Origin of the sequence: Paraliobacillus sp. PM-2 (assembly GCF_001368815.1) — a bacterium.
Taxonomy (GTDB): Bacteria; Bacillota; Bacilli; order Bacillales; family Amphibacillaceae; genus Paraliobacillus.
Genome location: NZ_CTEI01000001.1, coordinates 403,699 through 461,369 on the forward strand (window position 1 = coordinate 403,699; position 57,671 = coordinate 461,369).

At 36.7% G+C, this 57,671-nt stretch carries 56 protein-coding genes (2 of these 56 only partly in view); 54 read left to right on the plus strand and 2 right to left on the minus strand.

The genetic code is table 11. The annotated features are described in order from the left end of the window. From BN1058_RS01835 to murA, 33 genes are all read left to right on the plus strand, one after another. Positions 1–56: the final stretch of a CTP synthase gene (locus BN1058_RS01835; protein WP_090852030.1), read on the plus strand. Its footprint begins 1,546 nt before the window's first position; only the last 56 of its 1,602 coding nucleotides appear in the window; the start codon falls outside the window, past its left edge; its stop codon occupies positions 54–56. A gap of 232 nt (positions 57–288) precedes the next feature. Next, positions 289–669 (plus strand): response regulator, encoded by a 381-nt coding sequence (locus BN1058_RS01840; protein WP_090852033.1) that lies wholly within the window; start codon positions 289–291, stop codon positions 667–669. 197 nt (positions 670–866) lie between these two features. Beyond that, on the plus strand, positions 867–1,721 hold the full coding sequence (locus tag BN1058_RS01845) for a class II fructose-bisphosphate aldolase (RefSeq protein ID WP_090852036.1): 855 nt from the start codon (positions 867–869) through the stop codon (positions 1,719–1,721). 261 nt (positions 1,722–1,982) lie between these two features. Beyond that, complete coding sequence (locus tag BN1058_RS01850) at positions 1,983–3,269, plus strand: UDP-N-acetylglucosamine 1-carboxyvinyltransferase (protein ID WP_090852039.1); 1,287 nt, start codon at positions 1,983–1,985, stop codon at positions 3,267–3,269. A gap of 501 nt (positions 3,270–3,770) precedes the next feature. Then, positions 3,771–5,054, plus strand: coding sequence for a transcription termination factor Rho (gene rho / locus BN1058_RS01855; RefSeq protein WP_090852042.1), 1,284 nt, complete (start codon positions 3,771–3,773; stop codon positions 5,052–5,054). A gap of 201 nt (positions 5,055–5,255) precedes the next feature. After that, the gene (locus BN1058_RS01860) at positions 5,256–5,501 is read left to right on the plus strand and encodes a type B 50S ribosomal protein L31 (RefSeq protein WP_090852045.1); all 246 of its coding nucleotides are present in this window, start codon (positions 5,256–5,258) and stop codon (positions 5,499–5,501) included. 263 nt (positions 5,502–5,764) lie between these two features. Beyond that, positions 5,765–6,382: a thymidine kinase gene (locus BN1058_RS01865; protein WP_090852048.1), complete on the plus strand. Its 618-nt coding sequence runs from the start codon at positions 5,765–5,767 to the stop codon at positions 6,380–6,382. Between the two features lie 247 nt (positions 6,383–6,629). After that, complete coding sequence (prfA, locus tag BN1058_RS01870; RefSeq protein WP_090852051.1) at positions 6,630–7,700, plus strand: peptide chain release factor 1; 1,071 nt, start codon at positions 6,630–6,632, stop codon at positions 7,698–7,700. Between the two features lies 1 nt (position 7,701). Continuing rightward, on the plus strand, positions 7,702–8,556 hold the full coding sequence (gene prmC / locus BN1058_RS01875) for a peptide chain release factor N(5)-glutamine methyltransferase (protein WP_090852054.1): 855 nt from the start codon (positions 7,702–7,704) through the stop codon (positions 8,554–8,556). Between the two features lie 162 nt (positions 8,557–8,718). Further along, entirely contained in the window at positions 8,719–9,357 is a 639-nt protein-coding gene (gene spoIIR / locus BN1058_RS01880) for a stage II sporulation protein R (protein WP_090852057.1), read from the plus strand. Between the two features lie 67 nt (positions 9,358–9,424). Then, on the plus strand, positions 9,425–9,838 hold the full coding sequence (locus tag BN1058_RS01885; RefSeq protein ID WP_090852060.1) for a hypothetical protein: 414 nt from the start codon (positions 9,425–9,427) through the stop codon (positions 9,836–9,838). Between the two features lie 187 nt (positions 9,839–10,025). Further along, positions 10,026–11,063 carry an L-threonylcarbamoyladenylate synthase gene (locus BN1058_RS01890; protein WP_090852063.1) on the plus strand — a complete coding sequence of 346 codons (1,038 nt, stop codon included), beginning with the start codon at positions 10,026–10,028 and terminating at the stop codon, positions 11,061–11,063. Positions 11,064–11,239: 176 nt separating this feature from the next. After that, positions 11,240–11,788, plus strand: a complete 549-nt coding sequence (locus BN1058_RS01895; RefSeq protein WP_090852066.1) for a manganese efflux pump MntP — start codon at positions 11,240–11,242, stop codon at positions 11,786–11,788. A 429-nt stretch (positions 11,789–12,217) separates the two neighbouring features. Then, complete coding sequence (locus tag BN1058_RS01900) at positions 12,218–16,669, plus strand: discoidin domain-containing protein (protein ID WP_090852069.1); 4,452 nt, start codon at positions 12,218–12,220, stop codon at positions 16,667–16,669. Positions 16,670–17,387: 718 nt separating this feature from the next. Then, the gene (locus BN1058_RS01905; protein ID WP_090852073.1) at positions 17,388–17,978 is read left to right on the plus strand and encodes a low molecular weight protein arginine phosphatase; all 591 of its coding nucleotides are present in this window, start codon (positions 17,388–17,390) and stop codon (positions 17,976–17,978) included. Positions 17,979–18,074: 96 nt separating this feature from the next. Then, on the plus strand, positions 18,075–18,515 hold the full coding sequence (gene rpiB / locus BN1058_RS01910; protein WP_090852076.1) for a ribose 5-phosphate isomerase B: 441 nt from the start codon (positions 18,075–18,077) through the stop codon (positions 18,513–18,515). Positions 18,516–18,528: 13 nt separating this feature from the next. Continuing rightward, positions 18,529–19,062: a TIGR01440 family protein gene (locus tag BN1058_RS01915; protein WP_090852079.1), complete on the plus strand. Its 534-nt coding sequence runs from the start codon at positions 18,529–18,531 to the stop codon at positions 19,060–19,062. A gap of 407 nt (positions 19,063–19,469) precedes the next feature. Then, on the plus strand, positions 19,470–20,708 hold the full coding sequence (gene glyA / locus BN1058_RS01920) for a serine hydroxymethyltransferase (RefSeq protein ID WP_090852082.1): 1,239 nt from the start codon (positions 19,470–19,472) through the stop codon (positions 20,706–20,708). A 229-nt stretch (positions 20,709–20,937) separates the two neighbouring features. Further along, positions 20,938–21,567 carry a uracil phosphoribosyltransferase gene (gene upp / locus BN1058_RS01925; protein ID WP_090852086.1) on the plus strand — a complete coding sequence of 210 codons (630 nt, stop codon included), beginning with the start codon at positions 20,938–20,940 and terminating at the stop codon, positions 21,565–21,567. 83 nt (positions 21,568–21,650) lie between these two features. Continuing rightward, positions 21,651–22,766, plus strand: coding sequence for a non-hydrolyzing UDP-N-acetylglucosamine 2-epimerase (gene wecB, locus BN1058_RS01930; RefSeq protein WP_090852089.1), 1,116 nt, complete (start codon positions 21,651–21,653; stop codon positions 22,764–22,766). 228 nt (positions 22,767–22,994) lie between these two features. After that, positions 22,995–25,163: a S8 family serine peptidase gene (locus BN1058_RS01935; RefSeq protein WP_090852093.1), complete on the plus strand. Its 2,169-nt coding sequence runs from the start codon at positions 22,995–22,997 to the stop codon at positions 25,161–25,163. A 505-nt stretch (positions 25,164–25,668) separates the two neighbouring features. Then, positions 25,669–26,079: an ATP synthase subunit I gene (locus BN1058_RS01940; protein WP_090852095.1), complete on the plus strand. Its 411-nt coding sequence runs from the start codon at positions 25,669–25,671 to the stop codon at positions 26,077–26,079. After that, positions 26,069–26,791, plus strand: coding sequence for a F0F1 ATP synthase subunit A (atpB, locus tag BN1058_RS01945; protein WP_090852098.1), 723 nt, complete (start codon positions 26,069–26,071; stop codon positions 26,789–26,791). The genes BN1058_RS01940 and atpB overlap by 11 nt, the downstream gene beginning before the upstream one ends. A 52-nt stretch (positions 26,792–26,843) precedes the next feature. Continuing rightward, positions 26,844–27,050: a F0F1 ATP synthase subunit C gene (atpE, locus tag BN1058_RS01950; protein ID WP_090852101.1), complete on the plus strand. Its 207-nt coding sequence runs from the start codon at positions 26,844–26,846 to the stop codon at positions 27,048–27,050. A 208-nt stretch (positions 27,051–27,258) separates the two neighbouring features. Next, a complete protein-coding gene (gene atpF / locus BN1058_RS01955; RefSeq protein ID WP_090852104.1) occupies positions 27,259–27,777 on the plus strand; it encodes a F0F1 ATP synthase subunit B in 519 nt (172 codons plus the stop codon). Next, on the plus strand, positions 27,777–28,319 hold the full coding sequence (locus BN1058_RS01960) for a F0F1 ATP synthase subunit delta (protein ID WP_090852107.1): 543 nt from the start codon (positions 27,777–27,779) through the stop codon (positions 28,317–28,319). The genes atpF and BN1058_RS01960 overlap by 1 nt, the downstream gene beginning before the upstream one ends. A 23-nt stretch (positions 28,320–28,342) precedes the next feature. Further along, a complete protein-coding gene (atpA, locus tag BN1058_RS01965) occupies positions 28,343–29,851 on the plus strand; it encodes a F0F1 ATP synthase subunit alpha (RefSeq protein ID WP_090852111.1) in 1,509 nt (502 codons plus the stop codon). 69 nt (positions 29,852–29,920) lie between these two features. Beyond that, a complete protein-coding gene (atpG, locus tag BN1058_RS01970) occupies positions 29,921–30,787 on the plus strand; it encodes an ATP synthase F1 subunit gamma (protein WP_090852114.1) in 867 nt (288 codons plus the stop codon). Between the two features lie 28 nt (positions 30,788–30,815). Continuing rightward, positions 30,816–32,213, plus strand: coding sequence for a F0F1 ATP synthase subunit beta (gene atpD / locus BN1058_RS01975; protein WP_090852117.1), 1,398 nt, complete (start codon positions 30,816–30,818; stop codon positions 32,211–32,213). Between the two features lie 24 nt (positions 32,214–32,237). Next, positions 32,238–32,639, plus strand: coding sequence for a F0F1 ATP synthase subunit epsilon (locus tag BN1058_RS01980; RefSeq protein ID WP_090852120.1), 402 nt, complete (start codon positions 32,238–32,240; stop codon positions 32,637–32,639). 162 nt (positions 32,640–32,801) lie between these two features. After that, positions 32,802–33,032 (plus strand): DUF1146 family protein, encoded by a 231-nt coding sequence (locus BN1058_RS01985; RefSeq protein ID WP_090852124.1) that lies wholly within the window; start codon positions 32,802–32,804, stop codon positions 33,030–33,032. A gap of 92 nt (positions 33,033–33,124) precedes the next feature. Next, positions 33,125–33,841 (plus strand): YwmB family TATA-box binding protein, encoded by a 717-nt coding sequence (locus tag BN1058_RS01990; RefSeq protein WP_090852128.1) that lies wholly within the window; start codon positions 33,125–33,127, stop codon positions 33,839–33,841. A 35-nt stretch (positions 33,842–33,876) separates the two neighbouring features. Beyond that, entirely contained in the window at positions 33,877–35,187 is a 1,311-nt protein-coding gene (gene murA / locus BN1058_RS01995; protein WP_090852131.1) for a UDP-N-acetylglucosamine 1-carboxyvinyltransferase, read from the plus strand. Positions 35,188–35,506: 319 nt separating this feature from the next. On the opposite strand, the gene BN1058_RS02000 is transcribed toward murA, so the two are convergent. Then, on the minus strand, positions 35,507–35,698 hold the full coding sequence (locus BN1058_RS02000) for a hypothetical protein (protein WP_090852134.1): 192 nt from the start codon (positions 35,696–35,698) through the stop codon (positions 35,507–35,509). 243 nt (positions 35,699–35,941) lie between these two features. Here BN1058_RS02000 and BN1058_RS02005 point away from each other — a divergent pair, with 243 nt between their 5' ends. The 21 genes from BN1058_RS02005 to BN1058_RS02100 all read left to right on the plus strand — a co-directional run bounded on the left by BN1058_RS02005 (position 35,942) and on the right by BN1058_RS02100 (position 57,107). Then, positions 35,942–36,454, plus strand: a complete 513-nt coding sequence (locus tag BN1058_RS02005) for a hypothetical protein (protein WP_090852137.1) — start codon at positions 35,942–35,944, stop codon at positions 36,452–36,454. Positions 36,455–36,629: 175 nt separating this feature from the next. Next, entirely contained in the window at positions 36,630–37,676 is a 1,047-nt protein-coding gene (gene spoIID / locus BN1058_RS02010; protein ID WP_090852141.1) for a stage II sporulation protein D, read from the plus strand. 89 nt (positions 37,677–37,765) lie between these two features. Beyond that, a complete protein-coding gene (locus BN1058_RS02015) occupies positions 37,766–38,608 on the plus strand; it encodes a M23 family metallopeptidase (RefSeq protein ID WP_090852144.1) in 843 nt (280 codons plus the stop codon). A 537-nt stretch (positions 38,609–39,145) separates the two neighbouring features. Next, positions 39,146–40,165, plus strand: coding sequence for an AimR family lysis-lysogeny pheromone receptor (locus tag BN1058_RS02020; protein WP_090852147.1), 1,020 nt, complete (start codon positions 39,146–39,148; stop codon positions 40,163–40,165). A gap of 41 nt (positions 40,166–40,206) precedes the next feature. After that, complete coding sequence (locus BN1058_RS14260; RefSeq protein ID WP_176694418.1) at positions 40,207–40,362, plus strand: hypothetical protein; 156 nt, start codon at positions 40,207–40,209, stop codon at positions 40,360–40,362. A gap of 303 nt (positions 40,363–40,665) precedes the next feature. Further along, positions 40,666–40,950 carry a sporulation transcriptional regulator SpoIIID gene (gene spoIIID, locus BN1058_RS02025; protein WP_255306949.1) on the plus strand — a complete coding sequence of 95 codons (285 nt, stop codon included), beginning with the start codon at positions 40,666–40,668 and terminating at the stop codon, positions 40,948–40,950. 219 nt (positions 40,951–41,169) lie between these two features. Further along, entirely contained in the window at positions 41,170–42,171 is a 1,002-nt protein-coding gene (locus BN1058_RS02030; RefSeq protein WP_090852152.1) for a rod shape-determining protein, read from the plus strand. A gap of 149 nt (positions 42,172–42,320) precedes the next feature. After that, positions 42,321–43,148 (plus strand): flagellar hook-basal body protein, encoded by an 828-nt coding sequence (locus BN1058_RS02035; RefSeq protein ID WP_090852155.1) that lies wholly within the window; start codon positions 42,321–42,323, stop codon positions 43,146–43,148. Positions 43,149–43,174: 26 nt separating this feature from the next. Continuing rightward, the gene (locus BN1058_RS02040; RefSeq protein WP_090852158.1) at positions 43,175–44,005 is read left to right on the plus strand and encodes a flagellar hook-basal body protein; all 831 of its coding nucleotides are present in this window, start codon (positions 43,175–43,177) and stop codon (positions 44,003–44,005) included. A gap of 39 nt (positions 44,006–44,044) precedes the next feature. Then, the gene (locus BN1058_RS02045) at positions 44,045–44,344 is read left to right on the plus strand and encodes a DNA-directed RNA polymerase subunit beta (protein ID WP_090852160.1); all 300 of its coding nucleotides are present in this window, start codon (positions 44,045–44,047) and stop codon (positions 44,342–44,344) included. A gap of 122 nt (positions 44,345–44,466) precedes the next feature. After that, on the plus strand, positions 44,467–44,889 hold the full coding sequence (gene fabZ, locus BN1058_RS02050) for a 3-hydroxyacyl-ACP dehydratase FabZ (RefSeq protein WP_090852163.1): 423 nt from the start codon (positions 44,467–44,469) through the stop codon (positions 44,887–44,889). A 166-nt stretch (positions 44,890–45,055) separates the two neighbouring features. Beyond that, positions 45,056–45,391 carry a hypothetical protein gene (locus BN1058_RS02055; protein WP_141652097.1) on the plus strand — a complete coding sequence of 112 codons (336 nt, stop codon included), beginning with the start codon at positions 45,056–45,058 and terminating at the stop codon, positions 45,389–45,391. Between the two features lie 241 nt (positions 45,392–45,632). Next, complete coding sequence (locus BN1058_RS02060; RefSeq protein WP_090852170.1) at positions 45,633–46,505, plus strand: TetR/AcrR family transcriptional regulator; 873 nt, start codon at positions 45,633–45,635, stop codon at positions 46,503–46,505. Between the two features lie 12 nt (positions 46,506–46,517). Continuing rightward, positions 46,518–47,393: an efflux RND transporter periplasmic adaptor subunit gene (locus tag BN1058_RS02065; RefSeq protein WP_090852173.1), complete on the plus strand. Its 876-nt coding sequence runs from the start codon at positions 46,518–46,520 to the stop codon at positions 47,391–47,393. Further along, positions 47,390–50,467, plus strand: coding sequence for an efflux RND transporter permease subunit (locus BN1058_RS02070; RefSeq protein WP_090852176.1), 3,078 nt, complete (start codon positions 47,390–47,392; stop codon positions 50,465–50,467). Before BN1058_RS02065 ends, BN1058_RS02070 begins: the two co-directional genes overlap by 4 nt. 415 nt (positions 50,468–50,882) lie before the next feature. Beyond that, a complete protein-coding gene (gene murJ, locus BN1058_RS02075; RefSeq protein ID WP_090852178.1) occupies positions 50,883–52,421 on the plus strand; it encodes a murein biosynthesis integral membrane protein MurJ in 1,539 nt (512 codons plus the stop codon). Further along, a complete protein-coding gene (locus BN1058_RS02080) occupies positions 52,418–53,773 on the plus strand; it encodes an O-antigen ligase family protein (protein WP_090852181.1) in 1,356 nt (451 codons plus the stop codon). The genes murJ and BN1058_RS02080 overlap by 4 nt, the downstream gene beginning before the upstream one ends. Further along, positions 53,739–54,836 carry a glycosyltransferase gene (locus tag BN1058_RS02085; protein ID WP_255306951.1) on the plus strand — a complete coding sequence of 366 codons (1,098 nt, stop codon included), beginning with the start codon at positions 53,739–53,741 and terminating at the stop codon, positions 54,834–54,836. Before BN1058_RS02080 ends, BN1058_RS02085 begins: the two co-directional genes overlap by 35 nt. A gap of 12 nt (positions 54,837–54,848) precedes the next feature. Beyond that, positions 54,849–55,319, plus strand: coding sequence for a PssD/Cps14F family polysaccharide biosynthesis glycosyltransferase (gene pssD / locus BN1058_RS02090; RefSeq protein WP_090852184.1), 471 nt, complete (start codon positions 54,849–54,851; stop codon positions 55,317–55,319). Continuing rightward, positions 55,316–55,816 (plus strand): PssE/Cps14G family polysaccharide biosynthesis glycosyltransferase, encoded by a 501-nt coding sequence (gene pssE / locus BN1058_RS02095; RefSeq protein WP_090852187.1) that lies wholly within the window; start codon positions 55,316–55,318, stop codon positions 55,814–55,816. The genes pssD and pssE overlap by 4 nt, the downstream gene beginning before the upstream one ends. A 253-nt stretch (positions 55,817–56,069) precedes the next feature. After that, positions 56,070–57,107 carry a glycosyltransferase family 4 protein gene (locus BN1058_RS02100; protein ID WP_090852190.1) on the plus strand — a complete coding sequence of 346 codons (1,038 nt, stop codon included), beginning with the start codon at positions 56,070–56,072 and terminating at the stop codon, positions 57,105–57,107. Between the two features lie 58 nt (positions 57,108–57,165). Here BN1058_RS02100 and BN1058_RS02105 read toward each other — a convergent pair whose 3' ends face one another. Then, positions 57,166–57,671 carry the 3' end of a CDP-glycerol glycerophosphotransferase family protein gene (locus tag BN1058_RS02105; RefSeq protein WP_090852193.1) on the minus strand. The gene runs 676 nt beyond the window's last position, so 506 of the gene's 1,182 nt are visible here — the last part of the coding sequence; its start codon lies off the right edge, out of view; its stop codon occupies positions 57,166–57,168.

Below are 57,671 nucleotides of genomic sequence, written 5' to 3' on the forward strand. Positions count from 1 at the left end.
CAAGACCACAGCGTTTATTTGATGGTTTTATAGGAGCAGCTATTAAAAAGAAATAAATATATAATTTACAGAAAGGAAGGTGAGCATTCTCGCCTTTCTTTTGTTTTAATTAGGATAAAATACACAAATTAGCAGGAAAAACACAAAATGTATCGAAATTCATGTATATTAGTACTTTTGTATCCATCCATATACTGTATAAAGTCATTAATTATCAAAAAATGCAAGCGATAAAAACAATAATCAAAATTTATACCCAATAACAAACAATGGAGGTGCTTGTTCTTCATGGATGACTATGTGCTAATCGTAGATGATCAAATTGGTATACGAATTTTATTAGAAGAGATTGTTAAGAATGAAGGATATGCAGTAAGTAGTTGTGAAAGTGGACCAGAGGCCTTAGAATATATCGAAAACAACAAGCCGAGCTTATTATTAATCGACTTCTGGTTGCCAGTTATGGACGGAGCTAAAGTGATAGAGCGAATCGAACAACAAGAGATATTTATTCCAACTGTTGTATTGAGTGGCCTTCCCGAAGAAGCAAAGGAAAAAACGTCGCATTTACAATCGATTAAACAAATTATGGCGAAACCGTTTAATATTGTACAGGTAAAAGAAGTCATTCAAAGTCTTTTAGAAAATGAACAAGTACAGGATAATTAGGAGATGAAAACAGTAAAATAAAGCTGTTTTCATAAAAAAGTCAAAAAATAAAATAGTAACCGTTTACAAATTATAAGTTTTGTTGCACCTTTTTGTTGAAGTTGGTATTCTTATACTGTATCCAATCAACAAACATATTTGACTGGCTATAGGGAATAGTATTTTTATCTTTACAAAATATCTAAGGAGGAACATTCATGCCATTAGTATCAATGAAACAAATGTTAGAAGATGCCAAAAAAGGCGGCTATGCAGTTGGGCAGTTTAACTTAAACAACTTAGAATATGGTCAAGCAATTCTACAAGCTGCTGAAGAAGAAAAATCTCCAGTAATCATAGGGGTTTCAGAAGGTGCAGCTCGCTATATGGGTGGTTACAAAGTAGTAGTTGCGATGGTTGAATCATTAATGGAAGTATATGGTACTACTGTGCCGGTTGCTATTCATTTAGATCATGGTTCAAGCTTTGAGCAATGTGCAAAAGCAATTCATGCTGGATTTACTTCAGTAATGATCGACGCTTCTCATGACCCATTTGAAGAAAATGTAGCAACTACATCAAAAGTAGTAGAACTTGCTCATTTCCATGGCGTATCTGTTGAAGCTGAATTGGGAACTGTTGGTGGACAAGAAGATGATGTTTCAGGAAGCATTATTTATGCTGATCCAAAAGAATGTCAAGAACTTGTTGAGCGCACAGGAATTGACTGTCTAGCTCCAGCATTAGGTTCCGTACATGGCCCTTACAAAGGTGAACCAAACTTAGGATTTAAAGAAATGGAAGAAATCGGTAAAGCAACTGGACTTCCACTTGTTTTACACGGAGGAACTGGTATCCCGACCGCTGACATTAAACGTGCGATTTCTTATGCAACTTCAAAAATCAACGTTAATACAGAAAACCAAATTGCTCAGGCAGAAAAGGTTCGTCAAGTACTAGCTGAACAACCTGAACAATATGATCCACGTAAATACTTAGGACCTGGACGTGACGCGATTAAAGAAACAGTTATCGGTAAAATGCGTGAGTTCGGTTCATCTAACCAAGCATAATAAACAACATATTAAAAAACCATTCCTATTAGGGATGGTTTTTTTTATTTTGCCAAAAATGATGTTTTGAAAATGGGGACACTGCGAATCTACACTTGTCTTACCTTTTATGATTTAAGGTAGATACAAGTAAAAAAACTTTGTATAATAGAAGTAGTGATTTAATGTATGCATGTTTTTGGTAAATATGTGTAAACTAAAGATGAAAGTGAATACGCTCCTTAGGATAGATAACCAATAAATAAAGTGAGGAATTTTAATATGCAAAAGCTATTTGTGCAGGGTGGTGCACCACTGAATGGAAAAGTTCGAATTAGTGGCGCGAAAAATAGTGCGGTAGCCTTGTTACCTGCAGCTATTTTAGCTGATTCTAAGGTAATTATAGAGGGATTACCTAATATCTCAGATGTGGGTGTACTGGGTGATTTGTTGGAGGAGATTGGTGGTTCCGTTTCATGGAATGGACAAACAGTACATATTGATCCGACACATATGACTGCAATGCCATTACCAAATGGAAAAGTAAAAAAATTACGAGCATCTTATTACTTTATGGGTGCAATGCTTGGTCGCTTTAAGCAAGCTGTGATCGGTTTACCTGGCGGTTGTCATATTGGTCCGCGTCCAATCGATCAACACATAAAAGGGTTTGAAGCATTAGGTGCAAAAGTAACCAATGAACAAGGTGCGATTTATTTACGAGCGGATGAATTAAGAGGTGCGCGGATCTATTTAGATGTAGTAAGTGTAGGGGCAACGATCAATATTATGTTGGCTGCGGTTAAAGCAAAGGGAAAGACAATTATTGAAAATGCCGCTCGCGAACCTGAAATTATAGACGTAGCAACATTATTAACAAGTATGGGTGCAAAAATTAAAGGTGCTGGAACGGATGTTATTCGAATTGAAGGTGTAGATGCATTGACGGGCTGTATGCATACGATTATTCCAGATCGTATTGAAGCAGGAACTTATGCCATAATGGCTGCTGCACATGGAGAAAAAGTTCTAATCGACAATGTTATCCCACAACATTTGGAACCATTATTAGCAAAACTCCGTGAAATGGGTGTGCAAATTGAAGAAGGAGAAGAACAACTACTTATTACACGTAGTGAAAATCTCCAATCAGTGGATATTAAGACGTTAGTACACCCAGGTTTTCCCACTGACTTGCAACAACCCTTCACGTCATTATTAACAAAGGCAACAGGAACATCGGTAGTCACGGATACCATTTATCAGGCGCGTTTTAAGCATATCGATGAATTAAGAAGAATGAACGCCCAAATTAAAGTGGAAGGCAGTTCAGCTATTATTACTGGTCCTGTTCAACTTGAAGGTGCTAAAGTAAAGGCGAGTGATTTACGTGCAGGTGCAGCACTTATTGTTGCTGGATTAATTGCTGAAGGTGTAACAGAGATTACAGGACTTGAACATATTGATCGCGGCTATGAAGAATTAACCCAAAAACTATCAAGCCTTGGTGCTATCATTTGGCGAGAAGAAATGACAGCTACTGAAATGGAGCAATTCCAGAATTCTTAATGGTAAACAACATATTTTAATAAAATAGCGTGGAGTTGTCTGTACTGGCAACTCCTGTTTTTACATAATAAGAAAGTTTGATTTAACGTAATCAAATGTTTTTTAAAACTATAGCAAATGAAAGTTAAACTTATTCTATTATTAAATCAGACAAATTTAAAAAATATAGTTGAATAAAATAGAAGAACACGGTACGATAAAGAGGGTTTAATAATAAATCTTAAGGGAATGCTTGTTAAAAAGTATTCAAAACTTCTATTCTATTATAAATAATTTCCTTCACATCACTTCTTGGTAGAAACAAGTCATGTGCTTATTACATCTTCATAGAGAACAATACAACACTGACAAAATACAAAACTTCAAAATCAAGAGGTATCCAAATAGAAATCATTAATCAAAAAACATAAATAAAAATAGATAAAACATTGAAACGATGCATGTCATTTTAATTCAATGAAAAAATGCTCGTTGTAAAATAATAATAGGTGTGGTGATTGTGTGTCTGAAGTAACCATTTCTCAACTGGAGACAATGACGTTAAAAGAGCTTTATGCGAAAGCTAGAGAGTATAAAGTATCATATTATGCAAAATTAACTAAAAGAGAATTGATTTTTGCTATTTTAAAAGCACAAGCAGAAAAAAGTGGCTATTTATTCATGGATGGAATTTTAGAAATTATTCCATCAGAAGGGTTCGGATTTTTGCGTCCAATTAATTATTCTCCAAGTGCAGAGGATATTTATATCTCAGCTTCTCAAATTCGTCGCTTTGATCTTCGGAATGGAGATAAAGTTTCTGGTAAAGTACGTCCACCAAAGGAAAATGAACGTTACTATGGTTTATTACATGTGGATGCAGTAAACGGAGAGAATCCAGAGATGGCTAAAGAGCGTGTCCATTTCCCTGCCTTAACGCCATTATATCCTGATCGCTTAATGCATTTAGAAACAAAAACAAAAAATATTTCCACTCGAATTATGGATTTAATTACACCAGTCGGTTATGGGCAACGTGGCCTCATTGTAGCCCCACCAAAAGCTGGTAAAACGATGTTGTTAACGCAGATTGCGAATAGCATTACAGAGAATCATCCAGATGTTAAGCTAATTATTTTATTAGTAGATGAACGACCAGAAGAAGTAACAGATATTGAACGTTCCGTGCATCCTGATGTAGATGTGGTAAGTTCTACATTTGACGAAGTACCTGAGAATCATATTAAAGTTTCTGAGCTTGTATTGGAGCGTGCGATGCGTCTGGTTGAACATAAGAAGGATGTTGTTGTGTTAATGGACAGTATTACTCGATTGGCGCGTGCTTATAACTTAGTTATCCCACCAAGTGGACGAACCTTATCTGGTGGTATTGACCCAGCGGCATTCCATCGTCCAAAACGCTTTTTCGGAGCTGCTCGAAATATTGAAGAAGGTGGTAGTTTTACTATCTTAGCAACTGCATTAGTAGAAACTGGATCACGCATGGATGACGTCATTTATGAAGAATTTAAAGGAACAGGTAACATGGAACTTCATTTAGATCGTTCACTTGCACAAAGACGGATTTTCCCTGCGATTGATATCATACGATCAAGTACAAGAAAAGAAGAACTACTATTATCTAAACCACAATTAGATATGATGTGGGCTGTTCGTAAGTCCATGCAAGATTCACCTGATTTCTTAGATCGCTTCTTACGCAAATTGAAAAACACGAAAAATAATGAAGAATTTTTTCAACAATTGGAAGAAGAAATGAAACGTAAAGGAACAACCAGAAAGTAATAATTGCACTAGAATAGCTAACAATAGGAATAAAATAATAAAAGTATAATCGTAAAGGAAAGATAAACTCACTCTTGCAAACAGTAGTGTACACTGTTATAATCTTTCTGTATGACACATATCGACGCATATTACACAAAAGGTGTGATATAGTGAATAACTCTGTTTCCAAAGGATTCAGGGCAAAAGGAGTGGAAAGACATGAAACAAGGAATTCACCCAGAATACAGAAAAGTTGTATTTCTTGACACAAGTTCTGATTACAAATTTCTTACCGGATCTACGAAAAATTCAGATGAAACAATTGAATGGGAAGATGGTAACACATACCCTCTAATCCGTGTGGAAATTAGTTCAGATTCTCATCCGTTCTATACTGGTAAGCAAAAAGCAGATAAAGCTGGTGGCCGTGTAGATCGCTTTAAGAAAAAATATAACCTTAGCTAATTATTTAATTAGTTAACATGAAGAGCCATTTCTTTTGTAGAAATGGCTCATCTTAACCTTAGACAAGTGGAGAAAACAGGCATATGTTTGTAGCCTGTTTTTTCTTTTTCACGATAGAACAATGTATATAATCACTGTATAAATAAGAAAGTTTATATATACTAGAATTATCAATAAAAAATAAAGAAATCTTTACTTTTTACTATGGATAATCAGGTGTATAATGCTGCAATTTGTTTTACATAAGAAAGGAGAGGCCGTACGTGTATGTAATGAAGCAAAGTGGATGGGTAGAACTTATCTGTGGTAGCATGTTTTCGGGAAAATCAGAGGAATTAATTCGCCGTGTTAGAAGAGCAACTTATGGCAATTTAACCGTTCGAGTCTTTAAGCCTGCAATAGATAATCGATATGGTGAAGAATCTGTCGTTTCGCATAATGGAAACTCCATTCTCGCTAGACCAGTAACATGTGCGAATGACATTATTGAACAAATGGATGATACGATTGATGTAGTTGGAATAGATGAAATACAGTTTTTTGATGATGAAATTATAGAAATTGTTGATGAATTGGCCAATCATGGGCACCGTGTTATTGTAGCTGGCCTAGATACTGATTTTCGTGGAGAACCATTTGGACCAATGCCGCAATTAATGGCTTTAAGTGAGTCTATTTCTAAATTAAATGCTATCTGTCCAATCTGTTCTTCTCCTGCAAGTCGAACACAACGCTTAATTGATGGGAAACCGGCATCTTATAACGATCCGATTATTTTGGTAGGTGCATCAGAATCTTATGAACCGAGGTGCCGTCATCACCATGAGGTTCCTAATAAACCAAGACCGACCATACGTAAAAACACAACTTCAAATCCATGAAAGTGAACAAACAAGCTAAGATAAAAGAATAGGAAAGTTAAAAGCGAACTATAATTTATTAATCATTATAGTTCGCTTTATTAAAATCAATCATGCATAGCCATCATATTTTTGGGGAAAGTGAGTATAATTCCTATTTAAAAACATGATTTTGACGGACGATTTTTGCTATATTATAATAAAAAGTATTGTATAATAATAAAATGGACTGTACGCGTTACGTGTAAAAGAAAAAGAGGTGAAGAACGTGCTTGATAAACTACAATCACTAGAAGCCCGTTATGATAAATTAAATGAATTGTTAAGTGACCCTGAAGTAATCAGCGATACAAAAAAATTAAGAGAGTACTCGAAAGAACAAGCAGACTTAACGGAAATCATTCAAGTGTATCGAGAATACAAAGATATATCTAATCAGCTAAATGATGCAAAACAGATGTTGGAAGATAAATTGGATGATGAGATGTATGAAATGGTTAAAATGGAAATTAACGAGTTAGAAGATCAAATCCCGGAATTAGAGGAAAAACTAAAAGTTCTCTTATTACCAAAAGATCCAAACGATGATAAAAACGTTATTATGGAAATTCGTGGGGCAGCAGGTGGAGATGAAGCAGCGCTATTTGCTGGCGATCTTTTTCGAATGTATGCTCGATTTGCTGAAGCCCAAGGTTGGAAACTCGATGTAATGGAATCCAACTCCACTGGGGTCGGTGGTTATAAAGAAATTATTTTTATGATTAATGGTAAAGGTGCCTATTCAAAGTTAAAATATGAAAATGGTGCCCACCGTGTGCAACGTGTTCCTGAAACGGAATCTGGCGGGCGCATTCACACATCAACGGCTACCGTTGTTGCTTTGCCGGAAACAGAAGAGGTAGAAGTAGATATCCATGAAAAAGATATTCGCGTCGATACGTTTGCTTCAAGTGGACCTGGTGGACAGAGTGTAAACACAACAATGTCTGCTGTTCGTTTGACCCATGAACCAACTGGCGTTGTCGTATCGATGCAAGATGAAAAATCACAAATTAAAAATAAAGAAAAAGCGATGAAAATTTTGCGTGCTAGAATTTATGATAAATTCCAACAAGAAGCACAGGCGGAATATGACGAAACAAGAAAATCCGCTGTAGGATCAGGTGACCGTTCGGAACGAATTAGAACGTATAACTTTCCACAAAATCGTGTGACTGACCATCGTATAGGCCTAACCATTCAAAAATTAGATCAAATTTTAGAAGGGAAGCTAAACGAAGTCATTGATGCGCTTTTAATGGAAGAACAAACAAATAGAATGGAACAAATCGGTGAATAATATGACACAGCCTAACTTACAAGAAGTCCTTCGTCGGGCTTCTCTTTTTTTAGAACAAAATAATAGAGAACCGCGTATAGCAGAACTATTGCTAATGCATCATTTACAACTGGATAAAACACAATTACTTATGCAACTACGCCAATCAATAGCAGAACCAGTGTATCAAGCATATCAACGTGATATGGTTAAGCATGTTGAAACAGGTGTACCTATTCAACATCTTATTGGATATGAATCTTTTTATGGTCGAAAATTCAATGTAAATAAAGATGTACTTATCCCAAGACCGGAAACGGAAGAACTTGTATTAGGCACACTTGAGAAAGTGAAGCAACTGAAACGACCCCTTCGAGTAGTGGATGTTGGTACAGGTAGTGGGATTATTGCGATTACATTAAAGCTAGAAGACCCAACCTTAGATGTACATGCACTAGATATCTCTGAAGCAGCATTAACAGTAGCGCAAGCAAATGCAAAGCAGCATCATGCAAACGTATCATTTGCGCAAAGTGACTTTCTACAATCTTGGATTAATCAAGGGAATAAGGCAGATGTGATTATCTCCAACCCTCCTTATATTCCTTGGAAAGATAGTGACACATTATCTGATACAGTGAAAAATTTTGATCCCTCATTAGCATTGTTTGCAGACGATAATGGCTTGTACGCTTATCAACAACTTATTGAACAAGCAGAACAAGTGTTATCCACATGTGGATTACTTGCCTTTGAAATAGGTTATCAACAAGGGGAAGAAGTAAAAGCACGTATTCAAGCAAAATTTCCTAATAGTGATGTAGAAATAAGAAAAGACATAAACGGAAAAGACAGAATGGTATTTGCAACATTGTAGAACCGAATAATCAACTATTAATGTAAACGACCGAAATAGCGCACATATAATTAGAACGATTGATGTATTCAAGTAAATTGAAAAAATAGTAGTTTCCTAGTTTAAAAGTTAATAAGCACGCCCATACTGTTTGTATAGCAAACAATGGGGAGCGATATAAAGATGAAGAAACATATAGTTATTGTAATTATTTCATTTATAGGTTTATTTATTTTAGTCAATCAGTTGTGGATAAATCAAGAGGCCGCCGCAAGTGATTACCAAGTGATTCCGGATGAAGCCATACGTTTACGCATTTTAGCAAATAGTGATCAAGAAAAAGATCAATCGATAAAACGAGTAGTAAGGGATGAGGTTAATCAAGAAATAACAAAGTGGGTAGAAGAACTAGATTCTATTGAAGTTGCTAGAAAAGTAATTCAAGAACGTTTACCTGCCATCGAGAAAATTGTTGAACGAACATTAAAGCAAGAAAATATAGCAACGGATTATCAAGTCAATTATGGTAAAGAAGTAAACTTTCCTTCAAAAGTTTATGGGAAATATGTTTACCCTGCAGGAGAGTATGAAGCGATCCTCATTACACTAGGGGAAGGAAAAGGTGCAAATTGGTGGTGCGTGTTATTTCCGCCATTATGTTTTCTTGATTTTTCTAATGGGACAACGGTAGCTGCCGCAGAAGAACCTGAAGAATCCGAAGAACCTAAAGAACCTAAGGAATCCAGAGAAACAAAACCAATTCAAACAGAGGAAGAAAAAGATGTAGAAGTGAGATTTTTTTTCTTAGAATGGTTTCGTTAAGGTATAATGAAACAAATCTATCATAGAAATAGTAGAAAGCTAGATTTTCTATGAGGAGATGATTACAATGGAATGTATAAAGGCAAGTGAACTGACAAGAGATGTTTGGGAAGAATTTTTTTATCATCAATTACCTGCAAATCTTACAGAAGAAGATATTCATGCTTATGGCTATTTTATAAAAGAAGATGTGATGCATGCTTTCTTTATGCTAGTACCTGTGAAAGATAATGGTGTGCAATTAAAGCATTTATATATGAAAGAAAAATTAGCACCGATGTATATTCTTGCCATAATAGAAGTGTGTATTCAATTAGTAAAAACAAAGCAATTAAAGTACATGTTTATCTATAGTGAACAGGATGCATTAAATCAATTACTAAAACAATTACATTTTGAACCAGTCACATCACCACCAGATAATCAACAAAAGCCAGGTAAGTGGTGGGGAATAGTAGTAGATAACGCGGAAGTTTATTAACAGTTGTGGATAACCATTGTTGATAACTTGTTAATAATGCACTATAGTTAATAAAAATTATATGATTAAAGTGAAAACGTAAACAGTTTACGGTGATTGGCAAATGTAAGTTGTTCACATCTGGATAACGTGTGGATAAGTTGTGATGTATTTGTTGATAACTTGTTAATAACAGAAAGGGATTCTTATGGAAAGACAGACAAAATATTGGACAATCAGAGAATTGGATCAAAAAGGACAACAATCAATTAAAGAAGCTGCAGCTTTACTAAAAAAACAAGAATTAGTTGCTTTTCCAACAGAGACAGTATATGGATTAGGTGCTGATGCGACGAAGGAAACAGCTGTTTCAAAAATTTTTAAAGCAAAAGGACGTCCTTCAGACAATCCGTTGATTGTTCATCTAGCAGATATAGAACAAGTACCGCATTATGTGAAACGTGTGACCCCAATTGCGGAAAAACTAATCAATACGTTTATGCCGGGGCCAATCACTGTCATTCTACCTAGTAATGAAAAAATTGCTACTAACGTTACTGCGGGCTTAGATACCCTCGGGTTACGTATTCCGGATCACCCCATTGCTAGAGCCTTATTAAGAGAAGCTGGACTTCCAATTGCAGCACCAAGTGCCAATACGTCTGGTAAACCTAGCCCAACTACTGCGATCCATGTCTTTCATGATTTAAATGGAAAGATAGCTGGGATTGTTGACAGTGCTTCTACAAACGTTGGAGTGGAATCGACTGTTGTTGATTGTACAGGAGATGTGCCCATCATATTACGACCTGGTGGGATCACGAGGGAGCAAATAGAAGAAGCTACTGGTGTAGTAACTGTTGATCCAACAAATGATCAGCAAACAGATAAGCCAAAAGCCCCTGGTATGAAATACAATCACTATGAACCAGAAATGCCACTCTGGTTAGTTGATGGTACAAGTGCGTTTTTTCAAAAAGAAATTGACCGTCTAACAAAGCAAGGATTAAGGGTTGGAGTAATGGCAAGTGAGGAGTTAATTGGCAAATTACACGTTTCCAATAGTAGAATTTGTGGTTCGAAGTCAGATTTAACTACAATAGCTGTCCACTTATATGATACGCTTCGATCATTCCAAGCAAAGGATACCGATGTTATTTTAGGAGAAGTGTTTCCAAAACAAGGCATTGGTCAAGCAATTATGAATCGTTTAGAAAAAGCAGCATCAGAAATCATAAGACAATGATAAACAAACGGATCAAACGTTATACTTTTATGACGTTTGATTTTTGTATTTTCTTGAGCGTGTCCTCCATTCAGGTAGAAAACAACTTTCTTTTGGGATAATTTACTTTCTCGGCATATCTGGCAAGCCCTTCACATATAGTAGACTAGCATGTCCTATAAATGGAGGGAATAGCTATGATTGAACTAAATGGCACCATTTCATTACTTATTATGGCCATTGCACTTGGTATGGATGCATTCTCAGTAGGTTTAGGAATGGGGCTACAGTTACTACGGTTAAAACGTATATTCTTTATAGGTGTCACGGTAGGTATCTTTCATATTATCATGCCATTTATAGGGATGATTGTCGGACGATTAATTTCAACTCAATTAGAGGGTGCAGCAATACTTTGTGCTGGCTTGTTACTTTTTGGGCTAGGCATACATATGATGCTACAAACTTTTCAAGAAGAAAGAAAGCAGCCAATGAAACCAATTGGTATCGGCTTATTTCTGTTTTCGTTCAGTGTAAGTATGGATAGTTTTTCTGTAGGGCTAAGCCTAGGCATGTCTGGTGTAAAAATCCTATTAAGCCTTATATTATTTGGTATAATGAGTATGATTTTAACATGGAGTGGCTTGCTTTTAGGAAGGAAAGCACGTGGGTTATTAGGTGTGTATAGTGAACTACTTGGTGGCACGATTTTATGTGGATTTGGCCTTCACTTTATTTTTGGTTAAGTAGGTATAATAAGTGTACATAGATAACCTACTAATTACGTATAATAGATTAAGAGGAATAGTTTTCCTGTTTAACCTAAAAAATGAACAGGATATATTGTAAAAAGAATAGAAATGTATAATAATAGATATAGGCTAAATCATTTAGTCTATTTTTTATAGGTCAAATACGTAGAAAAGGAGGAATCTTGATAAGAAAAGTCTATTTTTAAACTAAATTGTCATGTAATTCAGAAAAAAACGCTTATAGTATTAAGCTGTTATGGACAAGGAAAGTTTGTATGTCGTAGTTCAACATGTTTTAAAAGTTGCTAATGAAGAGGATGCTTTATTTATGTGCACATATTAAATGCAGTTGCTTGTTCAGTAGAGAACATGCAGCAGATCATTCACCTGTTTAATTATGAATGATTAAAGGGAGGAAACGCGTTGAAGAATTATATTAAAAAAATAGCAATCTGTTTTATTGCAGTAATGGTGTTCATGCCGTCACTATTGACAAATTTTGCGGTGCCTATCCATGCAGTAGGGGATGAACCTATTTTCACGGCTTCTGGTTCAGAAATGGGGTCAACAGGTCCTGAGAAAGCATTTGATGGGCTTTATAACCGATATGACAATCCTGATTCTAGATGGAGTAGTGAAGCATCATTAGCTTCAGAAGAGAATCCAAAATGGTTACAGGTTGAATACCCTGAACAAAAGACCTTTGAAGGGTTCAAGATACATTGGGAAAGAATAAATGTAAACGCTTATCGCATTGAAGTATCAACAGATGGCGATAACTTTGAAACAGTCTATGATTCAACAACGAATAAAAAGCAATGGATTGAAACAGTGAAATTAGACGAAGCCGTTACTGCTAAAGTTGTTCGTTTAGTTATTACTGATTTTGATGAAACTGCTCCTAATATTGACAAAAGTGTTACTTGGCCAACTGTATCTGTGTATGAATTCGAAGTATTAGAGAATTTAGATACGGTAGTAGTTGGAACAGACAATGTAGCAGTTGGAAAAGAGGCTACTGCTTCAAATGAAGAAGCTGGTACAGATTTTGTGGCTAGTAATACAATTGATGGCGATCTAACAACACGCTGGTCTACCGATAAAAGTGAAGACATTACCCCAAGAACGCTCACCATTGATCTACAGCATTTGACCCAATTACAATCTGTTATTATTAATTGGGAAAGAGAAAACCCAAACATTATTGCTTTTGATTTAAGTTATTCGGAGGACAACGAACAATACTTCCCCATTTATGAACAAACAGAGAAATCTGGTATACAACGTCAAATAGTGAATTTGCAAAATAGTATAAATGCCAGATATATTAAACTACATGTGACAGAATATGATGGTGGTAGTAGTAACTGGCCAAATGTTGGCGTGAATGAAGTGGAAGCCTTTTCTACACCTGTAGAGGAGTCACCAGATGAAATTACTTCATTAAATCAAATTACAACGCTTTCAGTCAATGAAGAAACAGGTGCATTAGATATTCCACAAGCATCGAATGGTACTATTTCGGTTGTTGGAAGCAATGCACAACCAGTTATTGATCTGAATGGTAACGTTTTCGAACCTTTGACTGATAAAGATGTGAAAGTAACATTAGAATTAACAAAATCAGAAAGTACAGAAACAAAAGAATTTACCGTTTCTGTTAAAGGTAAATATGACAATGAAGGAACAAATGAAAAACCAAAAGTAATTCCAGCCCTGCAAGAATGGTATGGATTAGAGGGAATGACTACGGTCGATACCGATACTACATTAGTAGTAAAAGATGCTTCTTTCACTAAAGCTGCTGAAATTTTTAAGCAGGACCTAGTTGAAATGGAAGATCTGGATTTAACCATTGGTACAGCAGAGACCAATGCGATTATCTTCCAAAAAGATGAAGCTGGTGTTTATGGTGAAGAAGGCTATCACATGGAAGTGAAAGACGGGAATATCGTCATAACTGCTGAGGAGTACACAGGGGCATTTTATGCAACAAGAACATTACTACAACAGTTGAAACTTAGTGAAACAAATGAACTTCCTAACGGTTTGATTCGTGACTATCCAAAATATAAAGTTCGTGGATTCATGTTAGATGTTGGGCGAAAGTTTACGGATTTAGAGTATATGTACCAATATATGAAAAACATGAGTTATTATAAAATGAACGATTTTCAAGTTCATTTAAATGACAATGAATTAGAAATGGATTTGTATGGTTCGATCGAGAACGCTATCGAGAACGCTTATGCAGGTTTCCGACTAGAATCAGATATTGTGGGTGAAAATGGCGTAGCCCTTACTTCAGAAGATGGTTATTATACAAAAGAAGAATTCTCACAATTTATAACAGATGCTGGAAATTACGGTGTAGATATTGTTCCAGAATTCGATACACCAGGGCATGCGTTATCTATGGTGAAAGTAAGACCAGAACTTCACTATAAAGGGGAAATCATTAATAATAAGCCACCTGAAGAAGCGGCAGCAATGCTAGATTTATCACATCCAGACACGATGCCTTTTATTAAATCAATCTATAATGAATATTTAGATGGTTCAGATCCTGTGTTCCAAGATATGCCAATTCATATCGGAAGTGATGAATATTATGGGGAAGCAGAAGCATATCGTGCATATGCAGATGAGATGCTTAAATTCATTCGTGATGAGAAGAATCACACTGTACGATTATGGGGAAGCCTATCCAATAAAACGGGTAGTACACCGGTAACATCAAAGGATGTTCAAATGCAAGTATGGAACACGTGGTGGGCAAATCCGAATCAGATGCTTGAACAAGGCTATGACATTATCAACATTGATGATGGCCAGATCTATATTGTACCAAGAGCGGGATACTATAACGATCGTTTGAATCCGGAACGTTTATACAATAACTATCAACCAAATAAGTTTTCAAATGGGACAATTGTCAATGAATCAAGTCCTCAATTCTTAGGCGGTATGTTTGCTCTTTGGAATGATAAGATCGGCAAACTTGAGAATGGTATTACTACTTATGACATGTTTGACCGCATATTTGAAGCTATCCCTGTTATGGCACAAAAGAATTGGGGAAGTAGTACAGAAGATATGCCTTATGCTTCATTTGCAGAATTAGCACAAAATACAAACCTAGCTCCTGAAACAAATCCGTTTTATGAGGTACCAACGGTAGAAGATACGGTACTTGATTATGATTTCTCACAAAGTACAGTAGACCAAAGTAAAAATGGGTATGATATCAAAGACACAGTCAATGCCGACGTGGTAGAAGGACAAGGGTTACAGCTACATGCTAATGAAAGTTATGTAACTACAGGACTAACCAATCTAGGCCCTAGCGCTGTAATGAATGTAACACTGACTTTGGATGACACAGATGGTACACAAATTTTAGCGGAAACAGTTAACCATGGCTTATTAGATGGTTTAGCATCTGAAGACTATGCTACGCTATATGCGGTAAATGAGGATGGATATGTAGGATACGATTTTGGTAACCTATCTTATTCTTTCAATCACAAATTAGTTGCAGGTGAACAAACCACACTAACCTTCATTACCGATATGGAGAAAACGAGATTATTAGTAAATGGTGATGAGGTAGCGCTTACTGAAGATACAAGTATGCCATACAATACACTTGTATTGCCACTTGAGCGAATTGGAAGTGCAACCGATGCATTAGATGGTACCATTTCAACATTTAATGTCACAAAGGGTAAATATATTGATCCAACAAAGATAGACCCTAGTACAATGACAATCACCGCTTCAAGTGAAGAAAAAAATCAAAGTAATACTTCTGTAGAAGGACCAATTGAACTTGCATTTGATAATGATACAGACACGATTTGGCATAGTGAATGGGATAAAAATCCTCCACTACCATACGAGGTGAACTTGGAATTATCAGAAGAAACGAACTTGGATAAATTCCTTTATACACCACGTAAAGGTGGCGCTGATGGAGCTGCTAATGGTTTAATCACAGCATATCGAATGGAAGTAAGTACAGATGGTGAAAATTATCAAGAAGTTGCTTCAGGTAATTGGGAAGCAAATTCTATCGTTAAGAACATTGATTTAAACGGTGTAAATGCAAAATATGTTCGTTTTATTGTAGAAGACGGTGTCAATGGTTTTGCCAGTGCTGCAGAATTTTCATTGCACACACCAGACACACCAGAACCAGTTGAACCAGTTCTAACGGTAAAAGATGCAACAATCAAAGCAGGAGAATCGTTAGACTTACGCTCATTAATTACAGAAGCCACAGATGAGGCGGGAGAAGAAGCCACAGAAGCGGTAGTAATTGATGAAGGAGACTATGATGCATCCGTGCCAGGAACGTATACAATCACCTATACATTAGGAGATGTAGAACAAACAGCAACGGTGACGGTAGAAGAAGCAGACACACCAGAACCAGTTGAACCAGTTCTAACGGTAAAAGATGCAACAATCAAAGCAGGAGACTCGTTAGACTTACGCTCATTAATTACAGAAGCCGCAGATGAGGCAGGCGAAGAAGCCACAGAAGCGGTAGTAATTGATGAAGGAGACTATGATGCATCCGTACCAGGAACGTATACAATCACCTATACATTAGGAGATGTAGAACAAACAGCAACGGTGACGGTAGAAGAAGCAGATACACCAGATCCAGTAGATCCAGGTGATTCTGATGACTCCGATGACTCAACTACTGACAAAGAAGAATCAGATCAAGATTCAAATCAGTCAGATAGTGAGGAAGAATTACCTGAAACAAGCACATCTATCTTTAATAGTCTATTTATTGGTTTAATCCTATTAGTAATAGGTGGTGCAGCTTTTGTCTTATTAAGAAGAAGATCTCATTCTTAATAAACAATTAGCATAGTCATGTCATAAAATGAATAAACCGCAAGAAATCATTATTTTTAAACTGATTTCTTGCGGTTTTTTTGAATGAATTTTAGGTTATTGTTTGGTTCGATCCTAAATGTGGTGGTGCTCACTGTTTTATCAATGCTTAAAGACAAACAAAAAATACACGCACATATTGTGGAGACAAGAGGTGCGAACGTTTTTAGCATAAAAGAGCCTTAGCATAGGAAATATGCGAGACTCCTCGAAAATAAAGAGCAATTTTCTTCGTGCGATGCATCGCTGTCGAAGTGTTTCTTGTCCTGCAGGAACAGCACGAGTCCGAAGATCCACTTGGTAAAGAATAGATGTTAGACTAAGACCGTCACGTCCTGTGACAACGTCTAACTGACCCACGTCTTGTGGGCCTGAGTCCGTGACTGCGGAAAGCGAGTATATTTCCTCTGCGGTTCAGGCATAGTCTATTTTTAGCAAAAAGGCTTTAAATAAAAGAGATGATGGAGTGACAATCACACCACCATATTTGACAGAGAACCTTTAAACATTGTTTATAACATAGCAATCTACAGCTTGCACTTTAAACATACTAATTATATCATAGACAAAAGACTTCAAATGAATTCGAAGCCAAATGGAAATGGTGAAAAAGGTTATGCTCATTCTTGGGAATTATTTTTTGAAAAGTGTGATAGAAAAGTAGGAGGAATCAATACGCATGAATGTATTATTTATATGTACAGGAAATACATGTCGGAGTCCAATGGCAGAAGCACTCCTGCGAAAGAAATCAAGTGTAAACGTAAAATCAGCAGGGATGTTTGCAAATGAAGGATCACCGGTGTCAGAAGGTACACAAACAGCATTATCATCAGTTGGTGTGACACATCAACATCAATCACAACCAATAACAGCTGATTTACTCGATTGGGCAGACTTAATTTTAACCATGACAATGAGTCATAAAGAAACATTACTCACTACCTATTCACAAGTTTATGATAAGACGTATACCTTAAAAGAATATGTTTTATTAGATGGAGAATTTACTTGGGAAAAATTAAAAGACGCTTATCGTCGTTTAGAAGAAAAGCGTGCAACCATTGTATATGAAAAAGACCAACTACAGACTGAACAACAGATGCGGGCATTTTTACGTGAAGAACAAGATGAAATTGATCGATTGGAAAGAGAAATGCCTAATTACGATATAGCTGATCCTTTCGGAGGAAATGCAGCTACTTATGAAGAGACGCTTCAAGAAATGGAAAAATACATCAATTTATTAATAGAGAAATTAGAAAAATAAACAAAAAGCATAATTAATCCAATACGCTCTGTAAATTCGTCAGCAAAACAAGTAAAATAAGAGGTAAGAACAAGGTTAATAAAGGAGTGATAAAAAATGAAAATTGTATTAGCTTCCGATCATGGTGGCTTTGAATTATTGCGGGAAATCGCGTCACAGCTAGATGATCTAGGAATTGATTATGACAATATTGGTTGTGATTGTGAAACGTCTGTTGATTATCCAGACTATGGCATACCGGCTGCGGAAAAAGTAGCTAATGGCTCATATGATCGTGGCATCTTAATCTGTGGAACGGGAATTGGAATGTCCATTGCCGCCAATAAAGTGAAAGGCATTCGAGCCGCATTAGTGCATGATGTTTATACTGCACGCGTAACTAGGGAACACAATGATTCTAACATATTAGTCATGGGGGCTCGTGTCATTGGTGTTGACCTAGCAAAAGAAATTGTGAAAACATGGTTAGCTGGAGAGTTTCAAGGAGGCAGACATGCCAATCGGATTGGAAAAGTTGCAGCCTATGAAGAAAAATAAGGAAGTGTGATCGATGACGCTAGAACAACAACTGGATCAACTTGTCTCAGACTGGTTAGCAGTAAATTACTTACACCAAGATGAATTATTTGTTATTGGCTGCTCAACAAGTGAAGTAATGGGAGAAAAGATAGGAACTGCAGGAAGTGAAGAAGTAGCTACCCATGTTTTTTCAGCAATGCAAGACCTACAATCGAAAACGGGTATTCTTCTTGCTTTTCAATGTTGTGAACATTTGAATCGAGCACTAGTTCTGGAGCGGTCTACTTGTGAGAAGTATGGCTATGAAGCGGTTCGTGTAATCCCTGCAAAAACAGCAGGTGGATCGATGGCTACCTATGCGTTTCAGCAGATGGAAGACCCGGTAGTCGTTGAGCATATACAAGCTCATGCAGGGGTAGATATCGGTGAAACAATGATTGGAATGCATGTAAAGCCAGTAGCTGTTCCCGTTCGATTAAGTCAACGAAAACTAGGTGAGGCGCGTGTTAATGCAGCCTACGCTAGACCAAAATTAATTGGTGGGGCACGCGCGATATATCAGTAACATTTCAGGTTAAAAAGTAGAGCAAATAAACGTTTGATAAAAGGAAGGATCTATACCAAATGTAGTGGTGCTCTCTATTTTATTAAGGCTCAGAAGGTAACAAGCATTTAGCATAAAAGCGGCTTAGCAGAGGAAATATGCGAGACTCCAGCGGAAACAGCACGAGACCGAAGATCCACTTGGTAAAGTGAATTTCTTTACCAAGTTAGCTTCGGCCGTGCCCGCGGAAAGCGAGTGTATTTCCCCTGCGGTTTAGGTACAAGCATTGCTTATAATAAACTTTTTATAAAAGAGATGGTGGAGCGAGAACCACACCACCACATTTGACAGAGAACCAAAAGGAATAGTCGGTTTTACACTGCTATTTTTTTATATATAAACTACTTTCACTTAAGGGGGATAATGAAATGGAGCATGTGAAGCAAAACGATTTAGAACTATTTAAAGCAATGGAGCAGGAAAGGCAGCGTCAACACGATAAAATTGAGCTTATTGCCTCAGAAAATTTTGTATCAGAAACTGTAATGGAAGCGCAAGGGTCTGTATTAACAAATAAATATGCAGAAGGTTACCCAGGTCGCCGTTATTATGGGGGATGTGAATATGTTGATATTGCTGAAAACTTAGCCAGAGATCGAGCAAAACAATTATTTGGTGCAGCGCATGCTAATGTGCAGCCGCATTCAGGTGCACAGGCGAATATGGCAGTATATTTTACAATTTTAGAACCTGGGGATACTGTGTTGGGAATGGACTTAAGCCATGGTGGTCATTTAACGCATGGAAGCCCAGTCAATTTTAGTGGAACATTGTATAATTTTGAAGCATATGGTGTCGATAAAGAAACAGAACAAATTGACTATGATGCAGTTTTGAAAAAAGCAAAAGAAGTAAAACCAAAACTAATTGTAGCTGGTGCAAGTGCATATTCAAGAACAATTGATTTTGAAGCATTCCGCAAAATTGCTGATGAAGTAGGCGCTTATTTTATGGTAGACATGGCGCATATCGCAGGATTAGTTGCTGCTGGATTGCATCCTGATCCGGTTCCGCATGCTCATTTCGTTACAACAACTACACATAAAACATTGCGTGGCCCTCGTGGTGGAATGATTTTATGTAAAGAAGAATTTGCAAAACAAATCGATAAATCCGTTTTTCCTGGTATTCAAGGTGGCCCACTTATGCATGTAATTGCTGCCAAAGCAGTAGCCTTTAAAGAAGCCTTAGACGTTAATTTTAAAGATTATGCAAAACAAATTATTGCTAATGCAAAACGTTTCTCTGAAGCGTTAAATAAAGAAGGCATTCGTTTGGTTTCTGGTGGCACAGACAATCACTTACTTTTACTTGATGTTCGTGACCTTGATTTAACTGGAAAAGATGCAGAAAAAGCTTTAGATGATGTTGGTATCACAACCAATAAAAATACCATTCCTTTTGATCCTGAAAGTCCATTCGTAACCAGTGGAATTCGTGTTGGTACAGCGGCAGTGACTACACGCGGATTTGGTTTAACAGAAATGGATGAAGTAGCCTCTATTATTGCTGCTACACTAAAAAATTATCAAGATAAAGACAAATTAGAAGAAGTGAAAGCGCGCGTAAAAGCATTAGCAGATAAATTCCCGCTTTATCAGCGTTAAGTAATTAATAGGTAAATCCCTTGTCATTTGAGCTGGCAAGGGATTTTGTCGAGCGATAAACGAATGATGCTGCTTATTCTCTCTTGTAAAACAAAGGAATGGTAAGGAACCGTCATGGGCAATATATCTTGTGATAAGTGCTAGAGCTAATCCAATGTCTTTGCTTGAAGCAACCTCTGTTTCTTTAAAATTTTTAAGGATGTAAAAAAACAATAAGGAGTGATCGGAATTGGGTAATGTATTTGTACTAGACCATCCACTTATTCAACACAAACTAACCTATATTCGTAACAAAGAAACTGGTACGAAGGAATTTCGTGAACTAGTTGATGAAGTTTCTGGATTAATGGCATTTGAAATTACACGTGATCTACCCCTAGAAGAGAAAACAATTGAAACCCCTGTTACAACTGCGGTAGCAAAAACATTAAGTGGTAAAAAAATCGGCTTAGTACCTATATTGAGAGCTGGTTTAGGAATGGTTGATGGTATATTACGTTTAATTCCAGCGGCGAAAGTTGGACATGTTGGTCTATATCGTGATCCTGAAACACTTCAGCCAGTCGAATATTATATTAAACTCCCTTCTGATATTGAGGAACGCGAATTAATCGTTATTGACCCAATGCTTGCGACTGGTGGATCAGCAAATGATGCAATTGCTTCATTAAAAAAACGTGGAGCAACCAATATTAAATTAATGTGTTTAATTGCAGCGCCAGAAGGTGTAGAATTGATTAAGAAAAATCATCCAGATGTTGATATTTATTTGGCTGGCCTAGATGAAAAGTTAAATGAAAAAAGTTATATCGTTCCTGGTTTAGGTGACGCTGGCGATCGTTTATTTGGAACAAAATAAAAAAAGTATGAAAAAGCGTTACAGTTGCTGTAGCGTTTTTTTGTAGAAGATTTAGTAGTGGGGAATGGAAAGGTGTGAAGCAATTGTCAAAGCGTATAAAGGTAATGACTATTTTTGGTACAAGGCCAGAAGCAATAAAAATGGCGCCACTTGTATTAGAACTAAAAAAAAGATCAGAAACGTTTGAACCGATCGTTACAGTAACAGCACAACATCGAGAAATGCTTGATCAAGTCCTTGACATATTCGGTATAACACCAGATTTTGATTTGAACATTATGAAAGAGCGACAAACATTAGCTCAGATCACCACAAGAGCCCTTGAAGGATTAGATACAGTAATGAAAGAAACAGCTCCTGATATTGTATTAGTACATGGCGATACGACAACTACTTTTGCTGCTTCACTTGCAGCATACTATAATCAAATTGCTGTTGGACATGTTGAGGCAGGATTACGTACATGGAATAAATACTCTCCATATCCTGAAGAAATGAATCGTCAATTAACTGGAATCATGGCTGATCTTCATTTTGCTCCAACTGAAAAAGCAAAACAAAACTTAATGCAAGAAAACAAATTAGAAGAAACCATATATGTAACAGGAAATACAGCAATTGACGCATTAAAAACGACAGTTAATTCAGCATATACAAGTGAGATCTTACAAGCATTTTCAGATAAAAGACTAGTCCTTATGACAGCACATCGTCGGGAAAATCTTGGCCGAAATATGTATCAAATGTTTCGTGCGATACGTAGGTTGGTTGATCAACATCAGGATATTCATGTTGTCTATCCTGTTCACTTAAATCCAGTTGTGAAAGAAGCGGCACAAACGGTGTTAGGAAACCATGACCGTATTAATCTGATTGATCCATTAGGAGTTGTTGATTTTCATAATTTTGCCTCACGTGCGCAATTAATTTTAACCGATTCTGGTGGTGTCCAAGAGGAAGCACCATCTTTAGGTGTTCCTGTACTCGTTCTAAGAGATACAACCGAGCGTCCTGAAGGGATAGAAGCGGGTACATTGAAATTGGCCGGAACAGAAGAAGAAGCTATTTTCAAACTAGCCGATGAATTATTAAGTGATGATCACATGCATCAGCAAATGGCCCAAGCTGCCAATCCTTACGGAGATGGGCAAGCAAGTGCACGCATTGCCGACGCCATTATTACTTATTTTAATAACTAAACTATTTCACTTGAGCAGCGGTATAAAGATGTAATTATATCAAAATTAACCACCTTTCTGTGCTAGTAAGATCAAGATAAGAAGGATCCTCAAAAAAGCAGGATTCTTCTTTTATTTATGCAAAATGTGATGATGCTAATATATTGCATAGGATGATCTGTAAACCTCCATAATAAAATGTAAAACTTTTTCAATGGATGTTCTAAGATAAAAAAGGAGATTAATCTTATGCGCTATACGCCCCATGTTATCCTCATTGCAATGTTTCTGTTTATTTCACCAACAATACTAAAAGCAAAGTCACCAATCGAAGAGACTCAAATGATTATAGAAGTAGACGGTGACCCTTATCAGCAAAAGCAATATATTGAAACATACTATCCAACGATTGAAGTTGTAGAAGTGTTCCACACGCTATTTCAAGGACTTGCCATCAGAGCAAAAGATCATCAACTAAAACAATTAGCCAATGAAACGTTTATTAGAAACGATTATCCAGTAAGAACGTATCGAACAGCAATCAATCAAAGTGTACCTTTTTTATTAAAAAATGAAACCAATCAAGTAACCCAAACGTATACAGGAAAAGGTGTGAAAATCGGTGTGATTGATACAGGGATTGATTATAATCATCCTGATCTCCAAGCCAATTATCATGGTGGATTTGATTTAGTTGATCTGGATGATGATCCAATGGAGACCCTGATAACACAAGGTCAGCCTACGATTCATGGCACACATGTTGCTGGCATTATTGCTGCAAATGGAAAGATGAAAGGGATGGCGCCAAATGCTTCCCTATATAGCTATCGCGCGCTAGGACCTGGTGGTGCAGGTACATCCATCCAAGTCATTGCAGCGTTAGAAAAGGCAGTAAACGATGGCATGGATATTGTAAACATGTCATTAGGTAATTCGGTCAATGGTCCAGATTGGCCAACAAGTATTGCCGTAAACCGAGCGGTTGAAGAGGGAGTTTCTGTTGTTATAGCAAATGGGAATTCAGGTCCTGCAAATTGGACGGTGGGTTCACCAGCAACAGCAACAAATGCCATCGCAGTAGGAGCATCTACCCCTTTATTACAAACCGCCGCTATTGTTGATCGTTTTGAAAAAAAAGAAATTCCCTTAACCGCAATAGCTGGATCAAGCAATTGGAAGATACAACGAGATTATCCGTTAGTAGATGGTGGGATTGGAGAAGAAAATCTGGCTCATATAGCTGGAAAAATTGTTTTAATGCAACGAGGAAAACTTACTTTCACTGAAAAAGTCAAAAAAGCAGAAGCAGCTGGTGCAGTGGGTGTAATTATCTATAATAATGAAAAGGGAATGTTTAAGGCTGCTATTCAAGCAGAAAGCGCAATTCCAGCAGTAACTGTATCGAAAGAAGATGGAGAATGGTTAAAAAAACAAGCACAAAAAGATCCCTATTGGGTGCATTCGGTTTATCATCAACAGCAAGATCAAATGACAGATTTTAGTTCAAGAGGTCCTGTAACAGCTAATTGGTCAATTAAACCTGAAATTGTGGCTCCGGGTGCAAATATAGTAAGTACTGTTCCTAATAGCGGCTATCAATCTTTACAAGGAACAAGTATGGCGGCACCGCATATAGCGGGTGCGCTTGCTTTATTGAAAGAAGCACATCCGAATTGGACACCGGTGCAATTAAAAGGGGCACTTTTAACCCAAGCAATGCCACTAAAAGACGAAGGAGTATTGTATGATCCGATCGAGCAAGGGATGGGACGTATGCAATTAAATGAAGCGATAGCGACGGATACCATCCTGTATAGCTCGCTACTGTCATTTGGGAAAATGGAAGATGGGAAAAAACGTGTAACCACACAGATTGAAGTGGAAAATGTATCACAACAAACGAATCAATTTCGATTTGATATACCAAAGCAACAACAAGGTTTGCGTTGGTATATGCCGAAAACATTTTCAGTAAAGCCAGGCGAAAAGAAATCGATCCCCATTGAACTATCTATTGATACCAACCGCCTTTCTGCAGGCATCCATCAAGGATGGTTACAACTATCTAATCAAAAGGAACGTTTTCAACTACCATATCTGTTTATTAATCAAACAGCTGCATATCCGAAAGCGATGGGATTAGAATTAGAAGCGGATCCATTTCAATCGAAAGAATACACGTATCGTCTTTACCTCCCAGAAGATGCAACAGAGGTGAAAGTAGATCTTTATGACCCTGATACACTTGTCTTTGTTCAAACATTAATGAAAAAAACGGATCAAACAAAAGGGGTATTAGAAGGAACGATCGCCAAAAAAGATCTACCTAAAGCAGGGGATTATATTGCAGATATTACCATTTCGAAGAATAAAAAAGATGTTTACGATGAACAAACGTTTATTCGGATAAAGTAAAGATAGATGTAAATCATATAGTAAACCTTCACTAAATAATCGAGGTATACTTGAAAAAATAGGACTTAAATAAGGATTGAGACAAAATTTATGAGATGATAGGATAAAGTGAATAAAAATTTTAAGCAAACTTCACAAAATTGTTGCTACCTTTATTAAGGATAATCTATTATAATAAAAGATAGACGTTTTATTGGAGTGAGCGTCAATTCCATGGTAATAGCTTGTTTTTTATGATTTGCTTTGCAAAGCAATTGACAGTAAGACTTCCCTATTGTAAGCTATTTTTTGTAGATTGTTTAGGCTTTCATGTGATGTTTGTCACTGATTTAGCTTTCGACTTATGATACTGGAAGAAGATGACTCCTTGTAACATTAGAGAAATACGAATAATAATCATTTTCGACCTCATCCATTTTGATTGTAGTAGATAGCTCAACTAGTAAGTGATGGTTATTGTGCGTGCCTTCCGTTTTATTAAAATTATTTTGGGGGATAAAAATTTATGTCAGATAAGTCCTTTCAGCGGATGATCAATCGCCAAAAAAAATGGATGTTGTATTACTTAGCATTACTTACTTTAGCAGCCTTGTTTACATCCTATCATAGTTTTTTTACTGGTTTACTGTTAGGTACAGCCTTAAGTTATTATAATTTATGGTTACTACAGCGCAAGATACAAAAATTTACGTATGCGATACAAAATAACCAGAAAATGTTTGGATTAGGAACTTTTTCCCGTTTTGCTTCTGCTGGTTTAGCGGTATTAATCGGATATGAGCTAGAAGCATATTTTGATATGACAGGGATTCTAATAGGATTAGCGACAATGTTTGTTGTCATAATCATAGATTTTGCAATTTATGCGAAACAAGAGGATGACAGATGGAAAAGAGGTGAAAGAAATGGAGCATGAGGAACCCATATATCATTTGTTTGGTATCTCTTGGCTTAGTTATAATGCATCAACTGTCTTAATGACGTTTATTGCATGTTTGATTGTATTTGTGCTAGCTGTTTGGGCAAGCCGAAAGTTAAGTATGCGTCCAACAGGCGCGCAGAATTTCATGGAGTGGATAGTTGATTTTGTAAAAGGAATAATTAGTGATTCAATGGATTGGCGCACTGGTAAAATGTTTTTACCACTTGGATTAACACTAATCACCTTTATCTTTATTAGTAATATTTTAGGGGTTATTGTGATGGTGGTATACCAGCATGACTTATGGTGGAAATCACCTACTTCAGATGCCAGCATTACGTTATCATTAGCGGCATTTGTTATTATTTTATCTAACTTCTATGGTATGAAGCTTAAAGGGTTTAAAAATTATGGAAAAGAGTTTGGTAAGCCAATACCTTTTATTTTTCCATTCAAAGTGATTGAAGAATTTACGAACACCATGACATTGGGTTTTCGTTTGTTTGGGAACATTTACGCTGGAGAAATTTTACTTTCTTTAATTACTAAAATGGCATTTATTTCAGCGCCACTTACCTTTATTCCAGCTTTAATCCCAATGATGGCTTGGCAAGGGTTTAGTCTCTTTATTGGTGGGATACAAGCATTTATTTTCACAATGTTAACAATGGTATATATGTCTCATAAAGTGGCAGATGACCATTAATATAATGTAAAAAACAAAAAATTTTACATATTTTAAAAGGAGGAGTTTTTAGATGGGAGCATTAGCAGCAGCAATAGCAGTAGGTTTGGCAGCACTAGGAGCAAGTATTGGTAACAGTTTGATTGTAAAAGGTACAGTTGAGGGGATTTCACGTCAACCAGAATTACGTGGGCCATTACAAACAGTTATGTTAATTGGTATCGCGTTAGTAGAGGCGATTCCTATCTTCGCTGTCGTAATTGCATTTATGGTAATGTAATTGATATCAACGAAAAGATAGAATGGCGAAGGTCGAGTCTAAAAGAATCTTCGCCATTGCTTTATTCATTTAAAGCATCTGTTATATATGTTATATGAAGGCTTTCACCATAAGACTTGGCGATGAGCCAAGTCTTAAATCTTAGAAGAACATGATAGTTCATACACAACACTTATGAATAGAGAAGTGGTTGAAAGGAGTGAAGATAGTGCAACCATTAGCTAGCTTTCTTATTGTAGGACTCGGCGGATTTCATGTTGGGAATATTTTCTTCGCCTTATTAAGCTTTGCGATTTTACTCGTTTTATTAAAGAAATACGCTTGGGGACCATTGATGAACAAAATGGAAGAGCGTGAAAATTATATCGCGAATGAACTAGATGTTGCGGAGAAGAACCGTGTTGATGCAGAAAAAGCTTCTAAAGAAGCAAATGAACAATTAATGCAAACACGTCAAGAAGCCCAAGACATTATTGATAACGCCAAAAAGGCTGGAGCAAAACAGGAACAAGCAATAATCGAAGCTGCACAAGTAGCTGCAGATAAAATAAAACAATCAGCTCAAGAAGAAATCAAGCAAGAAAAAGAAAGAGCTATCCAAGCACTACAAGAACAGGTCGCAAGTCTGTCTGTTCAAATTGCAACCAAAGTGATTGAGAAAGAAATTAACGCAGAAGATCAAGAACGATTAATTTCTGACTATATGAAACAGATAGGAGAAGAGTGATGAGTAAAGCATTGATTTCAAAACGCTACGCAGAAGCTCTTTTTCAACTAGCAGAGGAAAAACATATACTAGAAGCGATGGAATCTGAACTGATGATTGTGAAAGAAGTTTTTCAAAACAATCCAGATTTTATTCTGTTTTTAGATAATCCAGGTCTTGAAGGAAACGACAAAAAACAATTAATTGATCAAGCATTTACCGATTTTTCTACTGAAGTAGTGAATACGCTAAAACTATTAGTTGATCGTCACCATGAAGAAGTGGTAATAGATATGGTTGATGCGTTTATTAATTTATTTGATGAGGCACGTGGAATCAAGCAGGCGACTGTTTATTCCGTTCGAGAGCTCTCTGACGAAGAAAAAACACAATTAGCGAATGTATTTCAGGCAAAATTACATATTGCTAAATTAAAAATTAATAATGTTATTGAGCCAGACATTATTGGCGGTGTAAAGCTACGTATAGGAAACACCATTTATGATGGCTCAGTTAAAGGTAAATTAGAACAATTTGAAAAAAATATAGCAGTAACAAATTAATGACAGAATAGGGGTGAGTTGGCATGAGCATAAAAGCTGAAGAAATCAGTGCGCTGATCAAACAGCAAATTGAAAATTATCAAGCAGACATTGAAGTCAGTGATGTCGGTACGGTAATAGAAATCGGTGATGGTATCGCGCGAGCACACGGACTAGACAATGTTATGTCTGGAGAGCTTGTTGAATTTTCAAATGGTGTAATGGGGTTAGCCCAGAACTTAGAAGAAAGTAATGTCGGTATTGTTATCTTAGGCCCTTACACAGATATTCGTGAAGGTGACCAGGTAAAACGTACAGGTAGAATTATGGAAGTACCTGTAGGGGAAGAATTATTAGGACGCGTTGTCAATCCACTTGGCCAACCAATTGATGGGAAAGGTCCAGTAGAAACAACAAAAACACGTCCAATTGAAGCACCAGCACCTGGTGTAATGGATCGTAAATCTGTTCATGAACCACTACAAACAGGGATTAAAGCAATTGACGCCCTAGTTCCAATTGGTCGTGGCCAACGTGAATTGATCATCGGTGACCGTCAAACAGGTAAAACAACCGTTGCTGTAGATACCATTTTAAACCAAAAAGACGAAGATATGATTTGTATTTACGTTGCTATTGGACAAAAAGATTCAACGGTACGTGCTACAACAGAAGTTTTCCGTCGTTATGGAGCGCTAGATTATACAATCGTTGTTAGCGCAGGCGCATCCGAGCCAGCTCCATTACAATACTTAGCTCCATATGCTGGTGTCTCAATGGGTGAAGAATTTATGTATAATGGAAAACACGTGCTTGTTGTTTATGATGACTTAACTAAACAAGCGACAGCTTACCGTGAACTTTCCTTGCTATTAAAACGCCCACCTGGTCGTGAGGCATTCCCAGGGGATGTATTCTATTTACACTCCCGTTTATTAGAACGTGCAGCGAAATTAAGTGATGATAAAGGTGGCGGTTCTTTAACTGCTCTCCCATTTGTTGAAACACAAGCTGGGGATATCTCTGCTTATATTCCAACAAACGTTATTTCTATTACAGATGGTCAGATTTTCTTACAATCAGACTTATTCTTCTCTGGTGTTAGACCAGCGATTAACCCGGGTCTTTCCGTATCCCGTGTAGGTGGTTCAGCGCAAATTAAAGCAATGAAAAAAGTTGCAGGTACATTGCGTCTAGATCTAGCTTCGTATCGTGAGTTAGAATCATTTGCACAATTTGGTTCTGATTTAGATAAAGCAACACAAGCGAAACTAAATCGTGGAGCGCGCACAGTAGAAGTATTAAAACAAGGCTTACATAAGCCAATCGTTGTTGAAAAACAAGTAATGATCATTTATTCCTTAATTCATGGCTATCTAGATGATATTCCTGTTGATGATATTACACGTTTTGAAGCAGAGCTGTTCGACTTCTTAGATCTAAATTATACAGATCTGTTAAAAACGATTCGAGAAACAGGTAAGTTAGCAGAACAAGAAGAAATGAATAAAGCGATTGAAACATTTAAAAATGACTTCGTTGTTACACAATAAGTTTTTTTCAAAGATAACGAACGAGTAGATAGTGACCAGAAACCTTCGATGAAAGGAGGCTGACTTGTTGTGGCGTCATTGAGAGATATTCAAACACGTATTACATCAACAAAAAAGACAAAACAAATTACGAATGCCATGCAGATGGTATCTGCTTCGAAGTTAAATAAGGCGGAGCAAAATGCCGTTTCGTTTATACCTTATAGTGAGAAACTACAAGAAATTGTATCTCATATAGCAAATAGTGCAGATGAAGATGCACATCCAATGCTTGTGCATCGTGAAGTGAAAAAAACGGCTTATTTTGTTATTACATCTGATCGGGGATTAGCAGGGCCGTTTAATAGTGGAATACTTCGTAAAGTCTATCGGATGATTCAAGAGAAACATCAATCACCGGCTGAATATACGATCATTGTTGTTGGGCGAATCGGTCGTGATTTTTTCAAACAACGTAAAATGCCAATAGCAAATGAAATAATCGGCTTGTCTGATCAACCGGTATTCTCAGACATACAAGATTTAACTTATGAAACAGTACAACTGTTTATCGATGAAGAAATTGACGAATTGAATATCGTTTATAATCATTATCATAATGCCATTTCACAAGAGGTTATTTCAAAAAAAATACTGCCATTAACCGATGTTCATGAAAATAAGGAGCATGTGGCTGACAGTATGTATGAATTTGAACCAAGTGAAAAGGAAATTTTACAAACACTTTTGCCACAATATGCAGAAAGCTTAATTTATGGTGCATTACTTGACAGTAAAGCAAGTGAACATGCATCACGAATGACAGCGATGCGAAGTGCAACAGACAATGCAAACGAGTTAATTGATGATTTATCCTTACAATATAACAGAGCTCGTCAAGCTGCGATTACACAAGAGATCTCGGAAATTGTTGGTGGAGCAGCAGCGCAAGAATAATGAAAAAGTGTGTTAGGAGGGAAAATGGATGAGTAAAGGGCGCGTAACACAGATAATGGGACCTGTTATCGATGTTAAATTTGATGATGACCTCCCAGAATTATATAGTGCATTGTTAGTTTATCCAGAAGCAGATAATGCGGCAGCACTAACCCTTGAAGTGGCATTGCACTTGGGTGATGATACAGTACGTACCATTGCAATGTCATCCACAGAAGGAATTAGACGTGGTGCAGAAGTTGAAAATACAAGTGCACCAATTTCAGTACCAGTTGGTAACGAAACATTAGGTCGTGTATTTAATGTACTAGGTAAAGAAATCGATTTAGATGAAAAGTTAAGTGAAGGTGTTCGACGCGATCCAATTCACCGTCAATCACCCGATTTTGAACACTTAGCAACAGAGACAGAAATTTTAGAGACAGGTATTAAAGTAGTTGATTTATTAGCACCGTATATTAAAGGTGGTAAAATCGGCTTGTTCGGTGGTGCGGGTGTTGGTAAAACCGTACTTATTCAAGAATTGATTAACAACATCGCACAAGAGCACGGTGGTATCTCCGTATTTGCCGGTGTTGGTGAACGTACGCGTGAAGGTAATGACCTTTATTATGAAATGAAAGACTCAGGGGTTATTTCAAAAACAGCGATGGTATTCGGACAAATGAACGAGCCACCTGGTGCACGTATGCGTGTAGCATTAACTGGTCTTACCATGGCGGAATATTTCCGTGATGAACAAGGACAAGACGTGTTACTATTTATTGATAATATTTTCCGGTTTACGCAAGCAGGTCAAGAGATATCTGCCTTACTTGGTCGTATGCCATCAGCCGTTGGTTATCAACCAACATTGGCAACGGAAATGGGTCAATTACAAGAACGTATTACTTCAACAGACAAAGGTTCTGTTACATCTATTCAAGCCATTTATGTGCCAGCCGATGACTATACTGACCCGGCACCAGCAACAACATTTGCGCACTTAGATGCAACAACGAACTTAGACCGTAAACTTTCTGAACAAGGTATCTATCCAGCCGTAGATCCATTAGCATCTACATCACGTGCCCTTGACCCAGAAGTTGTAGGTGAAGACCATTATAATGTGGCGCGTAATGTCCAACAAACATTACAACGTTATAAAGAATTACAAGATATTATTGCTATCTTAGGAATGGATGAGCTTTCAGATGAAGATAAATTAACGGTAGCACGTGCTCGCCGTATTCAATTCTTCTTATCTCAGAATTTCCACGTTGCAGAACAATTTACTGGTCAGCCAGGTTCTTATGTGCCTGTTAAAGAAACAGTGCGTGGATTCAAGGAAATTTTAGATGGTAAATATGATGACCTTCCAGAAGATGCCTTCCGTTTGGTTGGAACGATTGAAGATGTTGTAGAAAAAGCAAAACAAATGGCGTAAAAGAAATGCCGAGGAGGGGTTTCATTGAAAACACTAACGGTGAGTGTTGTCACTCCTGATGGCCCTATTCTGGAAGATTCATTTGAAATGGTAAGCTGTAAAGCTGAAAGCGGAGAATTGGGAGTATTACCCAATCACATTCCGCTAGTTGCTCCGTTGGTTATTAGTGCTGTGCGTTTAAAACGTGCAGGAGATACTGTACGAGTAGCAATTAGTGGTGGCTTTATTGAAGTTAGTGATAATAAGGTAACGATTTTAGCTCAATCAGCAGAAAAGCCAGGCGATATTGATGTACAACGTGCACGAAAAGCAAAAGAGCGTGCCGAACGACGTCTAAAAGCGAAACAAGATGATATTGATTTCAGAAGGGCAGAGTATGCATTAAAACGTGCATTAAACCGTCTAGATGTTGTAGAAAAACGTTAAAAAACAAAAACTAGACACAAAAAAAGACTTTAATCCCAATTAGGAATTAAAGTCTTTTTTTATGGGACAGGAGGGATTGCCCCCCTGTCCCAAGAATTCCTTCGTTTAGTGTCACTATTTCCCGGGAAATAGCAAATAATAAGATAAAGGAGAGAAAAGCACATGCAAGAATTAGCAAAACAAGCGTTAATAAGCATGATTTCACATATCATTTTTATTATTATTACGTGGCAGATCATACAATCTGTTCGTTTAGATCCCATTTTTAAAAAAATGAGAACATTTGAAGCAAAACTACTGATTATTTTTGTAACCATTGCAATCGGTACAACAGTAAGTAACTTTTTCTTAGACTTGCTAAATTGGACAAATCAAATCACTTATTTGTTTTAATTCATTGATGTAATTGATTAGCGAATCTCTCTACGTATATTAATCTATCAAATCGTACATACTGTTGTTAAACACAGTAGGGGGAGATTCGCATGAAACAAAAAATTATGATTATTGTATGTTTAAGTTTGGGTTTATTAACCAATCAGTTGCAGGCTATAACTGAAAATAATAGATTAATAGAAGAACTGCAACAAATAGAACAGATCTTTGAAACAAACAATCAAAAACTTCAATATTTTCAATTGCAATTACGAGAAACAATTGAAAAAAACAAAATAGAACACTACATGACAAAGCTTAATCAAATCTTTGAAGATACGAATATGGACATAGAAGACACGAAACATGCTACAAAATACATATGGAACCGCCAGATAAATAGTAAAATGAACGAATCTATTATGATTGTTGAAGCAAAAAAGGCTTCAACAGCAGAAATAGTTTATGCGCTCGATGTAAATGAGGAATTACCAGTAGAAAAGTCGATTGCTAAAAGTCATGTCTATCATTTAACTGGAAACATTTTTACTAATGAAGTAACAAAATTCACTTGTGCAAAAACCGAAGTAAGTGATATGATAGATAGTGTTTATTTTTTTGAGAAAATAAAGAAAATCCTACAAGTTCAAGAGGTTCATCAATTGGACGAACAAGATTTTACTGTATTCTCTGGTTATACATCGTATTGGAAACGGTCTATACCCTCTGATCATAACAAAATGAACATTCAAATGGCAGCTCGTCAAGTGCCTGGTAAGAAAACAATCATTACAATAGGAACACCTATCCTAACGACTGAATATTAATAATATAGAAACTGGACTTTAGAGGAGAATGAACCTTGGAAAAAATCATCGTCCGCGGTGGCAGGAAGCTGCAAGGCACTGTGAAAGTAGAAGGTGCTAAGAACGCAGTCTTACCTGTTATTGCCGCAAGTATAATGGCAAGTAAGGGCAAAAGTGTACTTCATGATGTTCCAGCTTTAGCAGATGTGGTAACAATGCAAGAAGTATTACGTAATATGAATGCATCTATCCAAATGAATCATAATACAATCAACATTAATGCGGTAAAACCTTTAATTACGGAAGCTCCATTTGAATATGTTAGAAAAATGCGTGCCTCTGTTCTAGTTTTAGGACCAATGCTAGCACGATTTGGCCATGCGAAAGTAGCAATGCCTGGTGGCTGTGCAATTGGTTCAAGACCAATTGATTTGCATCTTAAAGGATTTGAAGCAATGGGTGCAAAAGTACACGTTGGAAATGGTTATGTAGAAGTATTTTCAGAAGGCAGACTAAAAGGTGGGAAAATCTATTTAGATGTTCCAAGTGTCGGTGCGACTGAAAATATTATGATGGCGGCCGCATTAGCAGATGGAAGAACATTGATTGAAAATGCTGCAAAAGAGCCGGAAATTGTTGATCTAGCTAACTTCTTAAACAAAATGGGTGCAAAAGTTGTCGGTGCAGGTACAGAAATCATTAAAATTGAAGGGGCTAAACAATTACAAGGTGTGGAGCATACCATTATTCCAGACCGAATTGAAGCGGGAACATTTATGGTCGCTGCAGCAATCACTGGTGGAAACGTATTAGTGAAAGGTGCAGAAAAAGAACATATGCGTTCTTTAATATCTAAATTGGAAGAAATGGGTGTACAAATCAAGCAAGAAGAAGACGGTCTTCGTGTCATTGGTCCAAAGAAATTACATCCAATAGACTTGAAAACATTACCACACCCTGGTTTTCCAACAGATATGCAATCACAAATGATGGCACTAATGTTAAATGCGAATGGAACAAGTGTCATTACAGAAACTGTTTTCGAAAATCGCTTTATGCATGTGGAAGAATTTCGTCGAATGAATGCAAAGGTCAAAATTGAAGGACGTAGTGTCATTGTAGAAGGACCCGTTGCTCTTCAAGGAGCTGAAGTAGCAGCAACCGATTTACGTGCAGGAGCTGCATTAATTCTAGCTGGACTAAATGCTGAAGGTTATACAAGAGTAACCGAATTGAAGCACATTGATCGCGGTTATGTCGATATTACTGGAAAATTAGCTAATTTAGGCGCTAACATCGAGCGTGTGAATGATACAGAAGAAATAATCGTTGATACAGCACAAGAGCAAAAATTATCTGCACTATAAAATTAAAAGAAGCATGCCTTCCTATACGAAGGCATGCTTTTTTCTATGTTTAAAAACATGTATGTGATGAAAAGATTCTCAGTACATACGTCTAAGGCCACAAGATGCTGAGCGAAGGAAATAGGCGAGACTCCTCGAAAATAAAGGTGCTATTTTCTTCGTGCGATGCATCGCTGCCGAAGCGTTCCTTGTCTTGCAGGAACAGCACGAGTCCGAAGATCCACTTGGTAAAGTGTTTTTCTTTACCAAGTTAGCTGAGGCCGTGCCCGCGGAAAGCGATCGTCTGTAACTGGAGTGAATGCGCAAATAATACATATACTTAATGATCATACTTATTATGTCTAATACTTAAAAACATACCGTCTGGGGTTAGTTTTTCAGCAGCTTCGAACAGCACAAGCTGAAGATCCACTTGGTAAAGCATAGATGTTAGAATAAGAACGTCACGTCGTGTGACAACGTCTAACTGACCCACGTCATGTGGGCCCGAAGCCGTGCCTGCGGAAAGCAAGTCTATTTCCTTTGCGGTACAAGCATTATTCTCTTCTACCTTGTACAACACAAATTTTTACGAAAGTACCTAGTTCACACTATAAATGTTGTAACCTATTGATAATAGAAAGCCTAAGGAAATAATACTTTCTCCATCAACTAATTTTGCTTTGCATCGAAAAACATGAAACGAAAACAATAGATAATTCGTAAGAGTAGTAATGTCAAAAAATTATATTGTTAAAAGGAGGGCATTCATCAGATGAAAAAACACACACGTAAAATATTCATGGTCATTTTATTCGGCGTTTCATTGTTCGTGGTGGGTTGTTCTACTTCTGAAGACAGTAATATGAAAGTGATAGAAACCGTATTAACCAACACCTTCACAGGGCCGAGTGGAGAGCTAGCTGACATTTACAAAAACGCTGAGGAAGGTAATGACACATTAGACATTAAAGCGAGACAATCGTATTACCAAGATCATTTTAAACCGTATTTTACAGTAGATTATTATGAGACGGTAATAAAAACAGGTGTAGTATCGGTATTTCATGAAAAGGCTTATCGTAATGATGTGCAAATGGAAGTGAAAGAAATAAATATTGAGCAAAATGAACATGCAGATACTTCATATGATTTCACAGTTAATGTACAAATCGATCAAAAAGAAAAAGATGTAACCGGAAGGCTCGGTATCCATGCAGACGGTGAAATTTTTAAAATAATGTATCACAATGGTTATGACTTGGTACAGACGATGAAAGAAGAATAATTAAATTTGTTTTTGTCCTACATCCTATATTGGTGACATTTCCTTATTTTTAATTCACCTCCTCACAAAACCTTCCTTTTTTGCATATAAATAATTATTTTCGTTCTACTATTCTCTTATTTTGTATAAAGTATTTAGTAGAGAATATTTGTATCTGTATAAAAGGAGGAACGCTATGCACCCCTATCACAAACGAAAAGCCGGATCAAACTGGAAAAAAAGATTAATCTTTGGCTTTTCGGTATTAATGGCAGTCATTCTAATCATTCCAGCCCTTATTGTTGTCCCAAAAATATTGTACACATCGGAACAACAGACAGCAGTTGACAAGCAAAATAAAACAGAGAGTGAAAGTCAAGTGACATTAAAAGCTGAAGATTCAGCTTTTTCCGTTGACGTAATGCGAACGGCGTCGAATAAAAGCGAAACGGTATTATTAGAAGATTATGTGACAAGAGTAGTAGCTTCTGAAATGCCAGCAGACTTTGAGATAGAGGCATTAAAGGCACAAGCATTAGCAGCACGTACCTATATCGTTAATTACTTAGCACATGCTGGAGAAGATGAACAAGTGACAGATACTGTTCAACACCAGGTATATAAAAATGACCAACAACTACAGCAGATATGGGGAAATGATTACAATTGGAAAATGAAAAAAATAAAACAGGCGGTCGCTGAAACAGTAGGAGAAATACTTACCTATGATGGCGAGCCAATTACACCAACATTCTTTTCTACAAGTAATGGCTATACGGAGAACTCAGAAGACTTTTGGCAAAATGCCCTGCCTTATTTAAAAAGTGTCGCAAGCCCTTGGGATGAAGATTCACCTAAATTTCTCGATCAAAAAACAATTTCAATAAATGAAGTGGAGCAAGTACTTGCTGTTTCTCTTCCGAAAGACAATATCAAATTCCCAACCACTAGAACAGAAAGTAATCGAGTGAAAACAATCGATATTGGTGGAAAAACATTTACAGGAAGAGAGATTCGAGAGAAATTAAAGCTACGATCAACAGATTTTAAGATATCGAAAAAAAATGATTATCTCATTTTTACAACAAAAGGATATGGGCACGGTGTTGGCATGAGTCAATATGGTGCTAACGGAATGGCTAAAGAAGGAAAGTCATATAAGGAAATCGTAAATCATTATTATCAGGGCATATCCATACAAACGATAGAAGATGCCGCACCAACACTAATGGTCCAAAAATAAGTGAGCAAATAAACAATTTAATTATTTTTTACATTTGATGTATATATATCATCTCATTTGATCAGAATGGTTGCTGAGGTGATGTGAAAATGAAAGAAGATAATCGCAACGTTTCAAAACTAAAATGGAAACGTATCTTAGAGAAAAAGTGGTTTTTTCCAGCAGTATATTTATCTGTTGCAGCACTAATGCTAGCTGGCGTATTGTGGTACCAAAACTTAAATAACCAAATTCCAGAGGCAACAGATCAACAAACAGAAGAAGGGTTAAATGGAAGTACTGACAACCCATTAGATTTTGACCAAGACTCAGACCCAGTTGTTAACCCATCAGAAGTAGTTAAGATGCCTATACCAAGTGACGCGCAGACTGAAATTGTTACAAACTTTTATGATTACGACAAAACACCAGAAGAGCAAGCCCAAGCACTCGTTCTATACAACAATAAATATTATCAAAGTAAAGGTATAGATATTGCTTCAACAACAGAAAAGACATTTCCAGTAGTTGCGTCTTTAAGTGGTACAGTAACAGAGGTCAGAGAAGATCCAATGCTAGGATTTGTAGTAGAAATGGAACATGATAATGGTGTAACTACCCATTATGCAAGTTTGAAAGATATCCAAATAGAGTCAGGTAAGCAACTGAAACAAGGTGAAGAACTTGGCTTAGCTGGAAAGAATAACTTTGGTCAATCGAGCGGAACCCATGTACACTTTGAAATTCGTAAAGATGGCGAAGCAGTTGATCCAGAACAATTTATGAATCAATCTGTAGCAGATATTCAATTATCTGATGCCGATGAAGCTGAAGTAAATTCAAATGAACAAGTAGAAGAAGAATCTTCTATTCAAACAGATGAACCTAGTAATCAAGAACAATCTGAAACAACCGAAGATCGTCAATCATCAAGAGCAACAACCAATACATGATGAAAAAAGAGTATCCAATTTGGATGCTCTTTTTTATTACTTAAAAAATGTGAAGGCATCACTTTTATCAGACAATGCAGTCATAGAATGAGGAAAAAGATGAAATGGAAAAGGATACTGGTTTCGTATGAATTGTAGTGTCGCCGATTTTTGACTTCGAGTGGCTTTATCGATCACTGTAACTAAAAAAGATAGTATAAGTGTCCGATAAGAATATATCGACCAATCGAGCAAGGAAATATAGCATGCGTGCATGATAAATAGATTTTAGCAACCATTCGCATTAGAAACATAACTTTCCATAAATAATTTGAGATATGAAGATAGTACATTAAATCTATAGCATGTTATCAAAACAAAGTGTAATATGGAAGTATAAAAGTCAAATGAACAGAATTATTAGTAAGAAAACAAGGGCTAATCTTCATCTTTTCACTTTTCTAAGAAAATGTCGAACGAAAATGTAATTTAGGACTTGAAAGAATTGTAATTTATGTCATAATAAATACTATGGTTTATTTTGGAAGGAGGAACATTGTGCGTAAAGATATCTCTTTCCCTGAACAAAACATAAAAGACTATCAAGATTTGCGATTAGATCAATTTATTCAAATCCTTTCGATCAAATATGATGAAAAGGTAGTCATTGAATTAGCGAAAGATTTTTGTCTTCAAATGGATAATGAAGAAGATTTGCGCGTAGGCATGGAATTTCTGTATATACACGGTTACTATCATGAATTGGATAAGCTGATTGAAAAAAATAAAAAAAGTCAGAATCTATTGAACCGAAAATGGGCAGAAATTTTCAAACTAACCATGGCAAGAGTGCACCGAAAACTACCACACGATGAAATCCTGCAACGACTAAATAGATTCGAAATAGAAGATAATGATTCCCAATGTTTATTACTTATAAATAAATTAAATATTTATTTTGATCTGTATCAATATGGAGCATTAGGTAATATATTGGGTGATTTACAACATCAGATACAACAAGTCAATAATCCCCTACTAGCTTACTTATATAATTATTGTTTAGAACTTCTATTGTTTGTCTTTTATTGGAAGAGAAATGCCTTGCTTTTATCTCGCAAATATGGATTTCGTGTACTAAACAAAGTTTTCAATAAAAAGGTGAAGGCGCATTTACATCTTAATTTGAGTTTAACGTATATCTTTGACGATTTTGAATCTAGCATGCATCATTTAAAAGAAGCTAGAAAAATCGCAGAAAAGTTTCAGGAGAATAGGTTACTTCACATGATAGACAATCAGAATTATCCGTTTATTTGTGCGCATTTTAATCGTACAGAGGGTGTCGTTTCTGATAATGTCAGTGAACAAGCACACTTAGAAATTGCACGTGGTAATTTAAAGAAGGCACAAGCATTATTATCAGGTATAACTGAGGTTACTCCATTTACAAAGTATTATCTTGGACGAGCTCATCAAGACAGAAAGTACTTCATTAACGCTTATAATGATTTTATAGAAAAACAAAGTGATCATTTCTTTGCTCGTTTACCTTTGTTAGAAATGAAGGATGACTAGCCTCGGTTAAAATAAGTATGTTGTTGAGGAGGTGAAGAGATTTGCGTAAAAAGTGGATAGGATTAGTCCTAACGTTTGTCTTGCTTACATCTACACAACCTGTTTTAACTGACACGACCCCAACAGATGATGGGAAAGTAATTGATAATACACCTGAGTTGATGTACGACCCGGGCCAAGGAGATACAGGCTCGTGATTAACGTCCCCCTATATATAGGGGGGCTTTTTTTTTAGACATAAGCATTCCCTATGCCCCAAATTATGAAACGTTTCACTACCTAACACTACATCGATTTCAACGCATTTTGCCATTTCTGTTCATAATCAACGATCATCATTAATAAACTGATACAAACCAATCAAGAAGTCTAAGGTCCTATATAGTACCTTTTTTACTAATTAGACTAGCTTATTTCAATGTTTATCCTCCTATTATTACATAACACGGACTATCATGTCTCATAACACCTTGGACAGACAACATGAGGAGGCTAGTGATGTGCATGATTATATTAAAGAACGAACGCTTCGAATCGGAAATTATATTTTGGAAACAAGAAAAACGGTTCGGGTCATAGCAAAAGAATTTGGTGTTTCAAAAAGTACCGTCCATAAAGACTTAACAGAACGATTACCAATTATAAATCCAGAGTTAGCCATGCAAGTGAAAAATATTTTGGATCACCACAAAGCAATTAGACACTTGAGAGGCGGTGAAGCAACAAAGTTAAAGTATATTCAATCAACGAAAAAGACAGAATCAACCCTTCAATCACTACAATGACACAAGAGGTCCTCCCTTATGTTCATAATATAGCTAGTAAAAGTAGGTATGAACCACGGCAGATCAAGCAATAATAACCAAACAAAAAAATATCATCTCAAAAAAATAATTAACGAAACTTCTAATTTTGTGATATGATATATAATTAGAAGTAATGTGTACATTTATACAAAAAACAATACAAAAAACGTGAACAATGAAGTAGGGAGGATCTTAATCATGTTTTCTAGGGATATTGGAATTGACCTTGGAACAGCAAATGTTCTAATACATGTGAAAGGAAAAGGCATTGTCTTAGATGAACCATCTGTTGTAGCTATGGATCGTTCTACTGGACGTGTACTTGAAGTAGGCGATGCAGCTAGGAAAATGGTAGGTAGAACACCAGGGAATATAGAAGCAATTCGCCCATTAAAAGACGGTGTTATTGCAGATTTTGACGTAACAGAAGCAATGTTAAAATACTTTATCAATAAAATTAATGTGCGCGGTTTCTTTTCTAAACCTAGAATGTTAATCTGCTGTCCAACAAATATTACAAAAGTAGAACAGAAAGCCATTAAAGAAGCTGCAGAAAAATCAGGTGGAAAAAAAGTCTACCTCGAAGAAGAACCGAAAGTTGCAGCAATTGGTGCAGGCATGGATATTTTTCAACCAAGTGGGAATATGGTGGTTGACATTGGTGGTGGGACCACAGATGTTGCCGTATTATCCATGGGAGATATTGTGACAGCACAGTCGATTAAAATGGCAGGAGATAAGTTCGATGTTGAGATATTAAATTTTGTTAAACGCAAATACAAATTATTAATTGGTGAACGAACTGCTGAAGATATTAAAGTGCATGTTGCAACTGTTTTTAAAGGCGCTAGAGAAGAATCAATTGATATACGTGGGCGTGATATGGTAACAGGCTTACCTCGCACCATAACCATTCATTCCGGTGAGATTGAAGAGGCATTACGTGAATCTGTTGGATTAATTATCCAAGCAGCGAAAACAGTACTTGAACAAACACCACCAGAATTATCAGCAGATATTATAGATCGTGGCGTTATTTTAACTGGCGGAGGCGCTTTACTACACGGCATGGATCAATTATTAGCAGAAGAATTAAAAGTACCAGTACTTTTAGCAGAAGAACCAATGAACTGTGTAGCAAAAGGGACTGGCATCATGCTAGAAAACATTGACAAAGTAGAAAAAAGAAAAATTGTTTAATACAAAGAATTGAATAGTGGTCGAATGTCTAAATTGCAAATTTTGTAGAAGTTCCGGTTCTTATACATATTGCTCACGTTTTTTGTTATATAAATTAAAATGGAAGATAAACCGGTAAAGCATGCATAAAGAAAGGAGGCCTTCCCCCTATGTTAAGAGGATATTACACAGCAGCGAGTGGAATGATGACACAGCAACGTAGACAAGATGTATTATCAAATAATATTGCAAATGCACAAACACCAGGTTATAAACAAGATCAAACAACTGTGCGTGCTTTCCCAGAACTACTCATTCAACGCATGGGTAATAAGGAAATGCCAACAATGAACGGTGGATTGGATGTTCCAGATCAACAAACAATCGGATCGATACATACAGGTGTTTATGTCCAAGAGACAATTCCTGACTTTGAACAGGGCGCAATGAAAAAGACAGGACTAACAACAGATATGGCACTTGTAAATGGGGCGTTACCTGACCAAACAGGTGGAATATTTTTCACCGTACAAGATAATGATGGGAATATTCGATATACACGTAATGGTAATTTCACTGTTGATGGGGAAGGTTTTTTAACCACTAGTGAAGGTCTTTATCTCCTAGATGAAAATGGTGATCCAATGGAGACAGATGGACAATCCTTTAACGTTACGGATGAAGGAATGATACAGGTAGGAAACGAAACGGTACCGATTGGAATTGCATATAGTGCAAATGTTAATGATTTAGTTAAAGACGGAGAAGGATTGTTTGCCTTAGATGAAGCTGGTGCAACGTTAGGCAATGCGCGAGAAAATCTCAATGTTTCCTTTACTGTACAACAGAAATATTTAGAATCATCAAATGTAAATACTGTGCAAACAATGACAGATATGATGCAAGCATATCGTATGTTTGAAACAAATCAAAAGGTATTACAAGCTTATGATCAAAGTATGGATAAAGCAGTCAATCAAATTGCTCGTTTGACATAATCCTAGCGATAGGGAGAGATTAGAAAATGAATCGAATGGCTGTACAAGCAGCAGTAACGATGGGGCAATTACAACATAAATTGGATGTTGTAAGTCACAATGTTGCTAATGTAGATACAACTGGTTATAAATCACGTGCTGCTCAATTTTCATCTTTGTTAACACAACAAATCGATAACCTTAGTGATGAACAAGCAAATGCACTTGGCCGCTTAACACCTGATGGCATTCGTTTAGGATCAGGTGCAAAAGTAGGTCAAACGCAAATCAATTTAGCATTAGGATCGATTAAAGAAACAGACAGAGGCCTTGATATCGCGTTGTTGGAAGACAATCACCTACTTCAGGTAGATGTGACAGAGAATGGTGTAACAGAACGCCGATTTACGCGAGACGGAACGTTGTATCTTAACAAAATCAATGATGGAGAAGTCATGTTAACGAATGCAGAAGGACATCCAATGGTTGGACAAAATGGTGCCATTGTCTTAGCAGCAGGTATGGAAGATGTTTCAATTAGTGAAAATGGTTTTGTTCAAGTTACAAGAAACGGCCAAACAGCTGTAGAAGGACAATTAGAGCTAGTAGAGGCAATCCGCCCGCAATTTCTTGAAGCCGCTGGTGATAATCAGTTTCGCTTACCAGATGTAACAGAAACGGCTTATAATGAAGCGGATATTATTCAAGAGGTAGCCTTTGCGGATGTCGCTTTACAGAATGGTGCTATAGAGACATCCAATGTTGATTTAACCAGTCAAATGACAGAAATGCTTCAGACACAACGAGCGTATCAGTTTAATGCACGAACAATCTCCATGCATGATCAGATGAGAGGATTAGTTAATCGATTACGCTAGTTTACTATAACGATAACAAGTTTAAGGAGTTACCAAGTCATGGAACCAACACAATCAAATGAAACAAATGAAAAAAACGTAGTAAAGCAGGAGCAAACAGAAGACATTCAAAACAGAAGAAGAAAGAAACAACGTGAAAAGAAAAAGCAGGACAAAAGACCTGTGCGACGGGTCTTTCCCATTTGGCTTCGCATCGTTGTTGTCTTTATCTTTAGTTTCTTAGCGTTAATCATTGGATTAGTCGTTGGTTACAGTGTTCTTGGTGATGGTGCGCCAATGGAAGTATTAGAACTTGATACATGGCAGCACATCATTGATATAGTTACTGGTGGAAGTTAATCATAGGACTAATCTATGATTGACTTTTTCTATTGTAAAGGAAGCAACACAAATGCATGAGTAGATTAAAGAAGAAAAACGAAAGCTATTTACTAAAAATGAACTAGACAGGAGTGTATTTCATGTTAGATATTCAGCAAATTAAAGAAACCATCCCACATCGTTACCCATTTTTATTGGTTGATGAAATCGTAGAATTAGATGGAGAAAAACGAGTAGTGGCAAAGAAAAATGTTACTGTAAACGAACCTTTCTTTCAAGGACATTTCCCTGATTATCCAGTCATGCCAGGCGTGCTAATTGTTGAAGCTTTAGCACAAACAGGTGCTGTAGCTATACTAAGCAAAGAAGAAAATAAAGGAAAGATTGGTTTTCTTGCGGGTATTGATAAATGTCGATTTAAAAGACAAGTAAAACCAGGCGACCAACTGCGTTTAGAAGTGGAAATCACTCGACTAAAAGGGCCAGTTGGGAAAGGAAAAGCAATAGCGACAGTTGATGGAGAACTAGCATGTGAAGCGGAAATCATGTTTGCCATAAAATAAGCCCAATAGTATGAGTCCCCTATCTTTAGCTAATGTGAACAGGCTACAAAGAGTAGGGGGTTTTTTGTTTTAATCTTCCTTTAATCATTTTAAAATTTTGTAGAATTTTTTTAAGGAAATGGGAAAACTATACGTGAAATGTAAAATACCAAGGAGGATATACATGATGAAAAAAAGTATTTGGATGTTATTCGTTTCCGTATTTGCCATGGGATTGTTGTTTGGTTGTGCCCAGGATGATGAAGATCCGGTAGATGATGATCAGCCGACTGAAGAAGAACCACAAGAAGAAGCGCCAGAAGGAGATAATCCAGCAGACGATGACGCAACAAATGAAAATGATGTAACAGATGAAATGGAAGATGAGATGGAAGAGATGGAAGAAGAAGCAGAGGATATGATCGATGATGAAGATCAGAATAATGACGACATGAATCAAGATACAGATGAAAACAATAATAATGGTAACGAAGACACAATGAAGGACGATGAAAACAAATAATCGTCTCGTACACACTAAAAAGGAATCCATATAATTGGATTCTTTTTTTGTTCATTAAAATAACCCAAAACTTTACGCAAACCCTTGTTATTGCTATGGTTAATCCTTATATGATATAGTAAAAAAGCAAAATGACTGACTGGTCATTCTAAAAACGCTACTGATTCATATAAATACAGTGATCTGTGAAACCATTTAAACCATTCATGCGTATATCAAAACAGAAAGAAGGTGATGGTCTGTGAATGAAAAAAAGCAACGTATTATGGAGGAGAGTATGAAACTGTTTGCTGAAAAAGGATTTCATGCCACCTCGATTCAAGAAATAGCAAGAAAAAGTGAAGTATCAAAAGGTGCCTTTTATTTGTACTTCACCTCCAAAGAAGAATTAACAATAGAAATATTTGATTACTACACATCATTAATCATGGATAAATTTAGTTTGATTCAAAAGCAGGAAAAAGATGCGAAACAAAAACTTGTAGAACAAATCACGTTCTTTCTAGATCTAATCACAAATCATAAAGAGTATATGATTATGCACTTGCGAGACAACATACATATCGGACAGGATATTAATGACTTGGTACTGAAGTTAAATCAACGAGCATTTGAGTGGATAAAGACTGCATTGACAGAAATATATGGTGAAAAAATCAACCCGTATATCGTAGATTTTGCGATTCATTTAGATGGCATATTACAAGGGTATAGTAAAACAATTGTCATGCATGATTTGTATTTAGATAATCCATCACTAGCTAACTTTATTGTCGACCGTCTAGATAATATGATAATGGGTACGATGAATATGAATGCCCAAGCACAAATCCAGATCGAACAATTATCATTTACAAACGTACAGGCAACGATAAAGAAAGATAACATTGAACAATTAATAAATGAACTGAGTAATACAATACCCCAATTAACTGTAGCAGCGGACCAAAAGAAACAGTTGCAAGAAGCGGCTCAGATGATAAAGGATGAAGTACAGAAGCCAAAACAAAATCGAGTCATTTTAGAAGGAATATTAATGCAACTAAAAGGCATTCCATTATTAGAAGAACAAGTGGTTCGATTATCAAATGAGCTAGCCATAACGATAAAATAAAGGAGAAATACAATGAGAAAATTAAGCTATATACTTATAGGCATGCTACTCATATTAGTAGCTTGTACGGAAGATGATGCAAATACAGAAGAGCAAAAGGAAACAATAACCACTGTCGAAGTGGAAGAAGTAACAAAAGGTGACCTCACCGTTGAGAAGATGCTTTATGGACGTACCAGTCCGATTCAAACCACACCAGTGATGGCACCTATGGTTGGTGAGGTGGATAGCATTGCCGTTGAAAATGGTGACCAAGTAAAAGAAGATGATGAGATCTTAACTATCATTAGCTCACAAACAGGAAGAAAACTGACTATCACTGCATCTACTGACGGTCAGCTAGTGCAGTTTCAAGCAGCAGAAGGGGATATCATTTCAACAGAACAACCAGTTGCAATGATCGCTGATTTGTCAAAATTAACAGTAGATTTAACCGTAACAGCAAACAATCTACCATTATTTGAGCAGGCATCAGAAGTGAAGGCTTTATTTTCTAATGAAGAAAAAGAAACGACTGCAACAGTAGATAATATTGGTACATTACCAAATGAGACAGGACTGTATCCAGTGAAACTAATGGTTGATAATGAAGATAATCAATGGCAAGTTGGTACAGTAGCAAAAGTTAGTGTTGTAGAAAATACTGTAAAAGATACATGGGTGGTTCCAACAACAGCACTCGTCGAGGAAGATGATCAAACCTTTGTTTATGTGATAAACGGAGATATCGTAACAAAAGAAGAAGTGGACGTACTAGAAGCACAAACAGATCGAACAGCCATTGAAGCAGCGTTAACTAAAGGAGATCAAGTTGTGACAAGTGGCCAGTTAACCTTATCTGATGATGCTAAAATACGTATAAGTAATGGGGAGGACAATGCATCGTGAAGTTAGTAGATCAATCCGTCAAACGACCTGTTGGGGTCATTATGATTGTCCTAGCAATTATTGCACTAGGAATCATCTCTGTACGAAATTTAGCCATTGATTTAATGCCCGAGATTGATTTGCCAGTAGCTGTTGTTGCAGTCAATTACCCTGATGCAGCTCCTGAGGAAGTGGAAAAGCAAGTAAGTCAGCCGATTGAGTCTGCATTAAGTTCGATTGAGGGTGTGGAATCGATTCAAACACAATCACAATCGGGTTCAGCAATCATTTTAATGCAATTTAATATGGGCGCTGATTTAGATAATGCCCTACTAGAGGTTCGGGAAAGTGTGGATCAAGTCAAAGGTTTCCTACCAGAAAGTGCAGGAGAACCAAGTGTACTACGTTTTAATCCAAATCAAATGCCGATCATGTGGGTTGGGTTGTCTGGTGGCGATTTGACACAACTACAAGGGATTGGAGAGGATCAAGTCGTTCCTCAATTTGAACGCCAAGGTGGTGTCGCTTCAGTCTCTGTTGAAGGCGGTCAAACGCGCATCATTGAGCTAGAACTAGACCAGGCAAAGTTATTACAGTATGGCTTAAGTCCACAACAGATCATGCAAACACTTAGTCAAGTCAACCGATCTGCTTCAGCTGGTACAGTTGCTAAAGGGGATAAAAATTTAAACATTCGAATCGAAGGTACGTATACATCTGTAGATGATATCCGTGATACACAATTGCAAACGCAGCAAGGAGCGACTGTTCAAGTAGCAGATATCGCAACGGTTAAGGATACACTAGCCGATTCAGGAACGACATTAGTAAATGGCAAAGATGCTGTTGTGTTATCGGTGATGAAACAATCAGACGGTAATACAGTAGACGTTTCGAATCAAATTTTGGATAAAATGGATGAATTAAATCGCTCATTTCCGAGTGATGTAGAACTACAAGTAGTTGTTGATACATCTGATTTTATTAAACAATCTATTTCCTCAGTCATCCAAAATATGTTGTTAGGTGGATTATTTGCATTATTAATCCTCTTGTTATTCTTAAAAAGTTTTCGTGCAACACTGGTAGTTGGTCTTGCTATACCAATTGCTATTGTAGCTACATTTACATTAATATATTTTACAGGAGAAACATTAAACGTCCTTACAATGGGTGGTTTGGCACTAGGTTTGGGGATGATGGTAGACAGTTCAATTGTTATATTAGAAAATATTGTTTCTTATCGTCAACAAGGTTATTCCATGAAAGAAGCGGCGAAAAAAGGTGCCTCAGAATTAGCACCAGCAGTAATCGCCTCTACAACAACGACATTAGTGGTATTTTTACCAATTGTATTTGTAGAAGGCATTGCATCAGAACTATTTACACCGTTAGCATTAACCGTTGCTTTTGCATTAGTGGCCTCATTGATCGTGGCAATCACACTAATTCCAATGTTGTCATCTAAGTTATTATCAGTAAAAATGCAGGACCATGGCCGTAGATATTGGTTTGATCGTATTTTTACTCGATTTAATAATAGCTATCAAAATGTGTTAAAGCGGGTATTACATTTTAGAAAAACAACCATTTTTACAAGCTTAGTGATTATCCTAGGGAGCTTAGCGTTCATTCCATTTATTGGAACAGAATTCATTCCACAAGGAGACCAAGGACAATTAGAAGTATCGGTAGAAACGCCAGTTGGAACGACAGAAGCGAAGACAACTGAACTAGCTGAAAAGGTAAATGAAAAACTAGCTCGATATGAGGATGTCATTGAAGTCAGCTATGTAACCATAGGTGGTGGCGATGCAACATCAATGGCGATGATGGGTGGAGGCAGTACAAATAAAGCCTCTTATACCATTCAATTAGTTAAAGCGAGTGAGAGAGAGCAATCAACAGAAGATATTATGCAAGCCATTGATCAGGATGTTCAACAAATTGCAGGTGCTGACATTACAGTTAGCGCAGTTGGAGCAGCAATGAGTGGAGGAAGTCCTATTCAAATTCAGCTTAATGGACCAGAGCATGAAGTGCTTCAAGCATTAGCAGATGAAGTCATTGCTCAGATAAGTAATGTAGAAGGTGTTTATAATCCAACGACATCAGTAGAAGAAACAACACCACAATTAAATATTCACGTAGACAAAGGATTAGCAGCACAATATGGCTTGAGTGAATCGGAGGTAATGTCTCAAGTTCAACTACATTTCACCGGTCAAACCGTGATGCAGTATCGGGAAAATGGCGATGATATCGATGTGCGTCTCACTTATCCTGCATCTGAAAGGGATTCATTGAATGATCTGAAAAGCTTGTTGATCCAAAATCGCCAAGGATCACAAATTCCGTTAGAAACAATTGCAACCTTTAAACAAGAACAAGCACCAGCTACATTGACACGTCAAAATCAACAACAGCAAGTTAATATTTCTTCAGATGTTGTCGATCGGGACCTTGGTAGTGTTCGAGCAGCAATCGAATCAACATTAGACAGTATGGAACTGCCAGAAGATTACACCTACAGCATTGGTGGGCAAGCAGAAGATATGATGGAGGCATTTGCTGATTTAGCATTAGCACTTCTCTTATCTATCTTCTTAGTCTATGCAGTTATGGCTGTACAATTTGAAAATTTCCTATACCCGTTTGTGATCATGTTCTCGATGCCAGCAACCGTTGTAGGTATATTAGGTGGGTTGTTCATTACGAACACACCATTAAGTATCACTGCGTTTATTGGTGTAATCATGCTTGCAGGTATTGTCGTGAACAATGCCATTGTACTTGTTGATTATATCAATATTCTAAGAGCACGAGGAATGGATCGATACGAAGCAATCCTAGAAGCAGGAACAAGTAGAATGCGTCCGATCTTAATGACCACATTAACAACGATTCTTGCAATGATTCCATTAGGATTAGGAATAGGAGAAGGAGCGGAAATGCAACAACCAATGGCCATTACCGTTATCTTTGGCCTAACCATTTCAAGTATTTTCACCTTACTTCTCATCCCAGTTGTGTATACGTATTTTGACGATTTATCAGAAAAAATAAAAGGGAAATTTAAAAAAGCAGAAGAATAATACAAAGCGGAACAGCCCTGGTTACATAGGGCTGTTTTTTTTGGCTCTATTATATATGTTGGGGTATGAAAAAATAGATCATCGACAGCTTTGCTGGAGATGATCGCATATATTCCGGCGAAATCGCATATATTCCGGCGAAATCGCATATATTCCGGCGAAATCGCATATATTCCGGCGAAATCGCATATATTCCGGCGAAATCGCATATATTCCGGCGAAATCGCATATATTCCGGCGAAATAACATATATTTCGGCGAAATAACAATCCTCTCTTTTTTCTCAACGAGGTATAGTCTAAATCATTCTCGGTAAGGATAGACTTACTTAATGTAGTGCCATTACTCGATAGACATATCTTTTTATTTGCTAAAAGCTGCTGTGCTAAATAGTGATAGGAGTTGACGTTTCATTTTGGGAAAGAGAAAGCTTGCGGTAACCAGTATCGTCTTTATTATATTGACATTATGTATAAAAGTATCTGGACTGCTGCGAGATATGGTTATTGCCTATTATTTTGGTGACACCTATCAAGCAGATGCTTATTTAGCCGCATTCATCATTCCAAATATGTTATTTCTATTCTTAACAACGGGAATGAAAAATGCATTTATTCCAAGTTATTTAGCAGCAAAGGAGACAGGCACATCAACCATTTTATTCAATCAAATATGGAAAGTAACCGGAACAATTAGTCTCGGGTTAGGAATCATTGGCATGTTTACTGCACCACTAATCATTCCAAACATCTACCCAGATTTTCAACCAGCAGCAATGACCATTGCTGTTCAGGTAACCATGATCTTTATGGGATGTGTTAGTTTCGTAGGCTTAAATGCAGTGTTTGAAGCATACTTTGATGCCGAATCACAGTATACCGTTTCTGCTATTTCTCAATTGTTTGTCCTTCTTACTATGATCAGTTCAGCAATGCTTTTTGCTAACCAAATAGGACCTTATGCACTAGCATTTGGTTACCTTGCAGGTGTGATTATATCACTCCTATTTAAACTAATAATCATGCATAAACAACATATTTTACAATGGACTGCAAAAATACAGCGGCAAGAAGTAAAAGCATTCTTTATTGTATTCTTTCCAGTAGCAATAACGGTGATGGTCGGCCAAGTCAATCTTGCCGTAGATAATATATTTGCTAGTTATTTTGAAGAAGGCGTAGTAACCTATGTCAACTATGCAAAGAACCTTGTCCATTTTCCACAAGCCATATTTGCTGTAACGATTGGAACGATTACATTTCCATTAATAGCAAAAAGCTACGCCAAAGGAAACATAAAGCAATTGAAGGGTAGACTTGAGCAAGGATTGATGGTCATGTGTTATGTCTTATTACCTGCAATTACAGGGATGATGCTCCTTATGCCAACGATTATTCAATTATTATTCGAACGTGGTGCATTTACGAGAGCAGCGACATTGGCTACTACACAAGTAGCTTATTATTATTTAGGCTCGGTTATTTTTTTTAGTCTGACCGTTATTATCAATAATGGCATCTATACACTGAAAAAAGGACACGTTGTGATGTGGATAGGACTAGGATCTATTCTGTTCAACTTACTATGTAATAGTATTTTTACCAAATGGCTAGGATATGTAGGGATACCCTTTGCTTCGTCCATCGTTGGATTCGTATATGCAATTAGCTGTTATGTATTTCTTATACGGCAAGTTGGGTTTCTTTTTAAATTAAAAGAAATAATCGAAATCGTTAAAATAATTTTATCGTTAATCGTGATGATCATCGCGATACGATTCATTGCAAATATACAAGCCTATATGACAAATGGCATGTTCCTTATGATAACCATTTTCCTAGGCGTGCTTATATATGTACTATGTTCGTACATACTTAAAATAAAATCTTTTTATTTTCTGTGGAATACCCTGAGAAAAAAAGATAACAAGCAGATGTTGGAGGAGCAACCATGAAGCAATTAGAACGTGACACAACCTATAAAATAGAATATAGCTTCCTTTATTTTATTGTAATTCAACCGATTCTTGATCTATTTGCCTTTTTAGATTGGCCAATTTCAGACATTATTCGTGTAATGGCTATTCTTTTCGGAATGATCTATTTATTGTTTAGTCAGAATAAAAAAATCCAACAAGTTTCGTTACTTTATCACATGATTCTAATTGTTTATTTTTGCATTCATCTCATTGTTAGCTATTTGATAAAAGACCCCTTTGCTTTGACATTAGAAATAACACATAGTATAAAGACATTCTTTTTTATGCAACTATTATTTGTCTATGTTACGTTGATTTATTCGTTTAGCCACAAAAATAACAGCTGGCAAAATATAATTTTAAAAAACATCACGATTAGCATGATGCTTATTGCAGTCGTAATGGCGCTAGCAGAATTAACGAACACAGGAAAGCGTTCCTATGGCATGTTAGTGAAAGCTGGACACACGGGTTGGTTTTTTTCTGGAAATGAATTAAGTGCCATTTTAGCAATCGGATTTGGTTTTACGCTACTGTATTTTTTTAGACAAAAGCTTCTTCGCGTGAAAATCGTTTTATTCGGTCTATTAGGAGTACTATGTTGGTCTATGATGGCAATTGGGACAAAAGTAAGTTTCGGTGGAATGCTTTTGTTTTTAGTTGTAGGGATACTGATTGGCTGTTTCGATGTCTTTATTAAAAAAAGGAACGCCATACACGTATGGCTACCGTTCATACTCTTTATAGCTGCTCTGATGTGGCTGCCATTATCTCCAATTGGTCAAAATTTGCATATTACATTTGGCCAATCCTTTCCACCATCATTAGATGCAGAACAGCAAGCAATGGAGCAAGACGTAAAAGGGTTTGACAGCATGTTAAGTGGTCGTAGTGATTTCTTAAGACAAACGATTCAACAATATCAAGATGCGCCACTCGCACAACAGTTATTTGGAATGGGGTATGGAGGAAATTATCAAACAGAACCAAAACTGATTGAAATGGATCTATTAGATTGGCTGTTTGGCTTTGGCATCATTGGTTTTATCCTATTAATCACCCCATTATTTGTTCTTGCGATAAAACTATTCAAACATATTTTCCTAACAAAAGGGTTCGTTTGGAATAGGCAAATAATCATAGTGGGTTTGATTATCTCTATTGGCTTTGGTGCAGCAATGGTAGCAGGACATGTCCTTTCTTCCCCTGCAGTTAGTATCTATCTAGCGATTGCAATCGGATATTTGTATTCCTTGACACATCCGAAAGTAAACAAGCGAGAGGAGGGTGGGGATGTTGCAAACGAATCAGAATATCTTAGTCATTAGTACCATGTATCCTACAAAACAACATACCTCGTTTGGCATTTTTGTCAAAAATCAAGTAGAACAACTAAGAAATCAAGGTTTTTTTGTCGATGTTCTTGCAATAAAAGAACCGAAAATGGGAAAGACTAAGGTTATAAAAAAATATAGTAAATGGTTGATGAAAGCCATCCTAGTGTGTTTGAAAAAAAGAAATAAATATAGCGTAATACATGCGCATTATGTGTTTCCTAGTGGATGGATTGGACTGTGGTTTAAACGATGGTTTAAAGCGAAATTAATTGTTACCGCACATGGTGGCGATATTGACAAAATGGCCCACTTACATCCATGGATTTTTAAGCAAACCAAACGGATTTTGCAACAAGCGGATGAAGTGATAGTTGTTGGAGAAGGATTGAAACAAAGCATTTTGAATCAATTTGATATCCCAAAGAGAAACATACACGTCATGAATATGGGGGTCAATCGTAGTATATTTCGTCCAATGCCTCAACAAGAGGCCAAAACCACCTTACAACTTGATCGGGAACAAAAGATTATTTTATATGTAGGTAATCTTATTGAAGCAAAGGGAATGATCGAGCTTGTACAGGCTTATGATCAACTAAAAACAAGCGATCCAAATTTAGCACTACATCTAATCGGCGCGAAAAAAGATCCATCTTTTTACAAAAAATTAACGCATAGAATTGATCAACAAAAAATAAAGCATGTAACCTTTCATTCTGCCATGTCACAAAAGGAAATAGCGACCTGGATGGCTGCAGCTGATGTGTTTGTTCTTCCATCACATATGGAGGGGTTTGGCCTAGCGGCATTAGAAGCGATGGCATGTCATACACCAGTAGTTGGTACAAGTGTAGGTGGGTTACGTGTCTTACTAGATGGAGGAGCGGGATTAGCTGTTTCACCCAAACAAAAGGATCAGCTTGCACAAGGGTTAAAACAAGCATTATATAATCAAAGCCTACGGCAAAAAATGATTTACCATGGGGATAAAAAAGCGCAGCAAAACAACCAGGAAAGGTTGATTCAATCGCTCATTACAATTTATCGCAGATAGGAGCAACCAACGATGAAGCAAAAGAAATTACTCCTTATTTCTTCAATAGGTGGACATTTAACGCAACTGTTGCAACTAGAATCCATGTTCAAAAATTATCCTTATCACATCGTTACCGAAAAATCAACAATAACCGAAGAGCTAAAGAATAAATACCCAGTTTCCTTATTAGTGTACGGGGCAAGAAATTATCCATTGAGATATATGTTTAAATTTTCCTATAATACACTTAAATCATTCTGTATTTTTTTGAGACACCGCCCAGATATTATTATTACAACAGGCGCACATACCGCTGTTCCTATGTGTTACATTGCAAAATTGTTTCGAAAAAAAGTCATCTTTATCGAAAGCTTTGCTAAATCAACCAGTCCAACCTTATCTGGCCGCTTAGTCTATCCGATCTCTGATTTATTTATTGTCCAGTGGGAATCCATGAAAAAAATTTATCCCAAAGCAATTTATGGGGGGTCTATCTATTGATTTTTGTCGTATTAGGTACGCACGAACTCCCATTTACACGTTTACTTCAAGCAATTGATCAGTTAATTGCCAAAGGAATTATTACAGAACAAGTAATTGCACAAATTGGACATACACACTTCAACAGCAATCAAATGCAGCTGCATACATTTCTCACCTATGAACAAATGGATCATCTATATGAACAAGCCGATTTAATTGTTACGCATGCAGGGACAGGATCCGTTATTTCTGGGTTAAAAAAAGGAAAAGTGGTAATCGCTGTGCCAAGGTTAATGCAATTTGGGGAGCATAATGATGACCACCAACTGCAATTAATCGATGCATTTGAAAGACAAGGTCACATTCTAGCTTGCCGTGATACAAATCAGTTAGAGCAGGTATTCGAGCAATGCAAGCAGTTTAATCCAAAGCCATTCCAATCAGGGAGAACCAGATTATTTTCTATTCTTAATCAATTTATCCAACAGGAGATGACAGGAATAAACACGGACTAGCGACTCATACTAAGCATAAATCTTGCATATTTCTTTGTTTTTGTTACTGTAAAAAACACGTAACAAAATGTCAAAAGAAATTTCATGATTTTTTTAAAAAACTATGCTATAGTAACAAGAGTTGTACACAAATTTAGATTAGGTGTGAAACTTTTCTGCTATCACATTCGTCTAATATTAATATAGACCACTCTTTACAAATAGAGACGATGCTTTTAGAAAGACATGTCACAGGGTGATCGGGAGGAAACATATGAAATATCTTGCATTGCTTATTTGCTTTATCATAGCAATTATTTTAACACCCTTTGTAAAAAAAATAGCCATTCGTATTGGCGCTGTCGATCAACCAAATCAACGAAAAATACACGCAAAAATCATGCCAAGATTGGGTGGTTTAGCTATATTTATTAGCTTTATGATTGGTTTTATCATCTTTAATCCAGATAGTCCTTATTTTTGGCCAATACTCATTGGAGCCATTTTGGTAACAGCTACTGGTATTCTTGATGATTTATACGAATTATCAGCAAAAGTGAAATTTTTCGTCCAATTTGTAGCCGCAACCATTGTTGTATTAGGTGGCGCACAAATTACTTTCATTAATTTGCCTTTTGGTGAGACATTGCACTTTGGTTACTTAAGCATCCCAATAACAATCATTTGGATTGTTGGCGTAACCAATGCCATTAATTTAATTGATGGACTTGATGGATTAGCAGCTGGTGTATCATCTATTGCCCTTATTACCATTTCCGGATTAGCTATCTCTTTAGGAGATGGATTTGTTGCATTTGTTGGGTTTATGTTACTTGGAAGTACGTTAGGCTTCTTATTGTATAACTTCCATCCAGCAAAAATCTTTATGGGTGATACCGGTGCATTATTTTTAGGGTATATGATTGGTGTTTTGTCTATTCTAGGATTTAAAAACGCCACTTTATTCTCTTTAATTGTCCCAATAACCATTCTTGGTGTTCCATTATTAGATACGTTTTTTGCGATTGTCAGACGCTTTGTGCACAAAAAACCACTTTATTCACCGGATAAGCTACACTTGCATCATTGCTTATTGAAACTAGGATTTGGTCATAAACAAACGGTGATTTTAATTTACTCGATGAGTGCACTATTCAGTCTAGCGGCAATCATCTTTACAAAATCTACAATGTGGGGATCTACGATTACGTTATTCGCACTCATTCTGTTAATTGAGATTGTTGTTGAAATAACAGGATTAATTAGCGATAATTATCGCCCATTGTTGAAATTGCTTGATCGAAAGAAATAAATAATATCAAAATAAAAAGACTTTTTTTCTATTAAATAGAAAAAAAGTCTTTTTTGTTTTAAAATGCTTCTGCAACATTCGCCTCGGATTCATTATATATAAAATGCACAATATTGGTACTAGCTTTTCCACTTGAGTATTGATTCCACTGCTTGGCATAATTTCGTATTAAATTAAAATTAAATTTATTTGTTTCAATCAATGATACAATCTCATCTGTTGTGTGAGCAATAGGACCTGGAAGGTTTCTTTCATAATCTTCCCAAAATCCTTGTTTTACTGTGTATGATTCTAAATCATACGTAAAGAAAATCATTGGTTTCTCTAATAATGAAAATTCAAAAGGAATCGATGAATAGTCGGTAATTAATATATCCGTTATTACTAATAGATGATTAATATTTTCATAGTTAGAAACATCAATCACAAAATTCGGATAAGAGTTTTCAAATTTCCCCTGAATTGCTGGGTGAAGACGCAATAGTAAAACATAATTGTCTCCTAATGTGTGATAAAGCTTTTCAATGTCCAACTGTAAGTTTACTTGATGCAATTCATCATATC

What these genes read in the sequence shown, in the direction of transcription:
- atpB (WP_090852098.1), top strand. Translation starts at nt 26,069, where the DNA reads ATGGAGCATGAGGAACCCATATATCATTTGTTTGGTATCTCTTGGCTT.
- BN1058_RS02015 (WP_090852144.1), top strand. Translation starts at nt 37,766, where the DNA reads ATGAAAGAAGATAATCGCAACGTTTCAAAACTAAAATGGAAACGTATC.
- BN1058_RS01890 (WP_090852063.1), top strand. Translation starts at nt 10,026, where the DNA reads ATGGAAAGACAGACAAAATATTGGACAATCAGAGAATTGGATCAAAAA.
- atpD (WP_090852117.1), top strand. Translation starts at nt 30,816, where the DNA reads ATGAGTAAAGGGCGCGTAACACAGATAATGGGACCTGTTATCGATGTT.
- atpE (WP_090852101.1), top strand. Translation starts at nt 26,844, where the DNA reads ATGGGAGCATTAGCAGCAGCAATAGCAGTAGGTTTGGCAGCACTAGGA.
- BN1058_RS01845 (WP_090852036.1), top strand. Translation starts at nt 867, where the DNA reads ATGCCATTAGTATCAATGAAACAAATGTTAGAAGATGCCAAAAAAGGC.
- BN1058_RS02100 (WP_090852190.1), top strand. Translation starts at nt 56,070, where the DNA reads ATGAAATATCTTGCATTGCTTATTTGCTTTATCATAGCAATTATTTTA.
- BN1058_RS01935 (WP_090852093.1), top strand. Translation starts at nt 22,995, where the DNA reads ATGCGCTATACGCCCCATGTTATCCTCATTGCAATGTTTCTGTTTATT.
- BN1058_RS02035 (WP_090852155.1), top strand. Translation starts at nt 42,321, where the DNA reads ATGTTAAGAGGATATTACACAGCAGCGAGTGGAATGATGACACAGCAA.
- BN1058_RS02005 (WP_090852137.1), top strand. Translation starts at nt 35,942, where the DNA reads ATGAAAAAACACACACGTAAAATATTCATGGTCATTTTATTCGGCGTT.
- BN1058_RS01905 (WP_090852073.1), top strand. Translation starts at nt 17,388, where the DNA reads ATGAATGTATTATTTATATGTACAGGAAATACATGTCGGAGTCCAATG.
- prmC (WP_090852054.1), top strand. Translation starts at nt 7,702, where the DNA reads ATGACACAGCCTAACTTACAAGAAGTCCTTCGTCGGGCTTCTCTTTTT.
- BN1058_RS02030 (WP_090852152.1), top strand. Translation starts at nt 41,170, where the DNA reads ATGTTTTCTAGGGATATTGGAATTGACCTTGGAACAGCAAATGTTCTA.
- BN1058_RS01885 (WP_090852060.1), top strand. Translation starts at nt 9,425, where the DNA reads ATGGAATGTATAAAGGCAAGTGAACTGACAAGAGATGTTTGGGAAGAA.
- BN1058_RS02045 (WP_090852160.1), top strand. Translation starts at nt 44,045, where the DNA reads ATGGAACCAACACAATCAAATGAAACAAATGAAAAAAACGTAGTAAAG.
- BN1058_RS01985 (WP_090852124.1), top strand. Translation starts at nt 32,802, where the DNA reads ATGCAAGAATTAGCAAAACAAGCGTTAATAAGCATGATTTCACATATC.
- BN1058_RS02080 (WP_090852181.1), top strand. Translation starts at nt 52,418, where the DNA reads ATGAAGCAATTAGAACGTGACACAACCTATAAAATAGAATATAGCTTC.
- BN1058_RS02040 (WP_090852158.1), top strand. Translation starts at nt 43,175, where the DNA reads ATGAATCGAATGGCTGTACAAGCAGCAGTAACGATGGGGCAATTACAA.
- BN1058_RS01990 (WP_090852128.1), top strand. Translation starts at nt 33,125, where the DNA reads ATGAAACAAAAAATTATGATTATTGTATGTTTAAGTTTGGGTTTATTA.
- BN1058_RS01915 (WP_090852079.1), top strand. Translation starts at nt 18,529, where the DNA reads ATGACGCTAGAACAACAACTGGATCAACTTGTCTCAGACTGGTTAGCA.
- rpiB (WP_090852076.1), top strand. Translation starts at nt 18,075, where the DNA reads ATGAAAATTGTATTAGCTTCCGATCATGGTGGCTTTGAATTATTGCGG.
- fabZ (WP_090852163.1), top strand. Translation starts at nt 44,467, where the DNA reads ATGTTAGATATTCAGCAAATTAAAGAAACCATCCCACATCGTTACCCA.
- spoIID (WP_090852141.1), top strand. Translation starts at nt 36,630, where the DNA reads ATGCACCCCTATCACAAACGAAAAGCCGGATCAAACTGGAAAAAAAGA.
- BN1058_RS01960 (WP_090852107.1), top strand. Translation starts at nt 27,777, where the DNA reads ATGAGTAAAGCATTGATTTCAAAACGCTACGCAGAAGCTCTTTTTCAA.
- glyA (WP_090852082.1), top strand. Translation starts at nt 19,470, where the DNA reads ATGGAGCATGTGAAGCAAAACGATTTAGAACTATTTAAAGCAATGGAG.
- BN1058_RS01940 (WP_090852095.1), top strand. Translation starts at nt 25,669, where the DNA reads ATGTCAGATAAGTCCTTTCAGCGGATGATCAATCGCCAAAAAAAATGG.
- BN1058_RS01840 (WP_090852033.1), top strand. Translation starts at nt 289, where the DNA reads ATGGATGACTATGTGCTAATCGTAGATGATCAAATTGGTATACGAATT.
- BN1058_RS02055 (WP_141652097.1), top strand. Translation starts at nt 45,056, where the DNA reads ATGAAAAAAAGTATTTGGATGTTATTCGTTTCCGTATTTGCCATGGGA.
- BN1058_RS02065 (WP_090852173.1), top strand. Translation starts at nt 46,518, where the DNA reads ATGAGAAAATTAAGCTATATACTTATAGGCATGCTACTCATATTAGTA.
- spoIIR (WP_090852057.1), top strand. Translation starts at nt 8,719, where the DNA reads ATGAAGAAACATATAGTTATTGTAATTATTTCATTTATAGGTTTATTT.
- BN1058_RS01850 (WP_090852039.1), top strand. Translation starts at nt 1,983, where the DNA reads ATGCAAAAGCTATTTGTGCAGGGTGGTGCACCACTGAATGGAAAAGTT.
- BN1058_RS01895 (WP_090852066.1), top strand. Translation starts at nt 11,240, where the DNA reads ATGATTGAACTAAATGGCACCATTTCATTACTTATTATGGCCATTGCA.
- BN1058_RS01860 (WP_090852045.1), top strand. Translation starts at nt 5,256, where the DNA reads ATGAAACAAGGAATTCACCCAGAATACAGAAAAGTTGTATTTCTTGAC.
- BN1058_RS02085 (WP_255306951.1), top strand. Translation starts at nt 53,739, where the DNA reads ATGTTGCAAACGAATCAGAATATCTTAGTCATTAGTACCATGTATCCT.
- pssD (WP_090852184.1), top strand. Translation starts at nt 54,849, where the DNA reads ATGAAGCAAAAGAAATTACTCCTTATTTCTTCAATAGGTGGACATTTA.
- atpA (WP_090852111.1), top strand. Translation starts at nt 28,343, where the DNA reads ATGAGCATAAAAGCTGAAGAAATCAGTGCGCTGATCAAACAGCAAATT.